This is a genomic window from Haladaptatus pallidirubidus, from assembly GCF_020700235.1.
GTDB lineage: Archaea > Halobacteriota > Halobacteria > Halobacteriales > Haladaptataceae > Haladaptatus > Haladaptatus pallidirubidus.
In genome coordinates, this window is record NZ_CP085301.1 from 3,180,761 (window position 1) to 3,235,445 (window position 54,685).

Here is a 54,685-nt window from a genome sequence, read left to right on the forward strand (position 1 = left end):
GCGATGGCCATCTTCACCGGCATCGTCCTCGCTCTCGCGTGGACGCTCGAACCCGATGAGAAGGACGGCCCGGTCGAGATGGGCGTCGAGCAGAAACCCACAACCGGGTCGCCCACCCCGGAATCCCTTTCCGGAATTGGCGCGACCGCCTACGCCTACTTCCGACTGATGAAACCGCGTCTGATGTGGCTCCTCTGCCTCGTCGCCTCGGCGGGCATGGCGCTCGCGGCGGGGCAGAACCTCGAAGTCGGCACCGTCGTCGCAACCCTGACGGGCGGTGTTCTCTCTATCGGCGCAAGCGGGACGTTCAACCACGTCCTCGAACGCGACGTTGACAAGCGAATGAACCGCACCGCGGATCGCCCCGCGGCGACGTCCCAAATCCCGATTCGAAACGCGGTGGCGTTCGGCGTTCTGCTATCCATCGCTTCGCTGGCCGTCTTCCTCTCGGTCAACCTGTTGGTCGCCGTCTTCGGCCTGACGGCCATCGTGTTCTACAGCGTCGTCTACACGCTCCTATTGAAACCCAACACGGTGCAGAACACGGTTATCGGCGGCTTCGCCGGGTCGCTTCCAGCGCTCATCGGCTGGGCCGCCGTCACGAACGACGTCGGCCTTCCGGCGCTCGTCCTCGCGGGCGTCATCTTTCTCTGGACGCCAGCGCACTTCTACAACCTCGCACTGGCGTACAAGGACGACTACGCGCGCGGCGGCTTCCCGATGATGCCCGTCGTCCGTGGGGAAGCGGAAACCCGAAAACACATCCTGCTGTGGTTGGGCGCGACTCTCCTCTCGGCGGGCATTCTCGCCACCGTGACGACCCTTAGCTGGCTGTACGCGATTACGACCGTCGCGTTCGGTGCGGTGTTCCTGATGGCGGTCGTGCGACTCCACCACGAGCGCGACGAGACGGCGGCCTTCCGTGCGTTCCACGCCTCGAACGCCTACCTCGGGTCGCTCCTCGTCGCAATCGTCGTCGATTCACTGGTAGTATGAGTACTATGAGCACCCAGTTCGCGCGATTCCGGCCGAGCGGTGAAACCCTGCTGTGGGGAGCCGTGGTGCTGAACGCCGAACTGTTCACCCTCATCTACTACTTCGCCACGTCGAACTATTCGGGTGGCGAACTTCGATACCTGCTCTACCCGTTCGTCTGGATAAACGTCGCACTGTTCGCGGTGTGGAAGACGAATCCAATCTCGCGCAGCGACCGCGACAAAATTGTCGGCGTTGCCGTCGCGGTCGTGTATTTCCTCGTTTTGGGCTACGCTGGTGGCCTGTTCAGCGTCACTCAACCGATGCCCGGAATATCTTCGAGCGGTTTCCGAATCGCGTGGCTTCCGCCGGGATGGGGTCCGGCACTGCTCTACCGCGGCGACCTGCTTCGTCTGTCGATTCTCCCGTTCAAACTGGTGGGCTATCTCGCCCTCGCGTACCTCGTCTACGCGACGGTGCTGGACGCAGCGGGGTCTGCGATTTCGGGCATCCTCGGCCTGTTTTCCTGCGTGAGTTGCACGTGGCCCGTCGTCGCCTCTCTGGTCACGGGAATTGCCGGGGCAGGATCGGGACTCGCCACGATGGCCACGTCGGGGTCCTACGACATCTCGACCGTCGTCTTCGTCGTCACCGTCGCCCTGCTATACTGGCGGCCGACGATTCGGTGAGGAATCGAACTCCTTACCTGCGAACGAGCGCAACCTCCTCCTATGACCGACACACTCGTCGCCGAGAACCTCCGAAAGCGATACGGCGACACCGTCGCGCTGGACGGCGTCTCGCTTTCGGTCGGCGCGGGCGAAGTGTTCGCGCTCATCGGGCCGAACGGCGCGGGGAAAACCACCCTCGTTCGGGCGCTGACGGGGACGACGATGCCCGACGAGGGAGACGTCTCCGTCCTCGGAACGCCGCCCGCCGACGTGGACAAATCGCGGGTCGGCCTGCTTCCCCAATCCTTCGACCCTCCGGCGCGGCTTTCCGCGCGGGAACTCGTCAACTACTACGCTGGGCTGTACGACGACGCCTGCGATCCAGACGAAGCGCTCGCCGACGTCGGACTTTCGGACACGGGCGACACCTGGTACGAGAACCTCTCGGGCGGACAGCAGCGACGCGCCTGCGTCGCGGCCACGCTCGTCAACGACCCCGACGTGCTCTTTCTGGACGAACCGACGACGGGAATCGACCCCGCCGGACGGCGCGCGCTCTGGTCGTTGGTCGAAGACCTCGCGGAGGGCGGGACGACGGTCTTCCTGACGACGCATTACATGGCAGAGGCTGAACGCCTCGCCGACCGCGTGGGACTGCTGGCCGACGGCGACCTCGTCGCCGTCGGCACGCCCGATTCGCTCGTCGCGGAGCACGGCGGCGAGAGCCGACTCGTGGTCGAAACCGACGCCCGTCGGACCACCGTCGAGACGCGGTTCATGATCGAGGAAACCGAATCCGGACTGATGTTCGACGGCGTCACGCCCGCCGACATCGGTGAAGTCGTCTCCGAACTGAATGACCGCGCCGTAGAGTACGAGGCACTGACGTGGACGGAACCCGACTTGGAGGACGTGTACCTCCGGCTGACGGGCGCATCGCTCGGGCCGGAAGGAACCCGGAAAGCCGGACAGCCGGCGATTGTGGGTGCGGGCGGAGATTCTGGAGCGGGCGCGAGCTCGGGAGGCGAACAATGAGTTCGCTTGGCCGAGTGCGGGCGGAGGCGGGGGCGGCGTGGCGGTCGTTCCTCCGGCGGCGCACCGCCGTCTTCTTCACGTTTTTCTTCCCGGTTATCCTCATCCTCATCTTCGCGGTGCTGGTGCAGACTAATCCGGGTGACGGCGGGTCTGGCGGTGGCATCTTCGCGGAACCGCCTGCATACTACCTGCCGGGATATCTCGCCGTCGTCGTGCTGTTTACGCCCCTCTCGCGCGTCGGCAGCTCGGTGTCTCGCCACCGCGAGTCGAACCGATACGAAAAGTTGGCGACGACGCCCCTCACGCGGGCGGAGTGGTTGCTTGCGCACACGCTCGTCAACGTGGTCATCATCGGACTGGCGGGCCTCATCATCCTCGCGCTGATGGCGCTCGTGACGAACGCGGGTGTTTCGTTCGCAGCGCTGCCAGCGCTCGCCGTCTTCGTCGCGCTCGCCGTCGCGCTGTTCTGCGGCGTCGGCGCGCTCCTCGGGAGTTTCGCAGGGTCGCAGGACGGCGTCATCGCGGCGAGCAACGCGATTGCGCTTCCACTCCTCTTCCTGTCGGATACGTTCGTCACGCCCGACCTCCTGCCGCAGTGGTTCCGGCCGGTGATGAACCTCTCGCCGCTGACCTACTTCGCCCGCGGCGTTCGGGAGTTGACCTACGACGCACCATCGGTTGCGGTGGTCGGGCAGTCTTCCCTGTTCGATGGCTGGCTCATCAATCTGGTCGTCCTAGTAGTGTTGTCGGTGGTGTTCTTCGCCGCCGGAGCGCGCGCGATTCCGCAGACGGACTGAGTTCGGTTCTCTCGATTACGTTTAGTTATAAGTAATTCTGGAGCGAATATCGTTCCGCGATGTCGGAATTTCGTATGGATACTCCATCCTCTTCGTAGTCGAACACTCGCCGATGGCATCGGCTCATCGAACACTACACGCCGGACAGTGCCCTCGGTCGGTTTCTGCTGGCAGTTGCTTCCGGGTCGGTTAGCATGCTGTTTTTCTTCGTGATGGCCGCGAGTATGGGTGCGGCGAATCTGTTGTTTCTCCTCCTCGTCCCGTTTTGGGCGGGACTCAGCCTCGGGGCCGCTATCTTGACCTTCGTCACGCTCTGGGCCGTGTATCTCTCGCTCATCGGAAACGTGAACTCGGCGAAGGAGTACCCCCGAAAATCATCCTCGCGGCGGTCGTCCGGCTATTCGGGCCAATTTACCGCCGTGGACGACCCGGACGACTCCGACCGATGGAGATGTTGAGACGCGAGTACGCCCTCGGAAATATCTCCGAATCGGAGTTCGAACGGCGGCTCACACTCTCCTTGAGATCGAGGGGATGATGACGGGGAAGGAGTATCGAACCCACGAGATGGAACGAAATTGAGGTAGCGAAACTGAAAGCAAAGCCGACCTAAACCGTGACCGATTCCGTGGAATCGGTCACGCCGTTTCTCTCTCCAATTCTCGGTCGATTTCGGTTCGCAGATTCGTCTTCTCTTTTCTAACCTCCGCGATTCGAATCCCTTTCCACCGAAGCAGTTCGACGGCCTGCTCGGCGTCAGATTCTGTTGGGAATTTGATTTCCGTGGTTTCTACGTCCTCGAACTCGCCGTGGACGACTCCGAGTTTCCTAGGATTACTCTTGTGTTCGACTTCGCGGACGGTTCGCAGTGGAATGGAAAGTCCCTCCCGGAGTCGTCCGTTCGCCGATTTGAGAAGCCAAAGTACGACGTGGATGAGGAGGGCCGAGAAAGCAAATCCGACCGTCAGCAGTCCTCCGGAGAAGCCGAGCCACCCATTAACGATTTGTCCGAGCGTTATCGTCGCAAAAATATTCGTGAAGATAAACCAGCCACGCTGGAGTTTGTCCTGCCCTTTCCAGTTGTCGAGATACTGCGCTCGAACGATGCCCCGGGGCGTCGTTCGAACCCGAAGGTGGCCGCTCTGGACGATGAATTTCCCTCCTTCCGTCGGCACTGTGTCGCGGGCAGTCATCGCTCGACCGCTTCCTCGGTCTCGGAATCTGTCGTCTGTGCTGTCGCTTCGTGGTTCGATTCCGAAACGCGAATCCCCTTGTAACGAAGTTCTGCAACCGCTTTTTCGGCGCTCGTTTCCGAGGAGAACTTGATTTCCGTTTCTTCGACAGCCTCCGACTCCGTGTACGTCACGTGGAGGGCCCGACCGTCGGCGTTTCGTTCGACGTCCAAAATGGAGCGAATCGGAATTCGGACGTTTCGGGTATATATATTCATCAAAAACCCGAACGCCATGAACGCGAACCCGGCCCAGAGGAGCACGAACGGGAGCCATTCGTCCGGCCCGTCGCCCAGTGTCGTGCCCACCAATCGCTCTATTCCCCACCCGGTTCCGACGAGCGAGAACAAAAATAACCCCCGCCCGATGACACTCGCCTGTCGCCACTTCTGGCGATAGAGTCCCTTGAAAACACTCGAAGGAGTCGTTCGAACCCGCAGCTCACCGTCGCGCATCAAAAACGTCGCTCGTTCGGTTCGAACGCTCCACTCGTCCCGCATCGATGGAAGCAACGCCGCGGGACGATTTAAAATCACGTATGTTCGACAGAATCCATCGCGCTACGCCGGAATTTCCCAGTGATAGATGTGGTTCAACATCACGTAGGTGACGACGCCGAGGACGAGCGAGACGATCCACGCTGAGGCCGCGATTCGTCCGATTTTCGCGTGGGCTGTCCCCTTGAGTTCGGTTGGAGTGTGGGTCAGTCCCAGAACGAGGGCGAACAGCACGACCGGCACGGAGACGACGGAGAGGACGATGTGGATTGCGAGCATGATGAGGTAGGCATAGTACGGGAACCCGTCCACGAGAATGTGTTTCTCGCCGCCCGCGCCGCCGACTTTCGTCAGGTACAACACGAGGAAGACGATGATGAGACCGAAGGCGGTCAGCATCGCGGCGCGGTGTTTTTTGATTTGTCCTTTCCGAATCCAGTACCACCCGAGCACGAGCGAAACCGTCGCCACGCTGTTGACGACCGCGATGGCATCCGAGAGTAGGTTAACTGTCTCGATGCTGATGTCCGGGTAAATCGGAATCACGCCCGCGAAGGTGCCGAGAACCAGCACGTACCCGATTGCCGAGAGCACTGCCGTCACCTTCACCGGACTCTCCCGCGCGCGTTGCCGTGCGTTCGCCGTGGCCATGTGCGGGGGTTGGGAGCGATACGGTAAGGTGGCTTCGCTTTTCCGACAACACCGTAGGATTATTACCCTCCTTAGAGTATCAACGAACATTGATGTTTGGGTCGGAGAAAATCACCTCCAATCGAATACTGGCCGGACTGTTCGTCCTGATGCTCCTGCTCGCGGGCGTTATTTTCCTGACTGGCAGTGACATCGCCAGACAACTCCTCAGGTTGTTGGTTCCGCTCTCGGGCGTGACCTTCGCCCTCGTCTCGCTGACCGACGCGGAATCCCGAATCGAACGCGTTGCTGTGGTCGTTCTCGCGGTCAGTTGTTCCATCGGAATCTACCTCGAAATCGTCGGCGCTGGCGTCTTTTCGAATCTCCTCGTGAACATCGCCATCATCGCCAGCGTGATGTTCGTCGGAAATTCGCAGGGGAATGATGGGCCGGAGTCGTCTTACCCACCCTCCGGCGAAACGAGCAAAAAGCCGAGATTCTGGGAGAATCCCCGGTCGGCATTGCCTAGTTCTGAGTCCGTTCTCATCGCTATCCTACTGCTCGGTGCTGTCGGTGTGTTTCTAGATCTGATGAGTATCGACGTGGTCGGAAACCTTACGGAGGCAGTGGAATCGAATCCACTCCAGTTCCTTTCGCTCGTCGGATTCTATCTGCTCTCGAAATCCGTTGACATCGGTCGGCATTACATAGATGAGTCGTGGCTGGAAAAAGAGTAGAAATCGTTTCTATTATTTTGACAGCAGGGTGACATAGACTGCTTACTCAGCCGGTCTGGGTGCGCCAGCGCGTTTCCACGAGCGCGAAGCGTTTTCGAGCGACAGAAAACCGCTGGTTTTCCGGTACCGCGAAAGACCGAGTCTTTCGCAGGCTTCGTTTGGAGTCGTGATTTGTTCGACACAATCGAATCAAACTGGAGTGAGCAAACCACGACACCAATCATACCGCAAACAACCTCCGCACCGCGCTCACGGCTTGGCCGTTCGCAATCGAGATTTCGAAGAAATTTCGTTCGCCACACGCCTCCCAACCGATTCCTTTGCTCACTGCGTTCGTTCTGGTCATCCACCATCAGCGGCACGCTCTGATGAGCCATTCGCTCGCACGGGAAGAGACACGGTCTCCCCTGCTCTCGTTCGCGTCGCTCACGAGAACTCCGCCGTCGCTCACGAAGACCTCGCACGCTATCAAGACAGGCCTTCGGAGGTGAACGCCTCGGCCTTGTGCCAGCGCGCCACTGTGGTTTGTCGAACTGGTGCATTGTTCCCAGTATTTTCACTCATCTATTCTCGCAACCCGACTTGTGCTTTAACAACTACGATTTCACACGTATTTCCGTTAAAGTGAAACCCGAACGCGGGGAAGGGGTGTGTATGAGCGCAGATCAGGAATCGCAGTCGATTCGCTGTCTCGTCGCAAAAGTCGGTCTCGACGGTCACGACCGCGGCGCACACGTCATCGCCCGCGCCTTCCGCGACGCCGGATTCGAAGTCATCTACTCGGGACTCCACAACGCCCCCGACGAAATCGTACAGGCCGCCGTCCAAGAGGACGTGAACGTCCTCGGCATCTCGATCCTCTCGGGCGCACACGACACGCTCGTCCCCAAAATCGTCGCTGGTCTCAAGGAGTACGACGCCTTCGAAGACACCCTCATCCTCGTCGGTGGCGTCGTCCCCGACGACGACAAGGAAGAACTCAAGGAACTCGGCGTCGCGGAGGTGTTCGGTCCGGGCACGCCGATGGAAGAGACTATCGAGTTCGTCCGTGAAAACGCGCCCGAACGATGAGCGCACAGCACGCCGACCTGTTGGACGAACTCCTCGCGGGAAAGCACCGGGCGCTCGCGCGCGTCATCACGAAAATCGAGAACCGCGACCCGGGCTACAGAGACCTCGTCTCGGCACTCCACGGCCACACCGGCCACGCAGACGTTATCGGCATCACCGGCAGTCCCGGTGCGGGCAAATCGACCCTCGTGGACAAGGTGGCGAACTACTACCGCGACCGCGGCGAGACGGTCGGAGTCATCGCCATCGACCCGTCCTCGCCCTTCACCGGCGGTGCCGTCCTCGGCGACCGGATTCGTATGGCGAACAACGTCGGCGACATGGACGTGTTCTTCCGGTCGATGAGCGCCCGTGGCAGTCTCGGCGGCCTCTCCACCGCGACGACGGACGCCGTGAAAGCCTTGGACGCCTTCGGCAAGGACAAAATCATCGTGGAAACCGTCGGTGCGGGTCAGAACGAAATCGACATCGTGAAGACCGCCGACACGGTCGCGGTGCTGGTGCCGCCCGAAAGCGGCGACAACGTCCAGATGCTCAAGGCGGGCATCCTCGAAATCGCCGACGTGTTCGTCGTGAACAAGGCGGATCTCCCCGGTGCCGACCGCGCGGTGTCCGACCTCAAAGAGATGGTTCACATGCGCGGCCACGAACCGACGCCGGAGTTCGGGGACGACGTGGAAGGCTACGATTGGACGCCGGAAGTCATCGAGACGGTTGCGAAGGAAGGCGACGGCGTCGAGGAGTTCGTCGCCCTCCTCGATGAACACCACGAACTGCTCGACGAAACCGGAATGCTCGAAGCGAAAGCCCGCACACGCTACGCCGAAGAAATCCGAGCGCTCCTGCGCGAGGATGCGAACCGACTCGTCGCCGACGAAATCGAGTCGCACGGCGGCATGACGGAACTGGTCGAAGCAGTTTTCGACCGCGAAACTGATCCCTATTCCGTCGCCGCCGACGTAATCTCGCCCATCGAAGATTGCGTACACGACTGATTTCTGGCACAACGGATAAACCAATCCGGCCCGCCTGTCTACGTATGAAACTCCGACGACTCGTTACTGGGACGGCAGGCGGAATCGGACTGGCCGCGCTCGTCAACAAGACGCTGTCACAGCGTGCGGAACCGCTGGAACCTCCCCTGGACGGTTATCAGGGCACCTACCGCTGGAAAGGGTTCGACATCGCCTACACCGAGGCGGGCGACCCGGACGATCCGGACGTACTTCTCCTGCACGGCCTTCACGCCGCCGCGACGAACAAGGAATTCGAGCAGATTTTCCAACAGCTCGCGACCCAGTATCACGTCATTGCGCCCGATCTGCCGGGATTCGGTCGTTCCTCACGTCCGCCAATCGACTACTCGGCATCGCTGTATATCTCGTTCGTCACCGATTTTGCGGCGGACATGACCGACGACGCGATTTGTATCGCGTCGTCGCTTTCGGGCTCCTACGCGACCATCGTGCAGAACGAGACGGCCGCGTTCTCGCGGTTGGAACTCATCTGCCCGACCGCTAACACCGGCCCGAAGAGAGGGTGGCTCCGCGCACTGCTGCGCTCGCCCCTGGTCGGCACCGCGCTGTTCAACGCCCTCGCCAGCAAGCGGTCGATTCGGCGATTCAACGAGCGCGACGGCTACTTCAGCGAAGCGTCGTACACGGAAAAGGACGTGGAGTTCGAGTGGCAGACGGCCCATCAACCCGGCGCGAGATTCGCACCCGCGTCGTTCGTTTCCGGGCACCTGAACCCGGACGCAGACCTCGGCGGGGAACTCGCGGAAGTGAACGTTCCCGTTTCTTTAGTTTGGGGTCGAGAAGCGAAAGTCACACCGCTTGACTACGGCGAAACGCTCGCGGACGAGGGCGATACGCGTCTCATCGTGTTCGACGAGGCGCGACTCCTCCCGCACGTCGAACACCCCGGCCCGTTCTTGGACGTGCTGTTCGACGAACTAGCGCCGCTCGAACCGCAGTAGGCGCTTCCCGGTCGTTTCCGACTCACCGGTTTTTGCGAACACTTCGGTGCCGACTTCCACGTCGTCGTCGGCTACGCCGGTTAGTCGAACCGGGCCGAAATCGACGACCGCCGTCGTGTACGGCGCGTCGTCCGCGAACGACGGTGCCGGGACATGAACCACGGTGTACGTTTCGACGGCTCCGGTCTCCGGAAGCGGCGTTGTTTCGAGGTCGGTCGCGCCGCATTCGGGGCAGATTCGACGTGGCGGGAGCGATCCGTGGCCGTTTCCGCATTCGAGATAGTAGGCGTCTCCCTCGGCAATCGCGTCGAGCCATTCGTCGTAGCCCGTGTTTGCATGCTCGCTCATCACTCATCCACCTCCAAAACGTGAACCGTTGCACTGGCGACCGTCCCACCCGCGTTGTGCGTCACGCCGGTTTTCGCGTCCGGCACGGAATCGCTGTTCGGATGGTCGCCGCGGAGGATGCGCGTCATCTCGACCAGTTGGCTCGTCCCGGTCGCGCCGACCGGGTGGCCCTTCGCCTTCAGACCGCCGGAAAGGTTGACGGGGCGGTCGCCGTCGCGGGTCGTTTCGCCGCGTCGGGCCGCGCCGATTCCCTCGCCGGGGGCGTAGAAGTCGAGGGCTTCGAGCGCGAGAACTTCCGCGATGGTGAAGCAATCGTGGACTTCCGCCACGTCAACGTCGCCCGCGTCGATGCCCGCCTCGGCGTAAGCCTCTTCCGCGGCTTCTTCCGCGGCGGGAGAGCGGGCGAGGTGCTTCCTGCCTTGGAGCGCCATCCGGTCGCCGCCCTGTCCGGTTCCCGTGACGGAAATCGGCGCGTCGAGTCCGTGTTCTTCTGCGTACTCGTCGCTGACGAGGACGGCGGCGGACGCGCCGTCCGTAATCGGGCACGCGTCAAACAGGCCGAGGGGTTCGGCGATCATCGTCGCGTCGAGCGCCTGTTCGACGCTGATTTCTTTCTGGAACTGGGCGTGCTCGTTCGGCAGCGCGTGCTCGTGGTTTTTGACCGCGATGTGAGCCAAATCCTCCTTGGAACCGCCGTACTGCTCGAAGTACGCGCGGGCCATCAGCGCGTAGGCTCCGGGGAACGTGATTCCGGCCCGAACCTCGTAGAGATCGTCCGCCGCGATTGCGAGGGCCTCCGTGGTCCCCGTGGTTCCGAGGTTGTTCATCCGCTCGGCGCCGCCGACGAGGAGGGCGTCCGCCTCGCCGTTTCGAACGTCCTTGACCGCCTGCCGAATCGCAACTCCGCTGGATGCACACGCGCTTTCGTAGCGCGTGGCGGGTGCGCGAATCCCCGCTGCCTCGGCCATCAGCGGCCCTTGGTGGCCCTGATGCTCGGCCAACTCGCCCATAAAATTCCCGTAGTAGAGCGCTTCGATGTCGTCGTGGGGTACTTCGCTGTCGGCGAACGCGCGCTCGCTCGCTTCGGCGAAGAGGTCTCTGCCCGTCCGTTCGGGATGCTTCCCGAAGTGGGTCAAACCGACTCCCGCAATCCGAACGCCTGTCATGGTTGAACCTACGACCGGCGCGGTTAAGAAAGCCACTCCTTTCGATTTCAGGGCGGATTTCGGCGGTTTTCGTCCGCCGTCTTTCGAGTACAATTGCCCGAACGGTCAGTTTTGAACCGATACATCTTTCGTGAATATACGAATGAGAACAGTTCTCGTGTAAAAACGCGGTTTTTACTCCGCGGTGAAATTACGACCAGTTCCGTCGGTTGAAAAGTGCGACTGGTAGAGGCCGCCGAACGCGACTGCCGCCTCGACTTTCGGTCACCGTTCTCCCTCCTTTTCAACGAGTTCGAGCAGTTTCGTTGCTTCCCGAACTTTCGCGTCGATGCGGTGGCAGTGGGATTTGACCGTTCCAGTTCCCAATCCCAGTTCTTCGCCGATTTCTGCCTGCGTTTTTCCCTCCATTCGTAGCACCTGTGTCTCGGCCTGTCGTCGGGACAGCCCCGAACGAATCAGCCCGGAAAGGACGTGAGACGGCATGACGAGCGCATCGCGGGCGGAAAGCACTCGTCGGCGCCGAGCCTTCGGGCATAATCCGCATGAACCTCCTTTGCGGCCTCGCCCGCGGATTTCGAGATGTCGAGTCGCTCCGCCATCCGTGTCCAGTAGTTCGAATCCACGAAAATGAGTTCGACGAGTCCATCCTCGGCGACGATTGGTGATACGTTTTCGTTGTTTTGACTCACGTAGTGCGCGTGAATGGCGTCTGCACCGTCGATGAGGTCATCGTAAATCGCTACTGCTTCCGTCAGATCATCGTCGCTGACACCGTGACGGTTTGCAACGTCGGTGATACTGTCCGCTGGTATCGGTACATCGACCACGAGTGGCGCGAACGCGATTCGATTTGTTCCTCGTCCGCGACGAGATTGGGAAGCGAAACCAGTCGAGGAATCCCGATTGGAGATGGGGGAGTCGAGACGACGAGCGAAGCTGACAGAAGGGCGAGAGATGGAGAAAATAAAAGGAGTGGCGTTGGGTCGCGTCAGACCGCGAGTTCGTCGGCGTGTTTGACTACTTCGACGTTTTCGGCGTCGATGGCTTCCGTGTCGAGCCAGTGAGGGATGAAGTTCCGCGTCTCGAAATCCTCCCGTTCGTCCTCGGTTCCGATGACGCACCAGAGTTGAGGTTCGTCCGGGCCGTGCCAGTCGCCCTGTCTGGTGACGGAAAAGCAGACCTGCTCTACGTCGTCGTATTCGATGATGGCGTTCTTGCGAATGCCGGGGTTCCCGTGGATGATGAGCCGCTTCATACCCGACGATTCGGAAGGCGGTCAATTAAGCGCTTCGAAGGGGGTGGCGCGAGGAGCCTCGCTCGCGGCGGATTAACTGTACGAGGAGTCGTTGGCCATGTGGTAGACGATTTCGTCCGCGCAGTTGACCATGTAGCCTGAATGGTTCGACCCGACCTGCGACGTTACGTCGTATTCGTTGTAGTTGCTCGGAATTTCGTTTCCGCTCTCGTAGCCCGTTTCACCGAGCGCGCGGTCGAACTCTCGCGGCCAGTAGAGGTTCTGGAGCGTGCTATCGTCGTCGCTGTGGTAGTTGAACGTGGCGACGGTTTCGTTCAGGATGGCGTAGTAGGTTTCAGACCACTCTTTGGTCGGAGCCTCGTTGTCCTGTGCCGCGCCGAGGAAGTGAACGCTGGAGAAGCGGTAGTAGCCACTGTCCCAGTCGTCGTTCACGTCGAGAATTCGGAGCGCGTTCAGGACGACCTGCGCGCCGAGCGAGTGGCAGGTGATTCGCAAGTCGCTGTTCGGACAGTGATATTTGTAGTTGAGCGCGAACTGCGCGAGGGCGTAGCCGTTTTGCTGTGCGATTTCTTGGCCGGTGCCGAACCCGCCCCAATCGCCGGGGTCGTATTTGTTCGGGGCGTTCGAATCCCACGAGAATCCGGCGACTTCGCCGCCGTAGCCCGCGCCGGTCAGGTTGTGGTAGGCCTCATCGAAGTTGTTCAGCGCGCCCTGCTCGTCGTTGTCATAACCGTGGACGTGAATCGTCAGTTCGTCGGCGCAGGCGGTATCCTCGCCGGGGACGGTGCCGTCCGTCTCGAAATCCAGCACGGAGTAGCCGGATTTGAGGTCGCCGTCGCCGTTGTAGTGACCTCTGGTCGAGATGACCGAATAACCGTGTGCGGATGCAAGTCCGGCGGTTCCGAGGAGGCCAATTCCTGCAGTCGTTACTGCTGTGCTTTTCAGGTACTGTCTGCGAGTGAATCGTGTCATGGTGTGTTGGTGGTCGGTCGTCAGAATTTCTAAATCGAGGAAACGAAGCTCGTGACCCGGTTAGTCGTAGTACGGGACGTTGTTCATGTGGTAGACCATGTCGTCCCCGAGGTTGTCGAGGTAGCCCGAATGGTTCGACCCGACCTGTGACGTCACGTCGAACTCGTTGTAGTTCGACGCGGGCGTGTTGCCGCTCTCGTAGCCGGTTTCGCCGAGCGCCTGGTCGAACTCGATGGTGTTGTACACCCACTTGAGCACGCTATCGTCGTGGCTGTGGTAGTTGAACGTCGCCGCGGTCTGATTGGTGATGGCGTTGTAGGTGGTCATCGACTCCTGCGTCGGCTTTTCGTTGTCCGTCGCCGCGCCGAGGAGGTGCGTCGAGTACACCTCGTGACCGTTGTTGTTCCACCAGTCCGTCACGTCGAGCGAGCGGAGCGAACTCAGCAACACCTGCGCGCCGAGCGAGTGACCCGCGAAACGAAGCGTCGCGTTCGGACAGTAGTATTTGAGGTACACCGCGAACTGCGCGAGCTTGACGCCGTTTTGCTGTGCAACGTCCTTCGCGGTTCCCCAGCCGTAATCAACGCCGCCGCCCGCGTCGTTGTCCCACGAGTAGCCGACGACGGTACCGTTGTAGCCCGCGGCTTCGAGGTTGTTTTTCGCCGAAAGGAACTTATCCTTCGCATCTTGTTCGGGATTGTCGCCCTTCTTGTGCCAGCCGTGGATGAACACGGTGAGGTCACTCACACAGGAGGTATCGACGCCCGGAACGTCGCCCGTCGTGTCGTAACTCGTCTGGGTCTCGCCCGAAACGAGGTTTCCGTCGTCATTGAAGTGGCCGCGCGTAGAAACGATCGGAATTCCGTATCGCTGTGCGCTCGCACTGCCGACGCTGCCCGCGCCGAGTGCCGTGAGTCCGATTGCCGTACCGCCTGCGCCTTTGAGGAATCGTCGTCGGTTAACGTTTGTCATGGATGACGACTTCTGTTTCGATATACCCTTACTTGAATATTTTTATTTCTATTATAGTATAAAATAAATCTGCACAGAGGGATATATATCCCGCCATCCGTGCTATCGGAGTCGAAACCAAACGGGTTTTAAGCACTCGGGCGCAATTCGCCCGTAAGGTCGATATCTATGCAGATGCCACGACGCTTTAACACGTACTGCCCGCATTGTCACAAACACCACGAACACGAAGTCGAGAAGGTTCGCAGCGGACGTCGAACCGGAATGAAGTGGGACGCCCGTCAGCAGAAACGCGGCAAAGCCGTTATCGGTAACGCCGGTGGTTTCTCGAAGGTTCCCGGCGGAGACAAACCGACGAAGAAAACCGACCTCAAATACCGCTGCAGCGAGTGCGGCAAAGCCCATCTTCGTCCCGGATGGCGCGCTGGCCGACTCGAATTCCAGGAGTAAACTATGGCAGGAAACTTTTACACCGTTCAGTGTCCGGACTGCGAGAACGAACAGACGGTCTTCAGCAAGGCCGCGAGCGAAGTCAACTGCGTCGTCTGTGGTCACCGCCTCGCCTCGCCGACCGGCGGCAAGGCTGAAATCGACGGCGACGTTACAGAGACAGTAGCATCCCGATGAAATACAGTGGCTGGCCCGAAACTGGCGAACTCGTCGTCGGAAAGGTCGATGAGATAGAGGACTTCGGGGTCTTTATCGACCTCGAAGAGTACGAGGACAAACGTGGACTCGTCCACGTCAGCGAGGTCGCCAGCGGCTGGATTAAAAACGTCCGCGACCACGTTAGCGTGGGTCAAACAGTCGTCTGTAAGGTGTTCGACGTTGACGAGGGGTCACAACAGATCGACCTCTCCATCAAGGACGTGAACGAACACCAGCGAAGCGACAAGATTCAGGACTGGAAGAACGAGCAGAAGGCCGACAAATGGATGTCCCTCGCGTTCGGCGAGGAGATGACCGACGAGCAGTACACGCAGATTGCCAACGAACTGTACGCCGAGTTCGGAAGCATCTACGACGGTTTCGAACAGGCCGCCATCCACGGCGGGGAAGCCCTCGAACCCACCGAACTTTCGGCCGACGAAATCGACGCACTCGTCGAGACGGCCCGCGAAAACGTTTCGGTTCCGTACGTCAACGTGACCGGCTACGTTGACCTCAGAAGTCCGGGCAAAAACGGCGTCGACGGTATCAAGGAGGCGCTCAAAGCCGCCGAAGGTAACGGCGACATCCCCGACGAAGTCGAACTCGACGTGACCTACGTCGGCGCGCCCGAGTACCGAATCAAGGTTCGCGCACCGAACTACAAAACCGCGGAGGCGCAACTCGAAGAGAGCGTCGCCCGCGCCCAAGTCGCCATGGAGAACGTCGGCGGTTCCGCCGACTTCCACCGCGAGCGACACACCGACGACGAATGAAATCGGACATCCGGGTGTGTTCTGCGTGGAAGGCAGAACACGACCGCCCGGTGTACGCCCTTTCTGCGACCTGTCCGGAGTGCGGAGCGAAGACGATAAACAGCGCCCCCGCCCCGTTCGACCCGGCAGACCCTTACGGCGAGTACCGACGCGCTCTTAAGCGGCGCGCCCGCGACTAAGTCACATGGACGAAGTTGACATCGAGATAGTCGCGAATCCGGAACTGGAGTCGCCAGTACTCATCGAGGGATTGCCGGGCGTCGGCCACGTCGGGAAGCTCGTCGCCGAGCATCTGCTCGAAGAGAAAGAGAGCGAACTCGTCCGCCGAGTGTACTCGGAATATCTGCCGCCGCAGGTGAGCGTCGAGGACGACGGCACTACCGAGTTAGTCTGCGTCGAACTCTACGCGCTGACGCTCGACGAACAGGACGTACTCGTCCTCACTGGCGATTATCAGGCACAGGACAACGCGGGCCACTACCGACTCACGAACGCGTTCCTCGACACTGCGGAGGAGTTCGGCGTCGAGCGAATCTTCGCTCTCGGCGGCGTCCCGACGGGCGAACTCATCGAGGAGTACGCCGTGTTGGGCGCGGCGACGACCGGGGAGTTCGTGACCGAACTCGAAGACGCTGGCGTCGAGTTTAGAGAGGACGAACCCGCGGGCGGTATCGTCGGCACGAGCGGTCTTCTGCTCGGACTCGGTAGCCGCCGGGGTCTCACCGCCGCGTGTCTGATGGGCGAGACGAGCGGCTACCTCGTCGACCCGAAAAGTGCACAGTCCGTGCTCGAAGTGTTACAGGACGTTCTCGGCTTCGAAGTGGACTTCCGCTCGCTCGAAGATCGCGCGGACGAGATGGAGGAAGTCGTCGGCAAAATCGAGGAGATGGAGGCACAACAGACCGCCGTGGCCTCCGACGACGACCTTCGGTACATCGGTTAAAACAACGTCTTTTCCTGTTCTCTGTAAACGTGATAGCTCGCGGAGACGACGAGGAACGTGAGGAAAAACCACGTCCAAAACTGGAAATCGAGCATCTGCACCGAAAACAGTTCGAACTGCGCCGCGAGCAGGACGATGGCTTCCAACAGGCCTAATCCGAGGTAGTACGTTGCCCACGAAACATCGTGTTGCGGGACGACTTCCATATACACCTCCACCTCCCGGACGCGGTCTTCGAGGGTGAGCTCTTTCGACCGTTGGTCGTACTCCACGATACCGAGGTCGTCCAACTTCGGGAGGTGGGTCTGGTGAAGCGAGACGTAGACGCTCTTTCTGACCTTTCGGGGCGCCGGTGTCTCGTCAGTTTCCAGCGTTGCGATGTGCTCCGCGAGGTCATCGACGGTTAACGACCCGCCGGATTCCCGAAGGTACCGAATCGCCTCTCTCCGTCTGTCGTTCCGTAAGACGTTGTGAATCTGGCTCTCGTCGAGTTCCTGCTCCGTCTCCGGTTCGGTGAGTTTCATGGCTGGGGACTAACGTGACGTCTTTGCGGCGACTGCATTCGGATTCTCGTCAGAGTTCGTTACTCGTATAGATAATAACCAGCGGGTATTAAGTTTACCATCGTTTCCATACATATAAGTTGAAATAAATTACCAAATGTATTTCGTGTTGCTGATCGGATGTGAGCATCCGTATCGACTTCGGCGGGAGATTCTTTATTGTCCGAACCCTACATGAACGCGATGCCCGACTGGCTGGTTTCCGGTCTGTGGCTCTCGCTCGCGGTTGCTGTCGTCATCGTCGGAATATTCGTGGTAGGCGCGCGCCTCTTTCCCACGCAGCAGGCGACCAACGCAACCTACGTGTTCGGCGAGGGAAAACGCCGGGTCGAAATTCGCCACTATCTAAGAGCCATCGGCGAAGATTTTGCGGAAGACCACTTCGTCGCGGGCCAGCACGTCGCCTTCTATCTGCCGGAACGAGACGTTGCGATTACGTTCGACGCACGGGCCTTTTTCCGCATCGAGAAATCGGAAACGTTCGCCGTCTTGGTCGAACACGAGATGCCGGGTCACCACCTGGGTGACCGGCTGCCGTTCGAAACTCCGACGCTCGAACAGGAAGAGGAAGTGGACACGACGCTGGCCGCTTTCGCCATCCTCGGCGTACCGACGGAGGCGACGCTCTCGGAAATTAAGTCGGCCTACCGCGAGAAGGTGAAGGACGTACATCCCGACCACGGCGGGACGCAGGAGGAGTTCCAGCGCGTCCGCGAAGCGTACACGACCGCGAAAAACTACGCGGTTTGAACGGTCTGATCGGTGTTTTCAGGAAACGTTGGCCACTTCGTACGCAACCCCGGCATCACGGAGGGCGTCGGTAACTCGTCCGACGCTGTCAGAGGTTGCGACGATAATCACGTCCTCTCCTCGTTCCGCGGCCTCGGCGGCGACTTCGCCCGCGGCGAACGTCGTGTCCGGTTCCACGTCCGCGGAACGAAGGGCCACGACCGCTTCGACGCCGGTTGCGGCGAGAACGGGGCTGTCTTCACACGCGGCGGCGAGTGCGTCCGAATCGACCGCTCGACTCCCGCCGGAGCGAACCGGCGGAATCTGATAGACGGTTACTCGGCCCGGTTCGAGGTCGATTATTCCTTCGAACTCCGTGACGCCGACTTCGTTCCCCGATTCGGTGTTCGTCGTGGCGATGCCGGTCGCGGGACCGGCATCGCCGGGCGTGGCGTGAAGGAGTCCGTCTTCGAGCGAGAGGGTTACCGTTTCTCCTTCTCGGATGTCGGTCGTCGCTATCGCGGCGTCCTCCCCGACGTTTCCGAGGATGTCGTCGGTGACGTGGTCGGCGAACCGACGCACGTCGGTCGCCGACTGCAAGAGCCAATCGACGCCCTCCTTGGTCACGCTGTAGCGCGAGCGACCTTCCTTTTCGACCAGCCCGTCGGCAACGAGCCCGCGAGTGTACTCGCTGACGGCTTGACTCGTGACGCCGACGGCGTCCGCGATTTCGCCCTGACTCACCGCCGGTTGACGGTCCGCGATCTCGGCGAGGATGCGAAACCGGGTTGCGGCACGCTTGTCCTCCAGCACGTCGGCCATACCCGCACAGTCGGGCGGGACGATAAAAACACCAGCGGTGTCCTACCGGCTTCCGACCCTGAAAAGAGCGTCAGGTCTATATTACGTGACGACAAGGGGTGAACCGTGACTGCAGTCGTCCCCGACGCCCTCCCCGACGTTCTCGCGTGGTTGGTCATCGTCTCGTTCGTCGCAACCGCGGCGCTCGAACGACACGACCGCAAAACCGCTCGTACCGTCGGTGCCGGGGCGTGGGTGCTGTTCGGTATCTTTTGGGGCGTCCTATTCCCGCGATTCGCCTTCGAGATGAAGAGTTTCGTGGAGGGCGCGCTAAGCCTCGCGGCGGTGCCGCTTTGTGTCTACGCGGGTTACCAACTCTATTCGGGGCGAGACACGCTGTTCGTCCTCTCCCGCGCAGTCGCGGCGATGGGCATTATTTACGTTCCGTTTTCGAGTGTGGAGTTTCTTCGACAGTGGTTGGTCGAACTGGTGAGCTACCAAACGAACTTCGTCATCGAAGCGCTCGGCTACAATCCCGAGTTCACGATAGCCAAGGAAAACGGCTACCACAGCGCGTTCATCTTCACCGACGAGACGGGCCACTCCTACTACACGTATCTCGTGCTCGCCTGCACCGGAATCGGGAGCATGAGCATCTTCGGCGGCCTCATCGCCGCGGTTGAAGCCCCCCTCCGTCGGAAACTCAAGGCGTTCGCCGTCGCAATCTCAATCATCTGGTTACTGAACGTCGGCAGAAACGTGTTCATCGCGCTGGCCTTCGGCAACCAGTGGTTCCAGTACTTCGTCGATCCGATAATGTCAACCGTCGGCTACGCTGACCCCGGCATGGTGTCGTTTTTCATCGCCGACCGCGTACTTTCCCAACTGCTCGCGGTGGTCGCCCTGGTTGGCATCCTCTGGTTGGTTTTGCGCGACCTACCGGAACTGCTGACCGTCGTCGAGGACGTGGCCTACCTTGTCACGGGCAACGAATACGACCTCCATCGAACGGTTCGAACAGATGGAGGACGCTGAGTTCGCAGACCGGGCGGTTTTCCTTCCCGAAGCGAACGCGCTCGTTCTCGCAGACCTCCACATCGGCAGGGATGCAACCTCCAGCGTATCGCTTCCGCTCGGAGAGCAGCGGGATTTGGCCACCCGGTTCGCCGCGCTCCTCCACCGATTTTCACCCGCCGAAGTCGTCCTCGCGGGTGACGTACTCCACGCCTTCGACAGGATTCCGGAGGATGCGGAGGACACCTTCGCAAAGCTCAAACAGCGCGCCAACGACGCTGAAACCGATTTCGTCGCGATTCGCGGAAACCACGATAACCTGCTCTCACAACTGGTAGATTGCCCCGACGAGTACCGACTCGCGGACGGCACGCTCGTCTGTCACGGCCACGAGGAACCGGATTCGACCGCGTCACGATACGTCGTCGGCCACGACCATCCCGCGATAGAAATCGAGGGAAAACGCCGACCCTGTTATCTGTGGGGGCCGGGGACTTTCCGCGGTTCGGACGTACTCGTGCTTCCTGCGTTCACCCGTCTCGCCGGTGGTGCGATCGTCAACGGTATGTGGGGAAGCGACTTTCAGACGCCGTTCGTCAGCAGTTCGTCGCCGTTTCGGCCAATCGTCCGCGACGAGGAGGCGGACGAGACGTACCGGTTTCCCCCCCTCGGAGAATTTCGGGAGTTGCTGTAATTTCGCGTTCCTTGGAACTACAAATCTTCGTACACGGCGCGAGCGGCCTTTCGACCGCTCTCCATCGCGGCGTTGAGCGAGGATGCTTCCGTAAAATCGCCCGCGAGGTAGACCGATTTTTGGGCGGTTCGGTTGCCGGGCAATGAATCGAAAACGCCGGGCGGTTGGGCGAACTGCGCGAACTCGATTCGGTCGGTGTGCAGCAGTTCGAGGTTCGGAAACGTTCGCTCGGGATACCACTCCTGGAGCGTTTTTTCGACCTCTTCGGCCAGTTCGTCGTCCGACGCCTCCGGCATCCCCACAAACGTCGCGGAGAGCAGTTCCCGGTCGTCGGGGGCGTACTCCGGAGCGACCGCGGAGAGCGGAACGATTTCGTTCGGCGCGTCGTCCGCGACGTTGAGCAAAATCCGATTTCCGGCGTCGAGCGGCGCGTCGTGGGCGAAATACTGCGTCACGCAACTTCGGGCCTCGGTCGGAATCGAATCGACGCCGGTCAACTCGCGGGCGGATTTCGGGTCGGTCGCCACGATGAGGGCGTCGGCGGTCAGAGTTTCACCGCCGACTTCGACGTTCACCTCGTCGCCATCCGGTTCGATCGCGGAAACGTCCTCTCCGAGGTGAACCGTCGCGCCTGCTTCTCGCGCCGCTTCGGCCAACTGCTTGGAAATCGCGTCCATCCCGGCCGCGGGAATCGCGGTTCGGCCGGTCGAAAGCATCTTAAAGGTGAACTCGAACACCTTCTTCGAGGTGGAAAGCGACCCGTCGAGCGTGATACCGCCGTAAAACGGTCCGACGAATCGATTCCGGAATTTCTCCGAAAATCCTCGTTTGCGGAGGTACTCTTCGATGGATTCGTCGTTCCCGTCGAAAATCTCGCGATTCGGTTTCCGGGCGAGTTCCTGCCGGAGTCGCAGGGTTCGAACTTTGTCGCCGACGCTCACCTCGCGGTTCGTCGCCGACTCGAACAACGCCCGGGGGTCGCGGAGCGGGTCGGAAAGCACCGACCGACTGCCAGGACGGGCCAGCACCGCGCCAGGAGCGAAGTACCGCAACTTCAGTTCGTCGTAATCGAGTTCGCGTTTCGCGGCAGGATAGGACGTAAAGAGCACCTGAAACCCTCTGTCGAGCAGAAAGCCGTCCTGTTTCCGGGTTCGGACTCGGCCACCGGCCTCGTCCTCGCGTTCTATCACCTGTACGTTCAGTCCTAACTCGGCGAGGTGACGGGCGGCGACGAGTCCCGCGAGTCCCGCCCCCGCGACGATTACGGTCGTCATGGCGGGTAGTCGGTCGTATCGCCTAAACGTCTCTCGGCCTATCTGGTTGGGGCCGACCTAGAAGCAAAAAAGACGGGGGATGAACAGGGCTTAGTGTCCGCCCGCGAACCACCGATTATGGAGACGACGGACGCATTCATCGGCCTGACGTGTGTGGACTGCGGCGAGACGTTCGACGCCGAGGTCGGAACGCATCGCTGTCCCGACTGTGACGGCATTCTCGACCCGGAGTACGACTACGACGAAATCGACCTTTCGCGGAGCGACCTCGAATCCCGGCGCTTCGACACGATGTGGAAGTACGAGGAACTGCTCCCGTTCACCCGCGACTCGGCCGTAACGATGGACGAAGGCGCGACCCCCCTCGTGGAGTGTCCCAATCTCGCGGAACAGATGGGCGTCGGACGCGTCCTGCTGAAGGACGAGGGGCGCAACCCGACCGGGACGTTCAAAGACCGCGGGCAGACGATGGCGGTGACGGCGGCGGCCCAGCACGGCGCGACGGACGTGGCCCTCGCCTCCGCTGGAAACGCCGGGCAGGCCGCCGCGGCCTACGCCGCACGTGCCGACATCCAATCGCACGTTTTCCTCCCGACGCGCGCCGGGTTTACCAACAAGGCGATGGTGAACGTCCACGGCGGCGACATGACCGTCGTGGAGGGGCGGATCGGCGACGCGGGCGCGGCATACGCCGACGCGATGGCGGACGAGGACTGGTACTCCGTCAAGACGTTCGTCACGCCCTATCGCCACGAGGGGAAAAAGACGATGTTCTACGAAATCGCCGAGCAGATGGATTGGGAGGTTCCCGACGCCGTCGTCTACCCGACCGGCGGTGGCGTCGGACTGGTCGGGATGCACAAGGCTGCAAAGGAGTTCCGCGAGTTGGGTCTCACCGACGACCTTCCGGCAATGTACGCCGCCCAATCCTCCGGTTGTGCCCCAATCGTGAAGGCCTGGGAGGAAGGTGAGGACGCCCACGAAGCGTGGGAAACCCCGGACACGATTTGCGGCGGCATCGAGATTCCCGACCCCGGCGCGAGTCCGATGATTTTGGACGCCCTGCGCGAGAGCGACGGCGGCGCGGTCGCAACCAGCGACGAAGATATTCTCGACTCGGCAGTCGCGGTTGCCCAGCAAGAAGGGTTGGAGATGGGTGCGACCTGCGCCGCCGCCGCGAGCGGCGCGTGGGAACTCGCCCAGCAGGGCGAGTTCGACGAGGACGACACCGTTGTCCTGCTCAATACCGGCGCAGGCAACAAGGACGACGACGTGCTCCGCAGTCACCTGATGGGGATGGGCGTCTAACGATTCGAATGTCGGCCTCACCTCGCAAGAAGGCGGTGTTCGCCCTCGTCGCGGGATTCGTCGTCGTGTTCCCGATCGCATTCTTCGTGTTCGAATTCGACCTCGTACAGAGTTTGTGGGCCGCAATTGGCCCGGCGGTCGGTTCCGCTATCGGAATTTACATCGCCAATCGGTACGTTCTGAACGACTAAGACCGTCATTTTCGCGTGAACTTTCGCCCGTAGGTTTATATCCGAGGCCGGAACCAGAACGCCCTGGTGAATCACTCACCGCGTCCGAAGTCAACAGCGAAAAACGAAACGCTTCGACGGCTGTTCTGTATTTCGGTTACAACAACTCCGCGTCCACCAGTCGCTCGACGGCCTCCTCGATTCGGCCGAGGTCTGCAGCGTAGGAGATGCGAGCGTATCCCGGCGCACCGAAGGCGCTTCCGGGGACGGTTGCGACGTGAGACTGCTCCAGCGCATCTTCACACCACTGCTGGTCGTCGTCAGCGACTGGGAGCATCAGATAAAACGCCCCGTCCGGCGTCCTAACGTCCACGTCGTGCTGTTTCAGCAGCGCGACGAGTCGGTCTCGGCGTTCGTGGAACGCCTCGACCATTTCGCCGACTTCGGTCTCGGTGTCGCGAAGGGCTTCGACGCCCGCGCGCTGGACGAAATTCGTCGCCGAGGAAACCGAGTGCGAGTGGAGCTTCGCGGCCTGTGAGACGAGTTCCTCCGGCGCTGCGAGATAGCCGAGTCGCCATCCGGTCATCGAGTAGGCCTTCGAAAAGCCGTTTATCGTGACCGTGCGCTCGTACATATCGTCGAGCGTTGCGAGGCTGGTGAGTTCGACGCCGTATGTGATTTGTTCGTAGATTTCGTCGCTGATGACGGTTACGTCGTGTTCGACCGCCAAATCGCGAACGCCCTCCAGCGCGGCGTCGGAGTAGACTGCTCCGGTCGGGTTCGACGGCGAGTTGACAATGAGCAGTTCGGTGGCGTCCGAGACGGCTTCGCCGAGGTCGGCGAGGGCGGGTTCGAGTTGGAAATCGTGAGGAGCGAGGTCGACCCGAGTGAGGTCGCCGCCCGCAAGTTTCACCATCGCTTCGTAGGAAACCCACGCCGGGTCGAGGAGGACGACTTCGTCGCCATCGTCCACGAGCGTCTGCACCGTCTCGTAGAGCGCCTGCTTCGCGCCGGGCGTAACGATGACGTTGTCCGCCTCGTACGCCAGTCCGTCGGCTTGCAGTTTTTCCGCGATTGCTTCACGGAGTTCTGGCACACCCTTCGACGGCGGGTAGCCCGTGTGACCGTCCTCCATCGCCTGCTCGCCCGCCTCGACGATGTTTCCGGGGGTCGGGAAATCGGGTTCGCCGACGCTCAGGTCGATGACGTCTTCGCCCTCAGCTTCGAGTTGCGATGCGAGACTGCTGATTGCGAGCGTTGCACTGGGTTCGACGCGCTGAATCCGGTCTGAAAACTCCATCGTCATTCTAGCTCCTCCACGAGGTCGATTGCCCCCTCAACCGTTCGTGCGCCGGCGTCGGTACGTTCGCGGGCTTCCGCTCCCGACATCCCCGGGCCGATGATACCGAGCGTGACGGGTTTGTCGCGATCGAGGCTCACGTCGGTTAGTTTCTGTGTCGCGGCGGTAGAGATGACTTGGTCGTGGTCGGTGTCCCCGGTGACGACCGCACCGAGGACTGCGACGGCGTCGATGTCATCCCGGCGGGCGAGTCTGTCCGCCGCGAGGGGAGAATCGTAGGCTCCCGGTACGTGTAGCGTTTCGGCGATTTCCGCGCCGTGTTCGTTGGCGGCGTCGCGCGCCGACGCCTCCATTTGTTCCGTTACAGTCGCGTTGAACTCCGCGACGACGAGTCCGAGCGTTACCATGTGTGGCGGGAGGCCAGCGCAACTAAAAGAACTACCGTTCTCCGCAACGCTTGTATCCCTCCTCCGTTTTGGAAAAAACAATGAGTTCAGGCGAACGCCCGGTTTCCGGCTGGGTGGAGCAAAATCGGGGTTTCGCTGGTATTCTCGCCGTCACGGCGGTTTCGTTGGCGCTCCGTCTCTTCGCGCTCGGCAATCGATTCGCCCACTGGGACGAAGCCCGCGTCGGCTATTGGATTCTCCGCTATCAGAAAACGGGCGTATTCCAGTATCACGCCGACATTCACGGGCCGTTTTTCGTGCAGGTGAACAGCATCCTGTTCCAGTTGTTCGGCGCGAGCGACTTCATGGCGCGGCTGCCGGTCGCGCTGATTACCGGCTTGCTTCCACTCGCCGTGTGGCTCTACCGCGACCATCTCCGATTCGCGGAGATGGTCGGCCTCGCCCTCTTTTTCGCCGTGAACCCAATCCTGCTCTACTACTCGCGGTTCATGCGGAACGACGTGCTTCTCGCCGCGCTGATGCTGTTCACGCTCGGATTTTACCTCCGCGCGTACGCAACCGGAAAAGCGCGATACCTCTACCTCGGAACCGCGACGATGGCGGTCGCATTCACGACGAAGGAAAACGTCCTGCTCTACCTTCTGTCGTGGCTCGGCGCGGGCGCGCTCTTGCTCGACCACCGACTGTTCCTCGCGCGCAATCGCGAACGGGGGTGGACGGGCGTGTTCGTCGAGTACGCGAAGCGAGGGGGACGCGGCCTGTGGCGGTTCGCGCCGCATCTCGCCCTCTGTCTCATCGAGCTTTTTGCCATCGTCACCTACTTCTACGCGCCGCGGGCGCGGGGCGTCGAAGGGCCGGGACTCTTGAAGGCGTTCGGCGATCCGTCGATGTTCGGCGCGGTCGTTTCCGAAGCAACGCTCGGGTCGTGGGAGAAACTCAACGGACAGTGGGTCGGTAGTCAAGAACACGCCTACTTACCGTACCTCGAGCATTTCGTGAGCGTTCTCGAGCAGGGTGCGCTCCCTCTGCTCGTGTTCGCGATTCTTGGATTCCTCTCTGCGCGATACGTGGACGAACGCCCTCGCGACCTCGTTTCCTTTGCCTTCTACTGGGGCGCGGTCGGCATCCTCGGTTACCCCCTCGTCACGGACATCAAGGCGCCGTGGAACACCGTCCACGTCGTCGCGCCGCTCGCAATTCCCGCCGCGGTCGGCGTGGCGCTCCTCTACCGATGGGGAAAAGAAGCCTACGAGGACGACGATACGGCGGCAACCGCGGCCACTGCACTTGTTTGCTTGCTCGTAGTCGCACAGGTTGCGTTTCCGGCGCTGAGCATCGTCTATCTCCATCCGCAGGACAGTCAGGTTCCGACGATGCTCGGCGGGCAGCAGGACAACAAGATCGTCCAGTACGGTCAACCCGCGTCGGGCATCAAGCCGACGCTGGAGAAGGTACAGGCGGTTTCGAAAGCGAACCAGCAGGGAACCGACGTGCTCTACTACGGCCACGTGGACGCACAAAGCCAGTACATCTTCTACGTCCCCGACGAGAGCGACAACGACTACTTGCGACCCGCGAGCAGTTGGTACAATCGTCTGCCGCTTCCATGGTACACCGAGATGGCGGATGCGACCGTCGATAGCACGCTGAAAAACGAAAGCCTCGAAAATGGAAATCCCCCCGTCGTCATCGCCCGGACGGAAAAGAAGTCGGACGTGGAGCCGCATCTTTCCGGCTACATCGCTTACGACCACGAACTCACGCTGTACGGGAGCGAGACGACGATTTACATCGAGCGGAGCGCGCTCCGACAAGCGAATTCGACCACATAAACGTGCATATTCTCTCGTCTGGTTGGGAAATTTTATACACTCACGGCCACAACCAGCGGACGACATGGTTACGGCTTCACCGCCAATCCTCGGCGTCGTCGGCGGCGGACAGCTCGGTCGGATGCTTGCAGAGGCGGCTTCCCCGCTCGGCGTCGAACTGGTCGTGCTCGACCCGACGCCTGATTGCCCGGCGTCTCCAGTCGCCCGCGAACAAGTCGTCGGCGACTTCGACGACGAGGACGCGATTCGAACGCTCGCGGAAATGGCCGACGCGCTGACGTTCGAAATCGAACTGGCAGACCCTGACGTGCTCGAAGCGGTCGAGGAGGAGTACGACGTGCCGGTGCATCCCGACCCGGCCACCCTCCGGACGATTCAAGACAAACTCGTTCAGAAGCGTGCGCTGAAAGAACGCGGCATTCCGGTACCCGACTTCCATCCCGTGGACGACCGCGACGACCTACTCTCTGCGGGTGAGGAATTCGGCTACCCGATGATGTTGAAAGCCCGCAAAGGCGGCTACGACGGACGCGGAAACGTCCCCGTTGAGTCGCCTGATGACGTTACGTTCGCCCTCTCGGAAGTCTCGGGCGAGTTGATGGTGGAGGAGTTCGTCCCCTTCGAGCGCGAACTCTCGGTCATTGCGGTCAAAGGTGACGACGAAATCGCGACGTTCCCCGTCGGCGAAAACGTCCACGAGGACGAGATTCTCCGCGAGACGGTCGTTCCCGCTCGCGCACCGAAGCCGGTGCGCGAGCGGGCGGAGGAAGTCGCGCGCGACGTTCTGTCCGCGCTGTCCGGGCGCGGCGTGTACGGAATCGAACTGTTCGAGGGCGAAGACGGCGCGATTTCGGTGAACGAAATCGCGCCTCGCCCGCACAACTCCGGGCACTACACCATCGAGGGCGCGCTGACGTCGCAGTTCGAACAGCACGTTCGCGGCGTGCTCGGCTATCCGCTCGGGGCGACCGAACTCCGAAGTTCGGTCGCGATGTCGAACATCCTCGGAGACGTCGCGGAAAGCCAACCCGCAGGCCTCTCCGGAGTAGACGAGGTGCTTTCGACCCCCGGCGCGTCGTTCCACTGGTACGGCAAGCGCGAGGTCAGGCCGCTTCGAAAGATGGGTCACGTCACGCTCGTCGGCGATTCGGTCGGGAGCGAATCGCCGACGGATGAAGCATCTGCAGTCGAATCATCGATTGACGACTTGCTCGCGGACGCTCGCTCGCTCACCGACTCGCTCACATTCCAATGACGAACGCAGAATCAGTCCGAAAACTCGTAGAACAGTTCGAAACCGAGGCGGATCGCGACCGTTCCCCGGGAGAAACGCCCGAAGTTGGAATCATCATGGGAAGCGACTCCGATTTGGATGTGATGGCGGGTGCCTACGACGCCCTCACGGAACTCGGATTCGAGGAAGTTACCGACTACGACGACCCGCCGAAAGCTCGGTTCACGTTCGAAACCTACGTGGTGTCTGCCCACCGGACGCCCGACCTGATGTACGCCTACGCGAAAACGGCGGAAGCACGCGGCTTGGACGTCATCATCGCGGGCGCGGGCGGCAAATCCGCTGACCTACCGAACATGACCGCGTCGCTCGCGTATCCGCTTCCGGTCGTCGGAGTGCCGGTACAAGAAAAGTCGGTTTCGTCTGTCATCGGCATGCCGACCGGCGCGCCCATCGTCGCGGTTGACGCCGGAAAATCGTTCAACGCCGGTCTCTCGGCGGTGCAGATGCTCGCCCGCGAACACGACGAACTTCGTGAAAATCTGGTTTCGTACCACGACGAACTGCAATCAGGCGTCGGCGAGGTGTCTCGAAAACTGCACGAAGCCGGAACTCCCCGCTTCCGGGACGATTCGTAACGTATCAACGTCCTTTTCGATGTGCGGTGGAGGCGGTTGCCGCCACTGCGAGAAATGTGGCGTTACCGAAAAGAAAGCGTCAGTTGCGCCAATACGGGCTAACGCGGGTCTGAATCCCCGGAATCACAAGAATCAACGCTTATAGGGGTGCGCTCACAAAACACCGCCTGCTAGGAGAATACCGGTATGAATCCATGGGTAGCCATTGGCGCGTTGGCACTGGTGGGGCTTGCAATTCCATTGAGTATGATGGTTGTTTCGAGCCTCCTCAGACCGACCGTGCCAGAACAGGGAAAATCCGCCACCTACGAGAGCGGTGAAATTCCAACCGGGACGACGCGCATTCGGTTCAACATCCAATACTATATGGTTGCGCTGTTGTTCGTCGTCTTCGACATCGAGACCGTCCTCATCTTCCCTTGGACGGTCATCTATCGCAGCGCCATCGAAGGTGGCGTCAGCCTCGCGACGGTGCTCGCTCCGATGTTGGTTTTCATCGCGGTTCTCGTCGTCGGCCTCGTTTGGGCATGGCGCAAGGGAGCGGTGCGGTGGGTTCGTAGCCCCCGCGAAACGCAACGGAGAGTGGAACAATGAGCAACGAACCACGAGAATTTATTCAGGGTAGCACAGCACCCCAAACCAAAACTCGTGAGGCTCGAATGGGCGACGGCGTCGATAATCGCTTCAACTCGAAACTGCGGGAAGCGTTCGGCGCGTCGCCGTTCATCCTCACGAAGTTCGACAAGTTCATGAACTGGGTACGGGGGTCGTCGATGTTCATGCTACAGTTCGGTATCGCATGCTGTAGCATCGAAATGATGCACACCTACGCAGTCAAACACGACTTAGACCGATTCGGCTCCGGTGTGCCTCGCGCATCGCCGCGACAAGCCGACGTGATGATCGTCCCGGGGACGATCGTCTCGAAGTTCGCGCCGCGGATGAAGCGCGTCTACGACCAGATGCCGGAACCCAAGTTCGTCGTGAACATGGGGTCGTGCGCCATCAGCGGCGGTCCCTTCCAAGAGGGGTACAACGTTATCAAAGGTGCAGAAGAGGTCATCCCGGTGGACATCCACGTCCCCGGTTGCCCGCCGCGCCCCGAGGCGCTCGTCTACGGCGTCGTGAAGCTACAGGAACGAATCGCAAACGGCGAAACCAGTCCGGTGACGGTCAAACCGTACGAACTGGAACAGTTCCGCGATTTGGAACGCGACGAACTGGTCGATTCGCTCGCGGAGCAAATCGACGAAGAATCGCTCGTCATGCGCTACAACTGGGCTGATTCGCCATGAGTTCGCAGGAAGAACTGCCCGTAGTCGAGGGCGTCGATGGTGACGAACTCGCCGACCTGCTCGGCGACTCCGTCATCGGCCGTGAGGAACACCTGAACGCGCCCGGATTCGTCGTTCGACCCGACGAAGTGCAGAACGCACTCAGGACTCTGCGCGACGAGGCTGGATTCGACCACCTCTCGATGCTCACGGCGCAGGATTACGAAGACCGATACGAGAGTATCTACCACCTCAAAAAGTACGACGACCCGACGCAAGAAGCGAGCGTCGTCGTGCCGACGCCGCTCGACGCGCCGACGCATCAAACCGCGGAACCCGTGTACCGCGCGGCGGAGTGGCACGAGCGCGAGGCGTACGACCTCGTCGGAATTGACTACGACGGTAACCCCGACCTTCGTCGTATTCTCCTCCCCGAAACGTGGCAAGGTCACCCGCTGTCGCGGAACTACGACCAAGACCGGCCACAAATCGTCTCGTTCAACGAGCACAAAAATCCTATCGAGGGCGACCACCTCGACGAGGATTCGGACACGATGTTCCTCAACATCGGTCCGCACCACCCGGCGACGCACGGTGTGTTGCACCTGAAGACGACGCTCGACGGCGAGCAGGTCGCGGACGTCGACCCGGACATCGGCTACCTTCACCGCTGTGAGGAGCAGATGGCTCAGAACGGAACGTACCGCCACCAGATTATGCCGTATCCCGATCGGTGGGACTACGCATCCGCCGGGCTGCTCAACGAGTGGGCGTACGCGCGCGTGGCCGAGGATTTGAACGACCTCGACGTGCCGGAATACGCGCAAATCATCCGGACGATGGGTGCGGAACTCTGTCGTATCGCGTCGCACCTGTTGGCGCTCGGAACGTTCTGTCTCGACATCTACGGTGACTTCACTGCTATCTTCATGTACTCCATGCGAGACCGCGAGAAGGTTCAGAACATCCTGGAGGATCTGACCGGTCAGCGCATGATGTTCAACTACTTCCGCCTCGGCGGCGTCGTCTGGGACATTCCGGAACCGCGCGAGGAGTTCTTCGAGAAGACTCGTGACTTCTTGAACGACCTCCCGCCGACGCTGGAGGAGTATCACGATCTCATCACGAGCAACGAAATCCTCCAGATTCGAACCATCGACACCGGGATTCTCGAACCCGAGGTCGCAAAGCAGTACGGGGTCACCGGACCGATTGCCCGCGCGTCGGGAATCGATTACGACCTGCGCCGCGACGACCCGTACGGCTACTACGACCAACTCGACTGGAACGTCGTCACCGAAGACGGCTGTGACAACTACGCGCGGCTGCTCGTTCGGATGCGCGAAGTCGAGGAGTCCGCGAAGATCATCGAGCAGTGCGTCGAACTGCTCGAAGATTGGCCGGAGGACGAACGCGAGATTCAGTCGAACGTTCCCCGGACACTCAAACCGGAAGCGGACACCGAAGTGTACCGCGCCGTCGAAGGGGCGAAGGGCGAACTCGGCATCTACATCCGCGCGGACGGGACGGACAAACCGGGTCGGTTCAAGATCCGAAGTCCGTGCTTTTGTAATTTGTCGGCGCTCCACGAGATGTCCGAAGGGGAGTACATCCCCGACCTCGTCGCCACGCTCGGCAGTCTGGACGTGATTCTCGGGGAGGTTGACCGATGAGATTCGTCCCGCTACAGGAAAGCCCGGCCGTCCTTCCGGAGCAAATCGCTCGCGCGCTGTTCGGCAATAATCCCGCCGCGTGGCAGGAGATACTGTCGGCGCTCATCGGCGCGGCCATCATCGGCACCATCATGATGACGATGACGGCGTTCGCCGGGCCGTGGGCGAAGCGGAAGATTACCGCAGCGTTCACCGACCGTATCGCGGTGAACCGTGTCGGGCCGTTCGGCCTGTTCATCATCGTCGCTGACGCGGTGCGACTGCTTGGAAAAGAACTCATCATTCCAGACGGCTCGGATCGTCCGGCCTACGACCTCGCGCCGATTATCGTCGCATCGTCTGCGCTTCTCGGTTTCGCGGTCATCCCGATGGGTTCTCTTTTCGGCATCAATATGCAGCTCGCCGACCCCGAGACGGGGCTGGCGTACGTGTTCGCCGTCGCGTCCATCGCCACGCTCGGACTGACGATGGGCGGCTACGCGTCGAACAACAAATACTCGCTCCTCGGCGCGCTCCGCGCGGTGGCACAGAACATCGCCTACGAGATTCCGCTCATCGTGACGGCGGCCTCCGTCGTCATCTTCGCGGGGTCGCTCCAGATGAGCCAAATCGTCGCTCAACAGCAAGAGACGCTGTTCACCATCGGTGGCTTCGCCATTCCGTCGTGGTACGCGTTCGTGAACCCGTTCGCGTTCGTGCTATTCATGGTGGCCAATCTCGCGGAAGTCGGGCGGAACCCGTTCGACATCCCGGAAGCGCCGACGGAAATCATTGCGGGATACCAGACCGAGTACTCCAGCGTGTACTTCGTACTGTTCTACCTCGGTGAGTTCCTGCACATCTTCCTCGGCGGTGCCATCATCGCAACCGTCTTCCTCGGCGGTGCCGACGGCCCCGCTTCGGGATCGATTGGCTTCATCTGGTTCACCGTCAAAATCTGGGCAGTGTTCCTGTTCACGCAGTGGGCGCGTTCGGCGGTGCCGCGTGTTCGTATCGACCAACTCATCGAAATCGGTTGGAAGGGCATGCTCGTGCTCTCGTTCGCAAACTTGGTTCTCACGGCCGTTATCGTGGGAGTGATGCTATGATCGGAATACTCAAAGGAATGGCAACGACGATGAAGCACGCACTAGGCGGAACCACGTTCACGGTCGAATATCCCGACGTGGCACCCGAGGTCAGCCCGCGCTTCCGCGGCATTCACAAGTTCAGTCAGGAGCGCTGTATCTGGTGTCGCCAGTGCGAGAACGTCTGTCCGAACGACACCATCCAAATCGTGATGGACGACCAGCGAAACGGCGAGCAGTACAACCTCCACGTCGGACAATGCATCTACTGCCGACTCTGCGAGGAGGTTTGTCCCGTGGACGCGATTTTGCTCACCCAGAACTTCGAGTTCACGGGTGACACGAAAGACGATCTCGTCTACAACAAAGAACAGTTGAAGAACGTCCCCTGGTACAAAGACATCGACCCGCTCGAATCGCGCGAACCCGATAGGGGCGCGTGGATTGGAGAGGGCGAGGGAGCAGTAGACTACCAGTAATCGCGCCCGTCTCGAAATCTTAAAAGGGCGTTTATCCAAACCCAAAGGTAACAGAAATGGCATACGAAATAATCGCGTTCGGGTTGTTCGCCGCGGTAACAGTGGCGAGTAGCTTGGGCGCTGTCCTGGTGCGGGACGTGTGGCATGCTGCTCTATTGCTCGGTGCTTCGTTGCTGAGCTTTGCAGTCCACTACGTTATGTTGCAGGCGGAGTTCGTTGCGGCGATGCAGATTCTCGTCTACGTCGGCGGGGTTCTCATCCTCATAACGTTCGCCGTCATGCTCACACGTCGTTCAAGTACAGAGGAGGTAACTAACGCATGACATCGAAACCACGATTGCACGATACGTCGTCGATGCTTCCTGGCATCGTCGCGGTCGCGCTGTTTGGCATCCTCGCAGTGGTGTTCCTCGGCGCGTCGTTCGGCGACGCCGCGGGCTTCCCGAGCGGCGCCGGAATCACCGCGAGCATCGGCTACGCGATGTTCAACATCACCAGCGTCGAGGGCCAGAACATCATTCCGAGCGAAGGGTTCCTCGTGGCGTTCTTGATCATCGCGCTCGTGCTGGACGCGGCACTCGACGGTGCGGTCTTGCTCGCCACCCGCGAGAGCGAAGGCGACGCTGACAACCGCCGAGTCGTCGCGGACGGCGGAACGACCGGAGGTGACGACGAGTAATGGCCATCGCAGTCGAATACTATCTACTGCTTTCGGCGGCCGTGTTCTGCACGGGACTGTTCGGCATCCTCACCCGGCGGAACGCGCTGATGTTCCTCATCAGCGTCGAGTTGATGCTCAACGCCGCAAACATCAATCTCGTCGCGTTTTCCCACTATCACGGCAACCTGACCGGCCAGACGTTCAGCCTGTTCACGCTGGCGCTGGCCGCAGCGGAAGTCGCGGTGGGAATCGGAATCATCCTCGTGCTGTATCGTAACTTCAAGGACGTGGACGTAACCCAAGCGACGACTATGAGGTGGTAACAATGGCAGCAACTGCATTCGAACTGGCACCCGTAATCGCACTCCTGCCGTTCGTATCGTTCCTGATCGCACTGCTCGGCGGCGAATTCGCCCGAAAGATGCTGCCGAAAGGCGGCGCGATTCCGGGAATCCTCGCGACCGCCGGGTCGCTCGCCCTGTCGCTGTGGGTGTTCCTCACGGTGTCGGGCGGCGAACAGTACCACGAGACGATAGTGTGGGTCGAAGGTATCGACACGTTCAACCTGCATTTCGGCATCTTCCTCGACCCGCTGTCGGCGATGATGCTCGTTATCGTCTCGCTCGTCGCGTTCCTCGTCCACATCTTCAGCTTGGGCTACATGAACGACGAGGGCGAGACCGGCCTCCCACGCTACTACGCCGGACTCGGCCTGTTCACCTTCAGCATGCTCGCGTTCGTCTTCGCGGACAACCTGCTGATGGCGTTCATGTTCTTCGAACTCGTGGGGCTGTGTTCGTACCTGCTCATCGGCTTCTGGTTCCGTCAAGCCGGACCGCCGAGCGCCGCGAAGAAGGCGTTCCTCGTCACCCGCTTCGGGGACTACTTCTTCCTCATCGGCGTGGTGGCGGTGTTCGCCACGTTCGGTACGGCGCAGTTCGCGGGCGACCACTCGTTCGCGCACATGGCCGAACTTGCCCTTGCGGGTGAAGGCGGCGCGGGTGAGGTAACGACGCTGTTCGGACTCGACCCGAGAGCGTGGTTCTCCATCATCGGCCTGCTGGTTCTGGGCGGTGTCGTCGGTAAGTCGGCACAGTTCCCGCTGCACACGTGGCTTCCGGACGCGATGGAAGGCCCGACGCCTGTTTCCGCGCTGATTCACGCCGCGACCATGGTCGCGGCCGGTGTCTACCTCGTCGCGCGCATGTACGGCTTCTACGCCCTGCTTCCGCAGGTGCTCGCCATCATCGCGTTCATCGGCGGGTTCACGGCGCTGTTCGCGGCGACGATGGGCGTCGTCAAGCGCGAAATCAAACAGGTGCTTGCGTACTCCACCATCTCGCAGTACGGCTACATGATGCTCGGACTGGGAACTGGTGGCTACGTCGCGGCGACCTTCCACCTGATGACCCACGCCTTCTTCAAGGCGCTCCTGTTCCTCGGAGCGGGGTCGGTCATCATCGCCATGCACCACAACGAGAACATGTGGGACATGGGCGGTCTGAAAGACCGCATGCCGGTGACGTACTGGACGTTCCTCGCCGGTTCGCTCGCCCTCGCGGGCATCATTCCGTTCTCCGGCTTCTGGTCGAAGGACGAAGTGCTGTACGAAGCGCTCGTCCACGGAATGGGCAATCCAATCCTGCTCGGTGCGTACGCGATGGGTCTCCTCGCGGTGTTCTTCACCGGCTTCTACACGTTCCGGATGGTCTTTTTGACCTTCCACGGGAAGCCGCGAACCGACACCGCGCGCGAACCGCACGGCGTCGGCTGGAACGTCAAACTTCCGCTCGTCGTCCTCGGCATCCTCGCGGTGACCGCAGGATTCGTCAACATGGTTCCGGTCGCGGAACTGACCGGCGCGCACATCGAATTCCTCCACTCGTGGCTCAACGGTCCGGTCGAGGCGACCAGCGCGCACCACTACGAACACCTCATCGAGCAGTTCGCCTTCGGCGAAGCGGCACACATTTCGCCGCTCATCCCCGGCGCTGTGTCGCTCGCCCTCGCCCTCGCGGGCGCGGGACTCGCTTCGACGTTGTACAACGTCGCCGAGCCCGTCGAGCACACCGACAAGCTGGGCGGTGCGAAGAACGTGCTGTTCAACAACTACTATCTCGACGAGTCGCAGGTGTGGCTCGCAACCGGCGTCACGCTCCCCCTCTCGCGGGTGGCGGACAAGTTCGACGGCGGCGTCATCGACGGCGTCGTCAACGGCGTCTCCAGCGTGAGCCTGTTCGGCGGAAGCAAGGTGAAGCGGATTCAGAGCGGCATCGTAACGAACTACGCGCTGTTGCTCACGGCGTCGTTCGTCGTCCTGCTTCTCGTCATCGGCTTCACGGGAGGTTGGTTCTAGATGATGATCGAAGCGCTACTCGCGGTTACGCTCCTCAGCGCGTTCGTGGTGTTCCTCGCGCCCGATAAGGTCGCAGGGAAACTCGCGTTCGCGTTGAGTCTGCTCCCGCTCGGCGGGAGCCTCTGGATGTACAGTGCCTTCGACGGGAGTGGAAACGCCCTGCTGGGCGGAACCCTCGCCTTCGAAGAGACGTTCCAATGGGTCAATCTCGGCCCGTACGCGCTCAACTGGCACGTCGGACTGGACGGCATCAGCATGCCGTTGCTGGTGCTGACGACGGTGCTCACGCCGCTCGCGATTCTCGCGGCGTGGACGCCGGTACAGTCGCGCCAGAGCCAGTTCTACGGCCTGATGCTGTTCATGGAGATGAGCCTCCTCGGCGTCTTCGCGGCGCTCGACTTCTTCGTCTGGTTCATCTTCTGGGAGATGGTCTTGGTGCCGATGTACTTCCTCATCGGCGTGTGGGGCGGCCCGCGCCGGAAGTACGCGGCTATCAAGTTCTTCGTCTACACCAACGTCGCATCGCTGGTGATGTTCATCGGGTTCATCGCGCTCGTCTTCGGACTGGGCGATTCGGTGACCTCGCTGGATATGCCGGCGATTACGACCGCGCTCAACAACGGCGAACTCGGCGGACTCGCCGGCATCGACGCGAACACGCTGAAAATCATCGCGTTCTTCGCCATGTTCGCCGGATTCGGCGTGAAGGTACCAATCGTCCCGTTCCACACGTGGCTGCCGGACGCTCACGTTGAGGCGCCGACGCCGGTGTCAATCATGCTGGCGGGCGTCATGCTGAAGATGGGTACCTATGCACTCTTGCGATTCAACTTCACGATGCTCCCGGAGACGGCGAAACAGTTCGCGTTCATCATCGCCCTCGTGGCGGTCGTGAGCGTTATCTACGGCGCAATGCTCGCGCTGGCCCAATCCGACCTCAAACGCATCGTCGCGTACTCCTCGGTTTCCTCGATGGGGTACGTCATCCTCGGATTGGTCGCGTACAACATGTACGGCGTCGGCGGTGCGACGTTCCAGATGATCGCCCACGGCCTCATCTCGGGGCTGATGTTCATGGCGGTCGGCGTCATCTACAACACGACCCACACCCGCATGGTCTCGGACATGTCCGGACTCGCGGACAGGATGCCCATCACGGTCGCGGTGTTCGTAGCGGGCGCGTTCGGCTACATGGGTCTGCCGCTGATGGCCGGCTTCGCGGCGGAGTTCTTCATCTTCGTCGGAGCGTTCCAGTCCACGGTGCTCGCGGGCAACACGCTCGCGCTGTTCACGGGCGCGGCGATGTTCGGTATCGTCATCGTCGCGGGCTACCTGCTCTTCGCCATGCAGCGAACCCTATTCGGCCCGTTCCGCCTCGAAACCGATTATGAGGTCGGACGAGCCTCGTTCCACGACGTGGCACCCCTCGTGGTGCTCATCCTGCTCGTCATCCTACTCGGCGTCCAACCGGACATCTTCTACGGGATGATTCAGGAATCCGTGCGTGATATGGCGCTCATTACGGGAGGTGGTGCCTGATGGCACAAGCACTCGGAACCGGTGCCGACTGGGTGACGATGGCACCTGCAATCGTCCTCGCGCTGACGGCGATGCTGCTGTTCCTCGCGAACAGCATCTCCCCTAATACGAGAAACCGGCCGCTTCTCGTGGGACTCTCGGCGCTCGGTGCTGTCGTCGCTGGCGGCATCGCGGTGGCGTTCCTCGCCACCGGAACCGGCGAAGAAGCCATTTCGCTGTACGACGGCGCGCTCGTCGTGGACACGATGAGTCTGTTCTTTACGCTCATCTTCACCAGCGTCACTGTACTGGTCTGTGTCGCGAGCTACGATTACATGAAAGGCCAGCCGTACATGGCGGAGTTCTACTCGCTTGTCATCCTCGCGGCAACGGGGATGACGCTGATGGCGAGCGCAAACAGTTTGGCGACAGTGTTCGTCAGCCTCGAACTCGCCAGCCTTCCGTCCTACGCGCTGGTCGCAATCCTGAAGAAAAACCGCGGGAGCGTCGAGGCGGGTCTCAAGTACTTCCTCATCGGTGCGCTCTCGTCGGCCATCTTCGCCTACGGTATCAGCCTGGTGTACGGCGTCACCGGACACCTGCAACTCGAACAGGTCGCGGCGAACCTCAACGCGGAGGCGTTCCCCGGCGTCCTCGGCATCGGTGTGCTGATGGTACTCGGTGGATTCGCGTTCAAGACGGCCTCGGTTCCGTTCCACTTCTGGGCACCCGAGGCGTACGAAGGCGCGCCCGCGCCCGTTTCGGCGTTCCTGTCGTCGGCTTCGAAGGCCGCCGGGTTCGTCGTCGCGTTCCGCGTGTTCGTCACGGCGTTCCCGATCGCGGAACTGTCCGCCACGGTTGACTGGGTGCTCGCGTTCCAAATTCTCGCCGTCGTCACGATGACGCTCGGGAACTTCGCCGCGGCGACCCAGGACAAGGTCAAGCGCATGCTCGCGTACTCCTCGGTCGGACACGCGGGCTACGTGCTCATCGGTCTCGCCGCCCTCTCCGGAGTCGGCGGTGAGAACGACTTGGTCATGGGCGGTGCGATGCTCCACCTGCTCGTCTACGGCTTCATGAACACGGGTGCGTTCCTGTTCATCGCGCTGGTCGAGCAGTGGGGCGTCGGGAGGACGTTCGAGGATTACAACGGACTGGCGACCAAGGCCCCGATGGCCTGCGTCGCCATGACGGTGTTCATGTTCAATCTCGCCGGACTTCCGGTCGGGGCTGGCTTCATGAGCAAGTACGCCCTGTTCGGTGCCGCGGTCGGTGCCGGATTCTGGTGGCTCGCCGCGGTCGGTGCCATCAATAGTGCACTGTCGCTGTACTATTACTCCCGCGTCGTCAAGGCGATGTGGGTGGAGGATCCGACGAGCGAGCTGACGATTCGAAGCACGCCAACGGGCCTCTACGTTGCAGTGATGGCCGCCGCCGTCGCAACCGTCGTCCTGCTCCCGGCCTTCGGGCCGATTGCAGACACGGCCTACAGCGCGGCCGCGACCCTGTTCGCGTAGACGACATCCTCGAATCGAACGCTTTCGGTTTTTTTGGCGATGTGATTTGGCCGCTGAGCTGTGAGTTTGTTCTCGTAAACATGAATCTGAAAGCGGAATCGTCTAAGATGTAACTACTGCAACTGCTAGGCACGTCACAGGGCTGTTTGTGAGAGTTCCCGTTGCAAGTCGCGACACTCCGTCACGCCCTCGCTCATCACTCGCTCCTTGCAGGCGATCCTTTTTCTCTTTGCCCGTTACCACGGAAGCAGCGAGTTCTTCCCTGCCATCAAAATCGCGCGGCGATTTTGGGACACCAGGAACCGCAAGCGGGCGAGTGCAACGCACTCGCCCGCCAAAGAGACTGTTCGGCCGTACCATCGGTTTCGGTGGGACGATCTTTCGAACAAACGGCTGGTCAAATTTGGGTTGGGCGGGCAGGTCAGCGGCCTGCCCGCCCTACTGTCCTCGGCGACAACGGGTGAGCGACCGACGGAACGAGCGGGCCTGCCGCGAGTGACTGACCGAGCGAGGGCGTGGCGGAGAGTCGTGGCTTGCGGTCACCACGAGCAATTCCATCGTGCAGAGGGCGTGGCGTAGAATCGGCAATTGCGAACACGGTGGATTCACCTTCCCTTTGTCCTCGAAGCACGGTCTATATCGCTGATTGAAGCAAAGGACCAGAGCCTAATTCGAAAACCCATCCCAAACGCCACGTAAAACCACGTCCTGCCCGCAAAGGATTCCCAACAGGTTTTAGGTGCCCGACTAGCAATCGGTGGTAGAATGGTTTCGCGGCTCATGCTCGGCTGCGGTTCGGTCGGGTATGCACTCGTCGAGTCAGTGGCCGAATGGCCCGGAAGCCTCGTCGTCGTTACGGAGAACGAAAGCAGAGTCGAAACGCTCCGCACGGAAGGCATCTCGGCCACCCATGGCGACCCTACCGACCCGGCGATCACGAAAGGGCGTCCCCACGTCGACATCGCGTTCGTCGCGGGCGACGACCCCGAACAAAACCGGGATTCGGCGCGGGCAGTCCGCGAGACGCATCCGAACGCCTACGTCGTCGCCTACGTAGGAGAAACGCCGTCCGAGGCGGTGGCGTCCGAACTGGACGACATCGCCGACCGACTCATCAACCCCGGGTCGCTCGTCGTCGACCGCCTGTTGTCGATGACCGACCAGGATACGGCGTTTCGGACGCAGGACCTCCGGAGAACCCTTCGCAGCATCGACGGCAAACTGGGGATTTTCATGCACGACAATCCCGACCCGGACGCCATCGCCAGCGCGGTCGCACTGGAAGGGTTGGCCGAATCGGTCGGAACGGAAGCTGAGACGTGCTACTACGGCGCGATTTCCCACCAGGAAAACCGGGCGTTCGTCAACCTGCTTGAACTGGACTTGCGCAACCTCGACCCCGGCGACGACCTCTCCGAATTCGCGGGATTCGCGCTGGTCGACCACTCCAGTCCGGGCGTCAACGACCAACTCCCGGAAGATACGCCGGTGGACGTAGTTATCGACCATCACCCGCCGACTCACCCGGTCGAAGCGCGGTTCGTTGACCTGCGCAGCGGCGTCGGCGCAACGAGCTCACTGCTGGCCGACTACCTGGAACACCTCGGTATCGACCCCGCAGAGCGGGTCGCAACCGGACTGCTCTACGGGATTCGCGTGGATACGAAGGATTTCACCCGCGAGGTGTCTGAATCGGATTTCGAGGCGGCGGCGTTCTTGCTCCCGCACGCCAACACGAGCACGTTGGAGCGCGTCGAAAGTCCGTCCATCAGCCCCGACACCTTCGATACGATTTCCCGCGCTATTCGAAACCGCGAACTCGACGGAACCGTGCTGGCGAGTTGCGTCGGCGCGCTCTCCGACAGAGACGCATTGGCGCAGGCCGCAGACCGGCTGCTCAACATGGACGGCGTCAACGTCACGCTCGTCTTCGGATTCATGCAAGGTACCGTGTATGTTTCCGCGCGTGCTCGCGGAACCGACGTCGACCTCGGCGAAACAATGCGGGCCGCGTTCGGGCAAATCGGGAGCGCGGGCGGACACGCCGACATGGCCGGGGCGCAGATTCCGCTCGGTCTGCTCGGCGAAGTCGAAGAGGAAGAAGAATCGTCCCTCTCGACTATCGTCGGCGAGATAATCACCGACCGATTTTTCGAAACGGTTCGTTCCCGGCCGGGACCGGATGGGTTCGAATCCGCCGGGGAGCGCGTCGCCGCGTTCGACATTCAACTCGCGGAGAGCGACGACGAATAGGCGTGTCCCGTTTGGCATCAGTCAACCTTGGAGTTAGCGGAAGCGGTCGGGAAGTTTTTTGCTCGGCGAGTTGTGGGTACTCTGCATGGACGAGGCCGAGGAGGAAAGCGGTCGTCAGTCGCCACCCCCCGTTCGATTCGTTTCCGACGGCGGAACGGAGGGAATCAAAGCGAAAGTCAAAGATTACATGACGCGCGATGTGGCGACCGTTTCCCCCGACGCGACCGTCGAATCGGTCGCCCGGCGGATCGTAGAAAGCGACGGTCACAACGGGTTTCCAGTCTGTGACGGACGGCGAGTCGAAGGATTCGTCAGCGCGCGCGACCTTCTGCTTGCAACCGACCAAGAGCCGATTTTCAAAGTGATGAGTCAGGAACTCATCGTCGCCCATCCTGACATGGACGTAAACGACGCCGCGCGCGTCATCCTGCGTTCCGGGATTCAGAAACTACCGGTGGTGGACGATGCGGGCAATCTCGTCGGCATCATCAGCAACACGGACGTTATTCGGAGTCAAATCGAGCGCGTCACGCCGGAGAAGGTGGGAAAATTGATGCGGACGCTCGAATCCATCCACGACACCGAAGTCTCACAGCGCCGCCGAAAAATCCCGCTCGCCAATCTCGTGCCGACGCAGGGGAAGGTGTACGCAGACGAATTGGAGGGGAGGGTGTACGAGATGGAACGTGGTCTGGCGGAACCCCTCGTCATCATCGAAAACGGCCACACCCTCCTGTTGGCGGACGGCCACCACCGTGCGAAAGCCGCAGACCGCCTCGACATCGAGGAGATGGATGCGTACGTCATCGTCACCGACCACCATCTCGAACTCGGGATGTCCAAGACGGCGGAAAAAGAAGGCCTCGAAACGATCGACGACATTCAGGTGGTCGATTACGCCCGGCATCCGCTCGTGGAGACGACGAAGCGATTGCAATAGGTTACTTCTGTTGTTCTACCACTGTTTCTACTTACTGCGAACCGTATCGCTACCGCCGAACGTGTATGGACCGTTCAACGTGTGGCGCACCAATAGACCGACGCCGAGCGCGAGAAGCGCAATCCCGACGGTTACGATGAGAGCGGAGCGTATGAACCAACGGGGCGGACGGCCAGAAAATTGCCTCTGCGAGAAACCGAACCCCGAGACATCCGGTGAGAACGCCGATGGCTACCGGAATATAACAAATACGTCGGGAAATTTCAAATCCTGATTCATGTAAAATAATTTTATACATGTGTGGTATATTTCGTGATGGTCTGGTGGTACTGTGATTTTCCGACAGAAATCACCGCTGACTTCCCAGCGATTTTCTGATGCTGGTGTCATCGAAAAATAATCTCGTTCCGGGGGCAATAGTGGAAAATCGCCCACCGAATCCTTAATGGATTGCCCGGAAGAAAATACGGGCATGTACGACGAGGACGACCTGCAAAAGATTCAGCAGGGAAGAGAGGAATGGGAGGAAGATACCCTCTCGCCCGTGCTGGAGCGGTTCGGCGAGCGGAAAGACCGCTTCGCGACGGTCTCGAATCTCGAAGTAGACCGGCTGTACGACCCGAACGACGTGGCCGATATCGACTATGGCGAGGAACTCGGTAATCCCGGCGAAGACCCCTACACACGCGGCGTCTACCCCACGATGTACCGCGGTCGGACGTGGACGATGCGCCAGTTCGCCGGGTTCGGCACGGCGGAAGAGACGAACGAACGATTCCACTATCTCACCGACAACGGGCAAACCGGCCTCTCGACGGCGTTCGACATGCCGAGTCTGATGGGCAAGGATTCCGACGACCCGCTTTCGGACGGGGAAGTCGGCAAGGAGGGCGTCGCGGTGGACACCCTCCGTGACATGGAAATCCTCTTCGACGGCATCGACTTGGACGAAGTTTCGACCAGTTTCACCATCAACCCGAGCGCGCCCGTCATCTTCGCCATGTACGTCGCGCTGGCAGACCAGCAGGGCGTTCCCCGCGACGAGATTCGGGGCACCTTCCAGAACGATATGTTGAAGGAGTTCATCGCCCAGAAGGAGTGGGTCGTTCCCCCGCAACCATCGCTGGATGTCGTCACCGACACCGTGGAGTTCGCGGTGGAGGAGACGCCGAACATCAAGCCAATCTCGATTTCGGGCTACCACATCCGCGAGGCCGGTTCCACCGCAGTACAGGAACTCGCCTTCACGCTCGCCGACGGCTTCGCCTACGTCGAGGACGCGATGGAGCGCGGCCTCGACGTGGACGAGTTCGCACCCCAGCTCTCCTTTTTCTTCAACTCTCACAACTCGCTGTTCGAGGAAATCGCGAAGTTCCGCGCGGCCCGCAAAATCTACTCCACCGTGATGGACGAGTGGTACGGCGCGGAAGACCCTAAATCGAAACAGCTCAAGTTCCACACGCAGACTGCCGGTCAGTCGCTCACCGCCCAGCAACCGCTCAACAACATCGTCCGCGTGACGATTCAGGCGCTCGCGGGCGTCCTCGGCGGCACCCAGAGTCTCCACACCAACAGCTTCGACGAGGCGCTCGCGCTGCCAAGCGAGCAGGCGGTTCGCGTCGCCCTGCGAACCCAGCAAATCATCGCGGAGGAGAGCGGTGCGGCGGACATCATCGACCCCCTCGGCGGCAGTTTCGCCGTCGAATCGCTCACCGAGGAAGTCGAGGAGAAGACGATGGCCTACATCGAGGAAATCAAAGAGATGGGTGACGGCTCCGTGCGCGACGGAGTCCTCGAAGGCATCGACCGTGGCTACTTCCACCGCGAAATCCAGGAGGCCTCCTACGAGTACCAAGAGCGCGTTGAGGACGGCGAGGAGGTCGTCGTCGGCGTCAACAAGTACGACATGGAGGAGGACACGAAACCCGAGATTCTGAAGGTGGACGAGGAAACCCAAGACCGACAGCTCGCGCGACTCGCCGAGGTCAAAGAAAAGCGCGACGACGAAGCGGTCGAGGCTGCGTTGAACGAACTGAACGACGCCATCCAGAACGACGAAAACGTCATGCCCGCCATCGTCACCGCGGTGAAGGCCTACGCGACGATGGGCGAAATTATGGACGTGTTCGAGGCGGAACACGGAAGCTATCAGGAGAAAATCGGGCTAGCCTAAGTCGGCCGAGCTGACTTTTTGGTTCGACCGGCTTGCTGTTTATCCCAGAATACATACATTTATGACGTGGTAAGATTGCACGTTCTAGTGATGAACATGCGGAACGTTGCCGTCTCGATAGTCCTCCTCACCCTCGTGACGTTCGCAGGATGCGTTTCGGAACCGGTCAACGACGCGCCGGATGCGAACGCGACGAAATCGACAACGACGATGGCGCTCGACGACCTGTCGTTCCCCGACGGGACGAGCGACGAGCGCATCGAGAACGCGAGCGTCCTCGCGGAAACGCACTCGGAAATTCTCGCCGACAGGAGTTACACCGCCGAATTCGAGTCGGTAGCGACGAATGAGGACGGACGAATCGTCACGACACAGACCGTTCGGCACGAAACGGATTCGGATGGAAAGACGGAAGAATGGTACGCCGACCGCGAGGTATCCTCGGCGGACAGGGAGTCTCACACAGCCTCATACGCGAACAAAAGTTCGGTGTACACCAAGCGCGTGAACGATACGGCCTCCTACGACGTTCGCCGGATGGAGAACGGTGTCGAGACTCCGAACGGCATCATCTCCTCACTCACACCGATTCTGACCGCTGGTGAGTACCGAAACTCACACGTCGTCTCCCGTGACGGAGAGAGACTCGTAGAGTATCGGTTTGCGGGACTCTGCGACGACGCGACTGCCTCCGATTTAGAAACGGTGACGAACGTTTCGGGTTCCGTTCTCGTGAGCCAGCAGGGCGTCGTCCACCGCGCCTCGGTGAATCTGACCAACAAACAGGGCGGCAGTGAGTCGAACTCGCAGTTGGATTACTGACTCACACAGGTCGGCGGTGCCACTGTCGAAAAGCCCGACTGGGTGAACGAGGCAGTCGAACAAACCGAAGCCGAGGACGACGATGCTCCGGTTTCGAACCGCGTGCGGATCGTCTCCGGATTCGGAAGCGTGAACGAAAACGAGCGAATCGATTACGTCAACTTCACCGTCATGCGCGGAGCAGGGTCGGGCGACATTGACCTCACTTCGGCCACCGTCAAGTGGAGTGGCCCGGACACCGAAACGACGCTAACCTACGGCGAGCAAGCGACGGCGAACCGGTTCGCCGTCGCCAAAATCAAGGATTCGAACGACTCGCTTCCCGTCCTCGACGGTCGAGGCGACCGCTTTACCCTCACCATGAACGCCGAACAGATACGCGGCGGATTAAACGCAGGTGCGGTGGTCGAACTGAGAATAACCCTCGAAAGCGGTGCGGTCACGCTGTATCGGGTGAATGTTCCCCGGTCGCTCGAAGGCGAGCAGGCAGTTACGGTGTAGGCTTTTCTCCGAAAATTCGCTTCGACGGTCGAACCGGAATCCCACCTCTTCCGTTTCACCTCAAAGGTTTATGCAGTGAGAGCGACTATCGAATTTCGATGCAGGTCGCTATCCTCACCGTCGGCGACGAACTCCTCGCGGGCGACACCGTGAACACGAACGCGGCGTGGTTGGCCGAGGAAATCCACGACCGCGGCGGGTCGGTACGGCGAATCCTGACCGTTCCCGACGACGCCGACGTTATCGCCAACCGCGTCCACGAGTGGCGCGAATCGTTCGACGCGGTGGTCGTCACCGGCGGAATCGGCGGAACGCCGGACGACGTAACGATGGACGCCGTTTCGATGGCGCTAGACCGCAACGCCGTGGTCGATGCGAAGACGCGGGAGCGACTCAAAGAGAAAGCTCGCACGTTCGCGGAAGAAAATTCGGAACTGACCGACGAGTACGACCTCGAACTGGATTTGAACGAGGCCGCGGAACTTCCGGCGGGGAGCCGACCGCTGGTCACGGATGCGGGGTGGGCACCGGGATGCGCCGTGGAGAACGTCTACGTTTTCCCCGGAATCCCCCGCGAGATGAAAGCCATGTTCGAACTCGTCTGCGACGAGTTCGACGGGGCAGTCGTTTCCGAGACGATGCACACGCCAGCACCGGAGGGTGCGCTCAGAAGCGTGCTGTCTGCCGTTCGAGAGCGGTTCGACGTCGCGGTGGGAAGCTATCCGGGTCGGGGCGAGACGCCCGGACGCCTGAAGGTGACATCGACGAACAGCGAGGAAGTTTCCGCCGCGGCTGCGTGGTTGCGAAACAACGTCGAGACTGTCGCTATGGAGGACATCGAACGGGCGGAATCGGGCGAGGAAAACGACGGTGTGGAGACGACCAACCCGGATAGTCAGTAGCGTTTTTGCGAGTAAAAGTATCAGCAGGCGGCCACCAATTTTCGAACCGGTCGATGGAGATAGCATATCTTTATGCCCTTCGTTACAGCATGCTAGCATGGATATATGCCAGACGATACCGTGGAACTCGAAGCACGGCTCGAAGAGGCGGAATCATTCGAGCCACCGGAATCGTTCGTTGCGCAGGCGAACGTCGCCGACGAGGAAATCTACGATGAGTTCGAGGAGAACTGGCCGGAGTGCTGGGAACGAGCGGCCGACCTGCTCGACTGGGAGGAGGACTACGACACCGTTCTGGACGACAGCAACGCCCCTTTTTACGAGTGGTTCACGGGCGGTTCGCTGAACGCGTCGGCGAACTGCCTCGACCGCCATCTCGACGAACGGGGCGACGAGCCAGCAATCGAATGGATCGGCGAACTCGGCGACACGCGAACCTACACCTACGAAGCTCTCCACCGCGAGGTCAACGAGTTCGCGGCGGCCCTCCGCGAGCAGGGTGTCAAGGAGGACGACGTCGTCACCCTCTACATGCCGATGGTGCCGGAACTTCCCATCGCGATGCTAGCGTGTGCGCGCATCGGCGCACCGCACAGCGTCGTCTTCGCCGGATTCTCCGCTGACGCGCTCGCCACCCGTATGAACAGCGCGGACTCCGAACATCTCGTCACCTGTGATGGCTATTACCGCCGGGGCGACCCGCTTCAGCACAAAGAGAAGGCCGACGAGGGGCTCTCGGGGGTAGACCACGACGTAGAGAGCGTCGTCGTGGTAGACCGCCTCGGCGATGAGTACGACCACCCGATGGAGAACGGGGAGTTGGATTACGCCGACCTCGTGGCCGAGCAGGAAGGTGCGGAGGTCGAACCGGTGTCGCGGGACGCCGAGGATATGCTCTTTTTGATGTACACGTCCGGAACGACCGGACAACCCAAGGGCGTCAAACACACTACGGCGGGCTACCTGTCCTATGCGGCGTGGACGACGCAGTCGGTGCTGGACGTCAAGCCGGAGGACACGTACTGGTGTTCGGCCGATATCGGCTGGATTACGGGCCATTCCTACATCGTCTATGGCCCGCTCGCGCTGGGAACGACGAGTGTGATGTACGAGGGGACGCCGGATTATCCCGACCGCGACCGCCTTTGGGAAATCGTCGAAGAATACGCGGTAGACCAACTGTACACCGCGCCGACGGCGATTCGCGCGTTCATGAAGTGGGGGAGTCGATATCCGGAGCGACACGATCTCTCCTCACTCCGATTGCTCGGGACGGTCGGCGAACCCATCAACCCGCGCGCGTGGAAGTGGTACTATAAACACATCGGGCAGGAAGAGTGTCCAATCGTGGATACGTGGTGGCAGACCGAAACCGGCGGCATGATGGTCACCACCCTACCCGGAATCGGGACGATGAAGCCCGGCAGTGCTGGCCCACCACTCCCCGGCATCGACGCGAAAGTCGTGGACACGACAGGTGAAGAAGTCGGCGCGGGACGCGCGGGGTACCTCACCGTCGACAAGCCGTGGCCGGGGATGCTGAGAACGCTCTACAACAACGACGAGCGCTTCATCGCAGAGTACTGGCAGGAGTACTCGGACACCGACTCGGACGAGTGGGTGTACTTCCCCGAAGACGGCGCGAAACTCGACGAGGACGGCTACATCACCGTCCTCGGACGTGTAGACGACGTGCTCAACGTTTCGGGCCATCGCCTCGGAACGATGGAAATCGAATCGGCCATCGTCGGCGTCGAAGGCGTCGCCGAGTCCGCAGTCGTCGGCGGCCACCACGATGTGAAGGGCGAGGCTGTGTACGCCTACGTCATCACCGAGGAGGGCTACGACGGCGGCGACGACTTATACGACCGAATCGTCGAAGGCGTCGAGGACGCTATCGGTCCGATTGCGCGCCCCGAAGAAATCGTGTTCACACCTGAACTGCCGAAAACGCGCTCCGGAAAGATCATGCGGCGCTTGTTGGAGGACATCGCCAACGAGGAAGAACTGGGCGACACTTCGACCCTGCGCAATCCGGAGGTCGTCGAGGATATTCAAGAGAAAGTGCAAGAGTAGCACAATCGGCGGGGTTTCGAGAAAATCGATTTTTTGTCTGTCGAAGTGAGACCGTCTCCTCTTTCAGTAGAACGAACTTTTGTTGCCGAGTGTCGGTTGCGGATGCCGACTCTACGCCACGCCCTCGCTCGTCATTCGCTCCTCCCAGTCGCTCATTCCTCGCGTGCGCGTTACCTCCAGGTGCAAGGGCCGGACGCGCTCGCGCGCCCGGTCAGCCCGAATCGGATTGCCGCTTTTTCGGAAACGTGCCTCCCGACGCGCGATGGCAGTCGAATCAATCTGTTGAGGGCCGAAGGCGACTGTCCTCGGTCCTCTGCGGTTCCTGGTGTCTTGAAAACGCGGCGCGTGATGACAGGAAAGAGCTTCGCTCTTCCCGTGGCAACGAGCAAACGGCGGAAAGAACGAACGGCGAAGCCGCGAGTGACTGATGGAGTGAGCGTGGCTTACGCATAGCATTTGCGGTCAGCGCGGATTCACAAACGCTGGTAGTCGTAGTTCCACAATCCTACGACCGTCAACCATTTTATCACGAAACCGCACCACGGCACCTTGCAAATCTCCCCGTGACCCGAAGGTATATCATGAACTGTGATGCAAAATCCAATATGAAACGGGAACTACTCGTGACCAACTTTTTAGACCGAGCGCGAGACCACTACGGCGACGAGGAGGCGGTCGTCGCGACCACAGGCGAGCGGTACACCTACAGCGAACTCGGCGACCGCGCCGACCGCGTTTCGGCGGCGCTCGCGGGACGCGGTATCGAGAAGGGCGACCGAGTGGCCGTCCTCGACCCGAACACGCACTACCACCTCGAATCGGCATACGGAATCATGCAATTGGGCGCGATTCACACGCCGCTCAACTATCGGCTCACGCCGGACGACTTCGAGTACATCCTGAACGACGCCGGGGTGGACGCGGTTATCGCGGACTACGACTACGCCGCAAAAATCGAGGGAGTTCGCGACGAGGTTCCGACGGAGACGTTCATCAGCAACGACGCGGCCCAGACCGAGGGCGAGTGGGAAGACTTTGAGGAACTCGTCGCGGAGACGGAACCCGACTTCGAACGTCCCGAAATGGACGAAGACGAGGTTATCACCATCAACTACACCTCGGGGACGACGGGCGATCCGAAAGGCGTGATGCGAACCCACCGAACCGAGTCGCTCCACGCCTACCTCGTCACGATTCATCAGGAGATTCGCGACGACGACACCTACCTCTGGACGCTCCCGATGTTCCACGTCAACGGCTGGGGTCACATCTACGCCATCACCGGTATGGGCGCGAAACACGTTTGTACGCGCGGTATCGACGCCGGGACGATTTTCGAGACGGTCGTCGCGGAGGACGTGTCGTACTTCTGCGCCGCGCCGACGGTGCTGAACCTGCTCATCGACTATCACGAGGAAAACGACCCAGAAACGGCGGGTGCGAACGAAGTCAGGATTGCCACCGCGGGAAGCGCCCCGCCGGAGGCGACCATCCGAACCGTGGAAGACGAGTTCGAGTGGTACCTGAAACACGTCTACGGCGCGACGGAGACGGGGCCGCTCATCACGACTTCCGACGCCAGACGACTATTGGGCGACGGGCCGGAGCGATTCTCCCTGAAGAAACGACAGGGAATCGGCTACCTCGGAACCGAGGTCGCCGTCGTGGACGAGGACGGGGAGGACGTGGCGCGGGACGATGCCTCCATCGGCGAAATCGTCGTCCGCGGCAACCAGGTGATGGAAGGCTACTGGGAAAAGCCGGAGGCGACCGAAGAAGCGTTCAACGACCGCCGCGAGGGCTGGTATCACACCGGCGACCTCGCGGTGGTGGACGAACACGGCATGGTGTCGATCCAAGACCGCAAGAAAGACATCATCATCAGCGGCGGGGAGAACATCTCCAGCATCGAACTGGAGGACACCCTCTTCGACCACGACGGCGTCAGCGACGTGGCCGTTATTCCTGCGCCGAGCGACGAATGGGGTGAGACGCCGAAGGCGTTCATCATCCCGGCGACCGGCGACCCGAACGAACCGGGCGTCACGGAGGAGGAAATCCGCGAGTTCACCAGGGAGCATATGGCAGGCTACAAGGCCGTCAGTCGAGTCGAGTTCGTGGACGAACTGCCGACGACCGCGACCGGAAAAGTACAGAAGTACGAGCTCCGCGAGCAGGAGTGGGACGAGGAGGACAGGATGGTCGGACAGGGATAACCGATCGAAACCATCTCTCCCTCGAACGACGGGGTAGGTACCTACCCCGTCGTTCCGCTGTTTTTTTTATTATGTACCTCGGTTCGTTGCCCTCACTCTTTTCCGTCACCCGCGACGAGCACCGGTCGGTCTGCGGTCAGGATAACGGATTGGGCGACGCTCCCGAAAAGGGCCTTTCCGGCGGGCGACCGTCGTCGCCCGCCGACGCAGACGCAATCGACATTTCGTTCCACTGCGACGTCGAGGATTACGTCGGCCGGATTTCCACTCGCCTCGACGACGGCGGTTTCGACCCCGGCGTCTTCCAGCGTTTCCTGTGCTCGCCGAACGCCCGCAACCTGCAGCGCGGACGCGCCGCTCGGATTGTCGGTAAACGAGTGAAGGAGGCTCGCTTTCACCGATGAATCAGATTCGGGGAGGTCGATAACCGCGTTCGCCTGTGCCAGTGCACGTGACTCGGTTTCGTCCAGCGCTAGCAGTACGTGGTACATGGTGGCACGTCGCAGGTATTTGGCTTAGCCCTTCGGGTCGGCGTCGTCGTAGCGCTCCGAAACAAACATCACGAGAAAAAGCAGCACCCCGAGAAACAGTCCGATGGTGGCCATGCCGAAAATCGCCAGTCCGATCGGCGTCGGTTGGAGTTCGATGAGGCCGAACAACTCGACGGGACGCAAATCCTCCGGACCGTACAGACCGAGCAGGACGCCGACGAACCCGGCAAATGACACGATGAGGACGTAGAGACCGACGACGAGCCAGCGTCCGTGGAATCGAGAGGGCACGAATCAACGTTGCGACAGGGCAAGGATTAGCCTTTTCATCCACTCGTCCCTACTTCGAGTATGTCCGAAAAAGAACTGCTGTTGCTCGTCCTCGGCGGCATCGCCGTACTCATGTTTACGATGGGAATTATCCTCGCGACGACGTAAGCGGACTCCAGATTCACGAAAAGAAAACAAGGGGAAAATCGTTTCGCTGATTACTGCTCGTTTCGATTGTGCTTGGGTCGAGAATCGTAACGATTCCCGGCTTCCGTCGGCTTATTCGTCCGAGGTGTGCGCGCTGTCGGCCTCTCCACCGTCGGTAAGCGCCGTTTCTTGTTTCTTCTCGAACCACGTCCACTCCTTCGTGAGCATACCGTCCTCGCCGAGTTTCCACGGGTCGGCGGGAGCGTGTGGCCCTTCGAGCCATGACAGGACGATGTTCCAGACGAAGATGAGCTGACCGATGCCCATGATAAACGCGCCGACGGTGGCGAGTTGGTGCATCGTCGCGAACTGCGGAAGGAAGGTCGCGTATCGTCGCGGCATGCCGCCGTAGCCGAGGAACAGCATGGCGAAGAACGTGACGTTCGTTCCGATCATGGTGAGCCAGAAGTGCATGTGCGCGAGCTTCTTCTGGTACATCCGACCGGTGTAGATGGGGAACCAGTAGTAGATGCCCGCGAAGCCAGCCACGGCGATGGCACCCATCACGATGTAGTGGAAGTGACCCACGACGTAGTAGGTGTCGTGGAGCACGAGGTCAACGGGGATGGCCGCGAGGAATACACCGGTTACGCCTCCGATGATGAAGTTGGAGATGAAGCCGATACAGAATAACATCGGCGTCGTCATGCGAAGCCGACCGTTCCACATCGTCGTAATCCAGTTGAACACCTTCACCGCGCTCGGAATCGCGATTGCCATGGACACCGCCATGAAACTCGCGCGGAGTCGCGGGTCGATGCCGGTGGCGAACATGTGGTGCGCCCAGACACCGAATGACAGGACGCCGATTGCGAGCGTCGAGTAGACGATGAATTTAAACCCGAACAGCTTCCGCCCCGCGAATCGCGGGAGGATGAGGCTGACCAGCCCCATCGGCGGGAGGACGAGGATGTACACCTCGGGGTGACCAAAGAACCAGAACAGGTGTTGCCAGAGGAGCGGGCCGCCACCCTCCGCGGTAAAGAACGTCGTGGCGAAGTTGCGGTCGAGCAAGAGCATGATGAGTGCGCTCCCGAGGAGCGGGAACGCGAATAGGATGAGCCCCGACTGGGTCAGGATGGTCCACGAGAAGATGTCGAGGTCGGGCCATCCGACGTCGTCGCCGCGCTCGGTGAAGATGGTGGCGATGAAGTTGATTGCCCCCATCGTTGCACTGACACCCGAGAGGTGCAGGCCGAGGAGCATGAAGTCCATCCCGGGGTTCAACACGTTCGGGTTAGACGAGAGGCCGCGTTCCGCGGAAATCGGCGTGTACATCGTCCAGCTCGACTGGGCTGGTTCGACGTTGAAGCCGAGCATCGCGAGCGGGAATCCCAGCCAGATGAGTATCGCCGCGGGCGGGAGGAGCCAGAACGCGATGGCGTTGATGCGCGGGAACGCCATGTCGTCCGCACCGATGAGGAGCGGGATGAAGTAGTTCGAGAACGCCGCGATGATGGGCGTCCCGAACAGGAACAGCATCGTGATGCCGTGCGTGGTCAACAACCCGTTGTAGAGGTTCGGGTCGATGAAATCGGTCGCCGGTGCGGCGAGTTCCGCACGCATGAGAAGCACCGCAATGCCACCCCACGCGAAGGCAATGATACCGTACGTTCCGTACAGTAGGCCGATGTCCTTGTGGTCAACCGTCGTTAACCACCGAATGATTCCGGCAGGTTTCTCCTCGTGGGCCTGCCCGGTCGGTTCTGCATACCCATAGCCCCCTCCGGTAAGAGGCGTGTAAGACCGCCAATCCTCGATTCGAGAGAGGAACGTGGCGACCGCCAGCAAAAACACTCCCATCACTACGGTGAGAGCTATCTGCCCTGTAGCTGCCATGCGAAAGGGTGAGTACTACGGGGTAAAGAAAGGTTAGGTTACGACTTCGCCTATATTGCTCGCGCCGTGAGGTACGTTAGCAGAGCCAGCCCGATGAACGGGACGATGACGAGCCCTAAACTGATGAGGCCGACGAGGGAACTGCCGCCCCACGGAGCGAAGGTGAGGAACAGGACGAAGAAAAATGCCATTATTCCGAGCGGAACCACGTTGACCGTGGTGTCGAGGAGCGTTTCTCGGTCGAAGACACGTTCTGCCATAGTAAGAAGGGATAACGAAGGGAGCAACAAATAGGTTAATGGTTCGTTACAGGAGGAAATCATACTCAAACGGCGGTCGATTCACGCGCGTTTGCACGTGAATCGTACCACTTCGAACCCGAATCGCCTCACATTGGTTCCGGTTGCCACAGCGACCCGCCGATGCCCGCGATGAAGAGGATGGCTCCGCCGATGAGGATGGCCGTTCCCCGAAGTTGTACGTCTCCGGTTGTCATCGTCCAGACGACGCCGCCGACGGCGAACGCGAGTCCCGCCGACGCGACGAGACCTTTCCACGGATTTTTGATGTACTCCGATTCGCGGAGGATGCCGACGCAACTCCCGACGAACATCAACATGCCGCCGACGGCGACGGGAAAGAGATACTGGGCCATGACGATACCGACCTCAAATAGAGCCAATCCGAACGCGACGAACAGCGGCCACGGACTGGATTTTCGGTACTGGTCGGAGAGTCCCGGTTGTTCGTCCATGGTTGAAGTTGGGGCTTCAGTGGTTTCAC

At 60.8% G+C, this 54,685-nt stretch carries 63 protein-coding genes (1 of these 63 only partly in view); 43 read left to right on the plus strand and 20 right to left on the minus strand.

What is annotated here, in order from left to right; genetic code table 11:
* The 5 genes from LIX15_RS17090 to LIX15_RS17110 form a co-directional block, all read left to right on the plus strand.
* Positions 1–996, plus strand: partial view of a heme o synthase gene (locus LIX15_RS17090; RefSeq protein WP_227776922.1) — the 3' portion only. It extends 384 nt beyond the left edge of the window; 996 of the gene's 1,380 nt are visible here — the last part of the coding sequence; its start codon lies off the left edge, out of view; it ends in the stop codon at positions 994–996.
* A 5-nt stretch (positions 997–1,001) separates the two neighbouring features.
* Positions 1,002–1,664: a DUF7546 family protein gene (locus LIX15_RS17095; protein ID WP_227776923.1), complete on the plus strand. Its 663-nt coding sequence runs from the start codon at positions 1,002–1,004 to the stop codon at positions 1,662–1,664.
* 42 nt (positions 1,665–1,706) lie between these two features.
* Positions 1,707–2,681 (plus strand): ABC transporter ATP-binding protein, encoded by a 975-nt coding sequence (locus LIX15_RS17100; RefSeq protein ID WP_227774466.1) that lies wholly within the window; start codon positions 1,707–1,709, stop codon positions 2,679–2,681.
* Positions 2,678–3,478 (plus strand): ABC transporter permease, encoded by an 801-nt coding sequence (locus LIX15_RS17105; protein ID WP_227774468.1) that lies wholly within the window; start codon positions 2,678–2,680, stop codon positions 3,476–3,478. Before LIX15_RS17100 ends, LIX15_RS17105 begins: the two co-directional genes overlap by 4 nt.
* A gap of 194 nt (positions 3,479–3,672) precedes the next feature.
* On the plus strand, positions 3,673–3,936 hold the full coding sequence (locus LIX15_RS17110; protein WP_227774470.1) for a hypothetical protein: 264 nt from the start codon (positions 3,673–3,675) through the stop codon (positions 3,934–3,936).
* Between the two features lie 180 nt (positions 3,937–4,116).
* Here the strand turns inward: LIX15_RS17110 and LIX15_RS17115 are convergent, their stop codons facing one another.
* From LIX15_RS17115 to LIX15_RS17125, 3 genes are read right to left on the minus strand one after another with little or no spacing between them, the layout of a single operon-like run.
* On the minus strand, positions 4,117–4,671 hold the full coding sequence (locus LIX15_RS17115; protein WP_227774471.1) for a hypothetical protein: 555 nt from the start codon (positions 4,669–4,671) through the stop codon (positions 4,117–4,119).
* Complete coding sequence (locus LIX15_RS17120; protein WP_227774473.1) at positions 4,668–5,210, minus strand: hypothetical protein; 543 nt, start codon at positions 5,208–5,210, stop codon at positions 4,668–4,670. The genes LIX15_RS17115 and LIX15_RS17120 overlap by 4 nt, the downstream gene beginning before the upstream one ends.
* A 60-nt stretch (positions 5,211–5,270) precedes the next feature.
* Entirely contained in the window at positions 5,271–5,858 is a 588-nt protein-coding gene (locus tag LIX15_RS17125; RefSeq protein WP_227774475.1) for a DUF420 domain-containing protein, read from the minus strand.
* 92 nt (positions 5,859–5,950) lie between these two features.
* Here LIX15_RS17125 and LIX15_RS17130 point away from each other — a divergent pair, with 92 nt between their 5' ends.
* From LIX15_RS17130 to LIX15_RS17145, 4 genes are all read left to right on the plus strand, one after another.
* A complete protein-coding gene (locus LIX15_RS17130) occupies positions 5,951–6,574 on the plus strand; it encodes a hypothetical protein (RefSeq protein ID WP_227774477.1) in 624 nt (207 codons plus the stop codon).
* A 654-nt stretch (positions 6,575–7,228) separates the two neighbouring features.
* Positions 7,229–7,645, plus strand: a complete 417-nt coding sequence (locus LIX15_RS17135; RefSeq protein ID WP_227774479.1) for a cobalamin B12-binding domain-containing protein — start codon at positions 7,229–7,231, stop codon at positions 7,643–7,645.
* Positions 7,642–8,640 carry a methylmalonyl Co-A mutase-associated GTPase MeaB gene (meaB, locus tag LIX15_RS17140; RefSeq protein ID WP_227774481.1) on the plus strand — a complete coding sequence of 333 codons (999 nt, stop codon included), beginning with the start codon at positions 7,642–7,644 and terminating at the stop codon, positions 8,638–8,640. Before LIX15_RS17135 ends, meaB begins: the two co-directional genes overlap by 4 nt.
* Positions 8,641–8,684: 44 nt before the next feature.
* Positions 8,685–9,623, plus strand: a complete 939-nt coding sequence (locus LIX15_RS17145; protein WP_227774483.1) for an alpha/beta fold hydrolase — start codon at positions 8,685–8,687, stop codon at positions 9,621–9,623.
* On the opposite strand, the gene LIX15_RS17150 is transcribed toward LIX15_RS17145, so the two are convergent.
* From LIX15_RS17150 to LIX15_RS17180, 7 genes are all read right to left on the minus strand, one after another.
* Positions 9,600–9,971: a Zn-ribbon domain-containing OB-fold protein gene (locus LIX15_RS17150; RefSeq protein ID WP_227774485.1), complete on the minus strand. Its 372-nt coding sequence runs from the start codon at positions 9,969–9,971 to the stop codon at positions 9,600–9,602. The genes LIX15_RS17145 and LIX15_RS17150 overlap by 24 nt on opposite strands.
* Positions 9,971–11,137: a thiolase domain-containing protein gene (locus LIX15_RS17155; RefSeq protein WP_227774487.1), complete on the minus strand. Its 1,167-nt coding sequence runs from the start codon at positions 11,135–11,137 to the stop codon at positions 9,971–9,973. The genes LIX15_RS17150 and LIX15_RS17155 overlap by 1 nt, the downstream gene beginning before the upstream one ends.
* Positions 11,138–11,401: 264 nt before the next feature.
* A complete protein-coding gene (locus LIX15_RS17160; protein WP_227774489.1) occupies positions 11,402–11,620 on the minus strand; it encodes a LuxR C-terminal-related transcriptional regulator in 219 nt (72 codons plus the stop codon).
* Positions 11,593–11,964, minus strand: coding sequence for a DUF8048 family protein (locus tag LIX15_RS17165; protein WP_227774490.1), 372 nt, complete (start codon positions 11,962–11,964; stop codon positions 11,593–11,595). The genes LIX15_RS17160 and LIX15_RS17165 overlap by 28 nt, the downstream gene beginning before the upstream one ends.
* Positions 11,965–12,125: 161 nt before the next feature.
* Entirely contained in the window at positions 12,126–12,392 is a 267-nt protein-coding gene (locus tag LIX15_RS17170) for an HAH_0734 family protein (RefSeq protein WP_227774491.1), read from the minus strand.
* 72 nt (positions 12,393–12,464) lie between these two features.
* Entirely contained in the window at positions 12,465–13,364 is a 900-nt protein-coding gene (locus LIX15_RS17175) for an alpha/beta hydrolase (protein ID WP_227774492.1), read from the minus strand.
* 60 nt (positions 13,365–13,424) lie between these two features.
* Positions 13,425–14,336, minus strand: coding sequence for a twin-arginine translocation signal domain-containing protein (locus LIX15_RS17180; protein ID WP_227774493.1), 912 nt, complete (start codon positions 14,334–14,336; stop codon positions 13,425–13,427).
* Between the two features lie 168 nt (positions 14,337–14,504).
* Between LIX15_RS17180 and LIX15_RS17185 the strand changes: the two genes are divergently transcribed.
* Genes LIX15_RS17185 through LIX15_RS17205 form a run of 5 tightly spaced genes read left to right on the plus strand, consistent with a single transcriptional unit; the run spans position 14,505 to position 16,703 of the window.
* Positions 14,505–14,786 carry a 50S ribosomal protein L44e gene (locus tag LIX15_RS17185; RefSeq protein ID WP_049971177.1) on the plus strand — a complete coding sequence of 94 codons (282 nt, stop codon included), beginning with the start codon at positions 14,505–14,507 and terminating at the stop codon, positions 14,784–14,786.
* 3 nt (positions 14,787–14,789) lie between these two features.
* Positions 14,790–14,963, plus strand: a complete 174-nt coding sequence (locus LIX15_RS17190) for a 30S ribosomal protein S27e (protein WP_076428182.1) — start codon at positions 14,790–14,792, stop codon at positions 14,961–14,963.
* Positions 14,960–15,760, plus strand: a complete 801-nt coding sequence (locus LIX15_RS17195) for a translation initiation factor IF-2 subunit alpha (protein WP_227774494.1) — start codon at positions 14,960–14,962, stop codon at positions 15,758–15,760. Before LIX15_RS17190 ends, LIX15_RS17195 begins: the two co-directional genes overlap by 4 nt.
* On the plus strand, positions 15,757–15,939 hold the full coding sequence (locus LIX15_RS17200) for an RNA-protein complex protein Nop10 (RefSeq protein ID WP_227774495.1): 183 nt from the start codon (positions 15,757–15,759) through the stop codon (positions 15,937–15,939). The genes LIX15_RS17195 and LIX15_RS17200 overlap by 4 nt, the downstream gene beginning before the upstream one ends.
* A 5-nt stretch (positions 15,940–15,944) precedes the next feature.
* Complete coding sequence (locus LIX15_RS17205) at positions 15,945–16,703, plus strand: proteasome assembly chaperone family protein (protein ID WP_227774496.1); 759 nt, start codon at positions 15,945–15,947, stop codon at positions 16,701–16,703.
* On the opposite strand, the gene LIX15_RS17210 is transcribed toward LIX15_RS17205, so the two are convergent.
* The gene (locus tag LIX15_RS17210) at positions 16,700–17,227 is read right to left on the minus strand and encodes a DUF7344 domain-containing protein (protein ID WP_227774498.1); all 528 of its coding nucleotides are present in this window, start codon (positions 17,225–17,227) and stop codon (positions 16,700–16,702) included. The two genes, LIX15_RS17205 and LIX15_RS17210, sit on opposite strands and share 4 nt — an antisense overlap.
* A 222-nt stretch (positions 17,228–17,449) precedes the next feature.
* On the opposite strand from LIX15_RS17210, the gene LIX15_RS17215 reads away from it, so the two are divergent.
* Positions 17,450–18,016 (plus strand): J domain-containing protein, encoded by a 567-nt coding sequence (locus LIX15_RS17215; RefSeq protein ID WP_227776924.1) that lies wholly within the window; start codon positions 17,450–17,452, stop codon positions 18,014–18,016.
* Between the two features lie 18 nt (positions 18,017–18,034).
* Here LIX15_RS17215 and LIX15_RS17220 read toward each other — a convergent pair whose 3' ends face one another.
* A complete protein-coding gene (locus LIX15_RS17220) occupies positions 18,035–18,817 on the minus strand; it encodes a DUF7839 domain-containing protein (RefSeq protein ID WP_227774500.1) in 783 nt (260 codons plus the stop codon).
* A 105-nt stretch (positions 18,818–18,922) separates the two neighbouring features.
* Here LIX15_RS17220 and artA point away from each other — a divergent pair, with 105 nt between their 5' ends.
* Together artA and LIX15_RS17230 are read left to right on the plus strand one after the other, a co-directional pair.
* Complete coding sequence (artA, locus tag LIX15_RS17225) at positions 18,923–19,831, plus strand: archaeosortase A (RefSeq protein WP_227774502.1); 909 nt, start codon at positions 18,923–18,925, stop codon at positions 19,829–19,831.
* On the plus strand, positions 19,818–20,504 hold the full coding sequence (locus tag LIX15_RS17230) for a metallophosphoesterase (RefSeq protein ID WP_227774504.1): 687 nt from the start codon (positions 19,818–19,820) through the stop codon (positions 20,502–20,504). Before artA ends, LIX15_RS17230 begins: the two co-directional genes overlap by 14 nt.
* Before the next feature lie 17 nt (positions 20,505–20,521).
* Here the strand turns inward: LIX15_RS17230 and LIX15_RS17235 are convergent, their stop codons facing one another.
* Positions 20,522–21,778 carry an NAD(P)/FAD-dependent oxidoreductase gene (locus LIX15_RS17235; RefSeq protein WP_227774506.1) on the minus strand — a complete coding sequence of 419 codons (1,257 nt, stop codon included), beginning with the start codon at positions 21,776–21,778 and terminating at the stop codon, positions 20,522–20,524.
* Positions 21,779–21,895: 117 nt separating this feature from the next.
* Here LIX15_RS17235 and LIX15_RS17240 point away from each other — a divergent pair, with 117 nt between their 5' ends.
* The gene (locus tag LIX15_RS17240) at positions 21,896–23,086 is read left to right on the plus strand and encodes a threonine synthase (RefSeq protein ID WP_227774508.1); all 1,191 of its coding nucleotides are present in this window, start codon (positions 21,896–21,898) and stop codon (positions 23,084–23,086) included.
* An 8-nt stretch (positions 23,087–23,094) separates the two neighbouring features.
* On the plus strand, positions 23,095–23,277 hold the full coding sequence (locus tag LIX15_RS17245; RefSeq protein ID WP_227774509.1) for a hypothetical protein: 183 nt from the start codon (positions 23,095–23,097) through the stop codon (positions 23,275–23,277).
* 136 nt (positions 23,278–23,413) lie between these two features.
* On the opposite strand, the gene LIX15_RS17250 is transcribed toward LIX15_RS17245, so the two are convergent.
* Both LIX15_RS17250 and ribH read right to left on the minus strand, forming a co-directional pair.
* Complete coding sequence (locus tag LIX15_RS17250) at positions 23,414–24,562, minus strand: pyridoxal phosphate-dependent aminotransferase (RefSeq protein WP_345411607.1); 1,149 nt, start codon at positions 24,560–24,562, stop codon at positions 23,414–23,416.
* Positions 24,559–24,963, minus strand: coding sequence for a 6,7-dimethyl-8-ribityllumazine synthase (gene ribH, locus LIX15_RS17255; protein WP_227774513.1), 405 nt, complete (start codon positions 24,961–24,963; stop codon positions 24,559–24,561). The genes LIX15_RS17250 and ribH overlap by 4 nt, the downstream gene beginning before the upstream one ends.
* A gap of 80 nt (positions 24,964–25,043) precedes the next feature.
* Between ribH and LIX15_RS17260 the strand changes: the two genes are divergently transcribed.
* From LIX15_RS17260 to LIX15_RS17375, 24 genes are all read left to right on the plus strand, one after another.
* Positions 25,044–26,795, plus strand: a complete 1,752-nt coding sequence (locus LIX15_RS17260) for a flippase activity-associated protein Agl23 (RefSeq protein WP_227774515.1) — start codon at positions 25,044–25,046, stop codon at positions 26,793–26,795.
* Positions 26,796–26,859: 64 nt separating this feature from the next.
* Entirely contained in the window at positions 26,860–28,050 is a 1,191-nt protein-coding gene (locus tag LIX15_RS17265; protein WP_227774517.1) for a 5-(carboxyamino)imidazole ribonucleotide synthase, read from the plus strand.
* Complete coding sequence (gene purE / locus LIX15_RS17270; RefSeq protein WP_227774519.1) at positions 28,047–28,667, plus strand: 5-(carboxyamino)imidazole ribonucleotide mutase; 621 nt, start codon at positions 28,047–28,049, stop codon at positions 28,665–28,667. The genes LIX15_RS17265 and purE overlap by 4 nt, the downstream gene beginning before the upstream one ends.
* A gap of 186 nt (positions 28,668–28,853) precedes the next feature.
* Complete coding sequence (locus LIX15_RS17275; RefSeq protein WP_076428218.1) at positions 28,854–29,261, plus strand: NADH-quinone oxidoreductase subunit A; 408 nt, start codon at positions 28,854–28,856, stop codon at positions 29,259–29,261.
* On the plus strand, positions 29,258–29,962 hold the full coding sequence (locus LIX15_RS17280; RefSeq protein WP_227774520.1) for an NADH-quinone oxidoreductase subunit B: 705 nt from the start codon (positions 29,258–29,260) through the stop codon (positions 29,960–29,962). Before LIX15_RS17275 ends, LIX15_RS17280 begins: the two co-directional genes overlap by 4 nt.
* Complete coding sequence (locus tag LIX15_RS17285) at positions 29,959–31,614, plus strand: NADH-quinone oxidoreductase subunit D (protein ID WP_227774522.1); 1,656 nt, start codon at positions 29,959–29,961, stop codon at positions 31,612–31,614. The genes LIX15_RS17280 and LIX15_RS17285 overlap by 4 nt, the downstream gene beginning before the upstream one ends.
* Positions 31,611–32,702 carry a complex I subunit 1/NuoH family protein gene (locus LIX15_RS17290; RefSeq protein WP_227774524.1) on the plus strand — a complete coding sequence of 364 codons (1,092 nt, stop codon included), beginning with the start codon at positions 31,611–31,613 and terminating at the stop codon, positions 32,700–32,702. Before LIX15_RS17285 ends, LIX15_RS17290 begins: the two co-directional genes overlap by 4 nt.
* Positions 32,699–33,160, plus strand: coding sequence for a NuoI/complex I 23 kDa subunit family protein (locus tag LIX15_RS17295; protein WP_227774525.1), 462 nt, complete (start codon positions 32,699–32,701; stop codon positions 33,158–33,160). Before LIX15_RS17290 ends, LIX15_RS17295 begins: the two co-directional genes overlap by 4 nt.
* Before the next feature lie 56 nt (positions 33,161–33,216).
* Positions 33,217–33,483 carry an NADH-quinone oxidoreductase subunit J gene (locus LIX15_RS17300; RefSeq protein ID WP_227774527.1) on the plus strand — a complete coding sequence of 89 codons (267 nt, stop codon included), beginning with the start codon at positions 33,217–33,219 and terminating at the stop codon, positions 33,481–33,483.
* Positions 33,480–33,839 carry a proton-conducting membrane transporter gene (locus LIX15_RS17305; protein WP_227774529.1) on the plus strand — a complete coding sequence of 120 codons (360 nt, stop codon included), beginning with the start codon at positions 33,480–33,482 and terminating at the stop codon, positions 33,837–33,839. The genes LIX15_RS17300 and LIX15_RS17305 overlap by 4 nt, the downstream gene beginning before the upstream one ends.
* Positions 33,839–34,144: an NADH-quinone oxidoreductase subunit NuoK gene (nuoK, locus tag LIX15_RS17310; protein ID WP_227774530.1), complete on the plus strand. Its 306-nt coding sequence runs from the start codon at positions 33,839–33,841 to the stop codon at positions 34,142–34,144. Before LIX15_RS17305 ends, nuoK begins: the two co-directional genes overlap by 1 nt.
* Before the next feature lie 2 nt (positions 34,145–34,146).
* Positions 34,147–36,177: an NADH-quinone oxidoreductase subunit L gene (gene nuoL / locus LIX15_RS17315; protein WP_227774532.1), complete on the plus strand. Its 2,031-nt coding sequence runs from the start codon at positions 34,147–34,149 to the stop codon at positions 36,175–36,177.
* Entirely contained in the window at positions 36,178–37,716 is a 1,539-nt protein-coding gene (locus LIX15_RS17320) for a complex I subunit 4 family protein (RefSeq protein ID WP_227774534.1), read from the plus strand.
* Positions 37,716–39,212 (plus strand): NADH-quinone oxidoreductase subunit N, encoded by a 1,497-nt coding sequence (locus LIX15_RS17325; RefSeq protein WP_227774535.1) that lies wholly within the window; start codon positions 37,716–37,718, stop codon positions 39,210–39,212. The genes LIX15_RS17320 and LIX15_RS17325 overlap by 1 nt, the downstream gene beginning before the upstream one ends.
* A 207-nt stretch (positions 39,213–39,419) precedes the next feature.
* On the plus strand, positions 39,420–39,791 hold the full coding sequence (locus LIX15_RS17330) for a hypothetical protein (protein ID WP_227774554.1): 372 nt from the start codon (positions 39,420–39,422) through the stop codon (positions 39,789–39,791).
* Positions 39,792–39,977: 186 nt separating this feature from the next.
* A complete protein-coding gene (locus tag LIX15_RS17335) occupies positions 39,978–41,465 on the plus strand; it encodes a DHH family phosphoesterase (protein WP_227774556.1) in 1,488 nt (495 codons plus the stop codon).
* A 187-nt stretch (positions 41,466–41,652) separates the two neighbouring features.
* Positions 41,653–42,405 carry a CBS pair associated ParBc domain-containing protein gene (locus LIX15_RS17340; protein WP_227776925.1) on the plus strand — a complete coding sequence of 251 codons (753 nt, stop codon included), beginning with the start codon at positions 41,653–41,655 and terminating at the stop codon, positions 42,403–42,405.
* Positions 42,406–42,877: 472 nt separating this feature from the next.
* On the plus strand, positions 42,878–44,578 hold the full coding sequence (locus LIX15_RS17345) for an acyl-CoA mutase large subunit family protein (RefSeq protein WP_227774558.1): 1,701 nt from the start codon (positions 42,878–42,880) through the stop codon (positions 44,576–44,578).
* 90 nt (positions 44,579–44,668) lie between these two features.
* Positions 44,669–45,400 (plus strand): hypothetical protein, encoded by a 732-nt coding sequence (locus LIX15_RS17350; protein WP_227774560.1) that lies wholly within the window; start codon positions 44,669–44,671, stop codon positions 45,398–45,400.
* A gap of 42 nt (positions 45,401–45,442) precedes the next feature.
* The gene (locus LIX15_RS17355) at positions 45,443–45,901 is read left to right on the plus strand and encodes a flagellin (RefSeq protein ID WP_227774562.1); all 459 of its coding nucleotides are present in this window, start codon (positions 45,443–45,445) and stop codon (positions 45,899–45,901) included.
* A 98-nt stretch (positions 45,902–45,999) separates the two neighbouring features.
* Complete coding sequence (locus LIX15_RS17360) at positions 46,000–46,803, plus strand: competence/damage-inducible protein A (protein WP_227774563.1); 804 nt, start codon at positions 46,000–46,002, stop codon at positions 46,801–46,803.
* Positions 46,804–46,908: 105 nt separating this feature from the next.
* Positions 46,909–48,879 carry an acetate--CoA ligase gene (gene acs / locus LIX15_RS17365; RefSeq protein ID WP_227774565.1) on the plus strand — a complete coding sequence of 657 codons (1,971 nt, stop codon included), beginning with the start codon at positions 46,909–46,911 and terminating at the stop codon, positions 48,877–48,879.
* Between the two features lie 102 nt (positions 48,880–48,981).
* Positions 48,982–49,332: a hypothetical protein gene (locus LIX15_RS17370; protein WP_227774567.1), complete on the plus strand. Its 351-nt coding sequence runs from the start codon at positions 48,982–48,984 to the stop codon at positions 49,330–49,332.
* Between the two features lie 152 nt (positions 49,333–49,484).
* Entirely contained in the window at positions 49,485–51,095 is a 1,611-nt protein-coding gene (locus LIX15_RS17375) for a long-chain-fatty-acid--CoA ligase (protein WP_227774569.1), read from the plus strand.
* Positions 51,096–51,187: 92 nt separating this feature from the next.
* Here LIX15_RS17375 and LIX15_RS17380 read toward each other — a convergent pair whose 3' ends face one another.
* The 5 genes from LIX15_RS17380 to LIX15_RS17400 all read right to left on the minus strand — a co-directional run bounded on the left by LIX15_RS17380 (position 51,188) and on the right by LIX15_RS17400 (position 54,656).
* Positions 51,188–51,586: a universal stress protein gene (locus LIX15_RS17380; protein ID WP_227774571.1), complete on the minus strand. Its 399-nt coding sequence runs from the start codon at positions 51,584–51,586 to the stop codon at positions 51,188–51,190.
* A 24-nt stretch (positions 51,587–51,610) separates the two neighbouring features.
* A complete protein-coding gene (locus LIX15_RS17385) occupies positions 51,611–51,877 on the minus strand; it encodes a DUF7520 family protein (protein ID WP_227774573.1) in 267 nt (88 codons plus the stop codon).
* 258 nt (positions 51,878–52,135) lie between these two features.
* Positions 52,136–53,902 (minus strand): cytochrome c oxidase subunit I, encoded by a 1,767-nt coding sequence (ctaD, locus tag LIX15_RS17390; protein WP_227774575.1) that lies wholly within the window; start codon positions 53,900–53,902, stop codon positions 52,136–52,138.
* Positions 53,903–53,952: 50 nt separating this feature from the next.
* On the minus strand, positions 53,953–54,162 hold the full coding sequence (locus tag LIX15_RS17395; protein ID WP_227774576.1) for a DUF6684 family protein: 210 nt from the start codon (positions 54,160–54,162) through the stop codon (positions 53,953–53,955).
* 128 nt (positions 54,163–54,290) lie between these two features.
* Positions 54,291–54,656 (minus strand): DUF7541 family protein, encoded by a 366-nt coding sequence (locus tag LIX15_RS17400; protein ID WP_227774577.1) that lies wholly within the window; start codon positions 54,654–54,656, stop codon positions 54,291–54,293.
* Positions 54,657–54,685 lie beyond the last annotated feature (29 nt).

Excerpts from the sequence above, each read along its gene's own strand:
- LIX15_RS17095 (WP_227776923.1), top strand. The coding sequence starts at position 1,002 with ATGAGCACCCAGTTCGCGCGATTCCGGCCGAGCGGTGAAACCCTGCTG.
- LIX15_RS17100 (WP_227774466.1), top strand. The coding sequence starts at position 1,707 with ATGACCGACACACTCGTCGCCGAGAACCTCCGAAAGCGATACGGCGAC.
- LIX15_RS17105 (WP_227774468.1), top strand. The coding sequence starts at position 2,678 with ATGAGTTCGCTTGGCCGAGTGCGGGCGGAGGCGGGGGCGGCGTGGCGG.
- LIX15_RS17110 (WP_227774470.1), top strand. The coding sequence starts at position 3,673 with ATGCTGTTTTTCTTCGTGATGGCCGCGAGTATGGGTGCGGCGAATCTG.
- LIX15_RS17115 (WP_227774471.1), bottom strand. The coding sequence starts at position 4,671 with ATGACTGCCCGCGACACAGTGCCGACGGAAGGAGGGAAATTCATCGTC.
- LIX15_RS17120 (WP_227774473.1), bottom strand. The coding sequence starts at position 5,210 with ATGCGGGACGAGTGGAGCGTTCGAACCGAACGAGCGACGTTTTTGATG.
- LIX15_RS17125 (WP_227774475.1), bottom strand. The coding sequence starts at position 5,858 with ATGGCCACGGCGAACGCACGGCAACGCGCGCGGGAGAGTCCGGTGAAG.
- LIX15_RS17130 (WP_227774477.1), top strand. The coding sequence starts at position 5,951 with ATGTTTGGGTCGGAGAAAATCACCTCCAATCGAATACTGGCCGGACTG.
- LIX15_RS17135 (WP_227774479.1), top strand. The coding sequence starts at position 7,229 with ATGAGCGCAGATCAGGAATCGCAGTCGATTCGCTGTCTCGTCGCAAAA.
- meaB (WP_227774481.1), top strand. The coding sequence starts at position 7,642 with ATGAGCGCACAGCACGCCGACCTGTTGGACGAACTCCTCGCGGGAAAG.
- LIX15_RS17145 (WP_227774483.1), top strand. The coding sequence starts at position 8,685 with ATGAAACTCCGACGACTCGTTACTGGGACGGCAGGCGGAATCGGACTG.
- LIX15_RS17150 (WP_227774485.1), bottom strand. The coding sequence starts at position 9,971 with ATGAGCGAGCATGCAAACACGGGCTACGACGAATGGCTCGACGCGATT.
- LIX15_RS17155 (WP_227774487.1), bottom strand. The coding sequence starts at position 11,137 with ATGACAGGCGTTCGGATTGCGGGAGTCGGTTTGACCCACTTCGGGAAG.
- LIX15_RS17160 (WP_227774489.1), bottom strand. The coding sequence starts at position 11,620 with ATGCCGTCTCACGTCCTTTCCGGGCTGATTCGTTCGGGGCTGTCCCGA.
- LIX15_RS17170 (WP_227774491.1), bottom strand. The coding sequence starts at position 12,392 with ATGAAGCGGCTCATCATCCACGGGAACCCCGGCATTCGCAAGAACGCC.
- LIX15_RS17175 (WP_227774492.1), bottom strand. The coding sequence starts at position 13,364 with ATGACACGATTCACTCGCAGACAGTACCTGAAAAGCACAGCAGTAACG.
- LIX15_RS17180 (WP_227774493.1), bottom strand. The coding sequence starts at position 14,336 with ATGACAAACGTTAACCGACGACGATTCCTCAAAGGCGCAGGCGGTACG.
- LIX15_RS17185 (WP_049971177.1), top strand. The coding sequence starts at position 14,505 with ATGCAGATGCCACGACGCTTTAACACGTACTGCCCGCATTGTCACAAA.
- LIX15_RS17190 (WP_076428182.1), top strand. The coding sequence starts at position 14,790 with ATGGCAGGAAACTTTTACACCGTTCAGTGTCCGGACTGCGAGAACGAA.
- LIX15_RS17195 (WP_227774494.1), top strand. The coding sequence starts at position 14,960 with ATGAAATACAGTGGCTGGCCCGAAACTGGCGAACTCGTCGTCGGAAAG.
- LIX15_RS17200 (WP_227774495.1), top strand. The coding sequence starts at position 15,757 with ATGAAATCGGACATCCGGGTGTGTTCTGCGTGGAAGGCAGAACACGAC.
- LIX15_RS17205 (WP_227774496.1), top strand. The coding sequence starts at position 15,945 with ATGGACGAAGTTGACATCGAGATAGTCGCGAATCCGGAACTGGAGTCG.
- LIX15_RS17210 (WP_227774498.1), bottom strand. The coding sequence starts at position 17,227 with ATGAAACTCACCGAACCGGAGACGGAGCAGGAACTCGACGAGAGCCAG.
- LIX15_RS17215 (WP_227776924.1), top strand. The coding sequence starts at position 17,450 with ATGCCCGACTGGCTGGTTTCCGGTCTGTGGCTCTCGCTCGCGGTTGCT.
- LIX15_RS17220 (WP_227774500.1), bottom strand. The coding sequence starts at position 18,817 with ATGGCCGACGTGCTGGAGGACAAGCGTGCCGCAACCCGGTTTCGCATC.
- LIX15_RS17230 (WP_227774504.1), top strand. The coding sequence starts at position 19,818 with ATGGAGGACGCTGAGTTCGCAGACCGGGCGGTTTTCCTTCCCGAAGCG.
- LIX15_RS17235 (WP_227774506.1), bottom strand. The coding sequence starts at position 21,778 with ATGACGACCGTAATCGTCGCGGGGGCGGGACTCGCGGGACTCGTCGCC.
- LIX15_RS17240 (WP_227774508.1), top strand. The coding sequence starts at position 21,896 with ATGGAGACGACGGACGCATTCATCGGCCTGACGTGTGTGGACTGCGGC.
- LIX15_RS17245 (WP_227774509.1), top strand. The coding sequence starts at position 23,095 with ATGTCGGCCTCACCTCGCAAGAAGGCGGTGTTCGCCCTCGTCGCGGGA.
- LIX15_RS17250 (WP_345411607.1), bottom strand. The coding sequence starts at position 24,562 with ATGACGATGGAGTTTTCAGACCGGATTCAGCGCGTCGAACCCAGTGCA.
- ribH (WP_227774513.1), bottom strand. The coding sequence starts at position 24,963 with ATGGTAACGCTCGGACTCGTCGTCGCGGAGTTCAACGCGACTGTAACG.
- LIX15_RS17260 (WP_227774515.1), top strand. The coding sequence starts at position 25,044 with ATGAGTTCAGGCGAACGCCCGGTTTCCGGCTGGGTGGAGCAAAATCGG.
- LIX15_RS17265 (WP_227774517.1), top strand. The coding sequence starts at position 26,860 with ATGGTTACGGCTTCACCGCCAATCCTCGGCGTCGTCGGCGGCGGACAG.
- purE (WP_227774519.1), top strand. The coding sequence starts at position 28,047 with ATGACGAACGCAGAATCAGTCCGAAAACTCGTAGAACAGTTCGAAACC.
- LIX15_RS17275 (WP_076428218.1), top strand. The coding sequence starts at position 28,854 with ATGAATCCATGGGTAGCCATTGGCGCGTTGGCACTGGTGGGGCTTGCA.
- LIX15_RS17280 (WP_227774520.1), top strand. The coding sequence starts at position 29,258 with ATGAGCAACGAACCACGAGAATTTATTCAGGGTAGCACAGCACCCCAA.
- LIX15_RS17285 (WP_227774522.1), top strand. The coding sequence starts at position 29,959 with ATGAGTTCGCAGGAAGAACTGCCCGTAGTCGAGGGCGTCGATGGTGAC.
- LIX15_RS17290 (WP_227774524.1), top strand. The coding sequence starts at position 31,611 with ATGAGATTCGTCCCGCTACAGGAAAGCCCGGCCGTCCTTCCGGAGCAA.
- LIX15_RS17295 (WP_227774525.1), top strand. The coding sequence starts at position 32,699 with ATGATCGGAATACTCAAAGGAATGGCAACGACGATGAAGCACGCACTA.
- LIX15_RS17300 (WP_227774527.1), top strand. The coding sequence starts at position 33,217 with ATGGCATACGAAATAATCGCGTTCGGGTTGTTCGCCGCGGTAACAGTG.
- LIX15_RS17305 (WP_227774529.1), top strand. The coding sequence starts at position 33,480 with ATGACATCGAAACCACGATTGCACGATACGTCGTCGATGCTTCCTGGC.
- nuoK (WP_227774530.1), top strand. The coding sequence starts at position 33,839 with ATGGCCATCGCAGTCGAATACTATCTACTGCTTTCGGCGGCCGTGTTC.
- nuoL (WP_227774532.1), top strand. The coding sequence starts at position 34,147 with ATGGCAGCAACTGCATTCGAACTGGCACCCGTAATCGCACTCCTGCCG.
- LIX15_RS17320 (WP_227774534.1), top strand. The coding sequence starts at position 36,178 with ATGATGATCGAAGCGCTACTCGCGGTTACGCTCCTCAGCGCGTTCGTG.
- LIX15_RS17325 (WP_227774535.1), top strand. The coding sequence starts at position 37,716 with ATGGCACAAGCACTCGGAACCGGTGCCGACTGGGTGACGATGGCACCT.
- LIX15_RS17335 (WP_227774556.1), top strand. The coding sequence starts at position 39,978 with ATGGTTTCGCGGCTCATGCTCGGCTGCGGTTCGGTCGGGTATGCACTC.
- LIX15_RS17340 (WP_227776925.1), top strand. The coding sequence starts at position 41,653 with ATGACGCGCGATGTGGCGACCGTTTCCCCCGACGCGACCGTCGAATCG.
- LIX15_RS17345 (WP_227774558.1), top strand. The coding sequence starts at position 42,878 with ATGTACGACGAGGACGACCTGCAAAAGATTCAGCAGGGAAGAGAGGAA.
- LIX15_RS17350 (WP_227774560.1), top strand. The coding sequence starts at position 44,669 with ATGAACATGCGGAACGTTGCCGTCTCGATAGTCCTCCTCACCCTCGTG.
- LIX15_RS17360 (WP_227774563.1), top strand. The coding sequence starts at position 46,000 with ATGCAGGTCGCTATCCTCACCGTCGGCGACGAACTCCTCGCGGGCGAC.
- acs (WP_227774565.1), top strand. The coding sequence starts at position 46,909 with ATGCCAGACGATACCGTGGAACTCGAAGCACGGCTCGAAGAGGCGGAA.
- LIX15_RS17370 (WP_227774567.1), top strand. The coding sequence starts at position 48,982 with ATGCCGACTCTACGCCACGCCCTCGCTCGTCATTCGCTCCTCCCAGTC.
- LIX15_RS17375 (WP_227774569.1), top strand. The coding sequence starts at position 49,485 with ATGAAACGGGAACTACTCGTGACCAACTTTTTAGACCGAGCGCGAGAC.
- LIX15_RS17380 (WP_227774571.1), bottom strand. The coding sequence starts at position 51,586 with ATGTACCACGTACTGCTAGCGCTGGACGAAACCGAGTCACGTGCACTG.
- ctaD (WP_227774575.1), bottom strand. The coding sequence starts at position 53,902 with ATGGCAGCTACAGGGCAGATAGCTCTCACCGTAGTGATGGGAGTGTTT.
- LIX15_RS17395 (WP_227774576.1), bottom strand. The coding sequence starts at position 54,162 with ATGGCAGAACGTGTCTTCGACCGAGAAACGCTCCTCGACACCACGGTC.
- LIX15_RS17400 (WP_227774577.1), bottom strand. The coding sequence starts at position 54,656 with ATGGACGAACAACCGGGACTCTCCGACCAGTACCGAAAATCCAGTCCG.